At 48.1% G+C, this 56,790-nt stretch carries 59 protein-coding genes and 1 tRNA gene (2 of these 60 running past the window's edge); 18 read left to right on the top strand and 42 right to left on the bottom strand.

What is annotated here, in order from left to right; translation table 11 throughout:
* The 5 genes in view from NWF04_06835 to NWF04_06855 are tightly spaced (at most 20 nt apart) and all read left to right on the top strand, a layout consistent with a single transcriptional unit that may run on beyond the window.
* Positions 1 to 164, top strand: partial view of an isopentenyl phosphate kinase gene (locus NWF04_06835; protein MCW4006291.1) — the 3' portion only. Its footprint begins 640 nt before the window's first position; the window shows 164 of its 804 coding nt (coding positions 641-804); its start codon lies off the left edge, out of view; its stop codon occupies positions 162 to 164.
* A 2-nt stretch (positions 165 to 166) separates the two neighbouring features.
* The gene (gene fni / locus NWF04_06840) at positions 167 to 1,267 is read left to right on the top strand and encodes a type 2 isopentenyl-diphosphate Delta-isomerase (protein ID MCW4006292.1); all 1,101 of its coding nucleotides are present in this window, start codon (positions 167 to 169) and stop codon (positions 1,265 to 1,267) included.
* A 1-nt stretch (position 1,268) separates the two neighbouring features.
* Positions 1,269 to 2,342 carry a polyprenyl synthetase family protein gene (locus NWF04_06845; GenBank protein ID MCW4006293.1) on the top strand — a complete coding sequence of 358 codons (1,074 nt, stop codon included), beginning with the start codon at positions 1,269 to 1,271 and terminating at the stop codon, positions 2,340 to 2,342.
* Positions 2,343 to 2,362: 20 nt separating this feature from the next.
* Positions 2,363 to 4,114, top strand: coding sequence for a glutamate--tRNA ligase (locus NWF04_06850; GenBank protein MCW4006294.1), 1,752 nt, complete (start codon positions 2,363 to 2,365; stop codon positions 4,112 to 4,114).
* A 15-nt stretch (positions 4,115 to 4,129) separates the two neighbouring features.
* Entirely contained in the window at positions 4,130 to 4,468 is a 339-nt protein-coding gene (locus NWF04_06855; protein ID MCW4006295.1) for a signal recognition particle protein Srp19, read from the top strand.
* Positions 4,469 to 4,664: 196 nt separating this feature from the next.
* Here the strand turns inward: NWF04_06855 and NWF04_06860 are convergent, their stop codons facing one another.
* The 4 genes from NWF04_06860 to smc form a co-directional block, all read right to left on the bottom strand.
* Positions 4,665 to 5,045, bottom strand: coding sequence for a 30S ribosomal protein S8e (locus tag NWF04_06860; protein MCW4006296.1), 381 nt, complete (start codon positions 5,043 to 5,045; stop codon positions 4,665 to 4,667).
* Between the two features lie 71 nt (positions 5,046 to 5,116).
* Positions 5,117 to 5,704 (bottom strand): SMC-Scp complex subunit ScpB, encoded by a 588-nt coding sequence (gene scpB, locus NWF04_06865; protein ID MCW4006297.1) that lies wholly within the window; start codon positions 5,702 to 5,704, stop codon positions 5,117 to 5,119.
* Positions 5,682 to 6,389: a hypothetical protein gene (locus tag NWF04_06870; GenBank protein ID MCW4006298.1), complete on the bottom strand. Its 708-nt coding sequence runs from the start codon at positions 6,387 to 6,389 to the stop codon at positions 5,682 to 5,684. Before NWF04_06870 ends, scpB begins: the two co-directional genes overlap by 23 nt.
* The gene (gene smc, locus NWF04_06875; GenBank protein MCW4006299.1) at positions 6,386 to 9,940 is read right to left on the bottom strand and encodes a chromosome segregation protein SMC; all 3,555 of its coding nucleotides are present in this window, start codon (positions 9,938 to 9,940) and stop codon (positions 6,386 to 6,388) included. The genes NWF04_06870 and smc overlap by 4 nt, the downstream gene beginning before the upstream one ends.
* A gap of 179 nt (positions 9,941 to 10,119) precedes the next feature.
* Here smc and NWF04_06880 point away from each other — a divergent pair, with 179 nt between their 5' ends.
* A complete protein-coding gene (locus NWF04_06880) occupies positions 10,120 to 10,332 on the top strand; it encodes a hypothetical protein (protein ID MCW4006300.1) in 213 nt (70 codons plus the stop codon).
* Positions 10,333 to 10,399: 67 nt separating this feature from the next.
* Here the strand turns inward: NWF04_06880 and NWF04_06885 are convergent, their stop codons facing one another.
* From NWF04_06885 to NWF04_06895, 3 genes are all read right to left on the bottom strand, one after another.
* Positions 10,400 to 10,576, bottom strand: coding sequence for a hypothetical protein (locus NWF04_06885; protein ID MCW4006301.1), 177 nt, complete (start codon positions 10,574 to 10,576; stop codon positions 10,400 to 10,402).
* Positions 10,577 to 10,672: 96 nt separating this feature from the next.
* Positions 10,673 to 11,875 carry an ABC transporter permease gene (locus NWF04_06890; protein ID MCW4006302.1) on the bottom strand — a complete coding sequence of 401 codons (1,203 nt, stop codon included), beginning with the start codon at positions 11,873 to 11,875 and terminating at the stop codon, positions 10,673 to 10,675.
* A 6-nt stretch (positions 11,876 to 11,881) separates the two neighbouring features.
* Entirely contained in the window at positions 11,882 to 12,898 is a 1,017-nt protein-coding gene (locus NWF04_06895; GenBank protein ID MCW4006303.1) for an ATP-binding cassette domain-containing protein, read from the bottom strand.
* Between the two features lie 88 nt (positions 12,899 to 12,986).
* Between NWF04_06895 and NWF04_06900 the strand changes: the two genes are divergently transcribed.
* Positions 12,987 to 13,562, top strand: coding sequence for a PadR family transcriptional regulator (locus NWF04_06900; GenBank protein ID MCW4006304.1), 576 nt, complete (start codon positions 12,987 to 12,989; stop codon positions 13,560 to 13,562).
* A 10-nt stretch (positions 13,563 to 13,572) separates the two neighbouring features.
* Here the strand turns inward: NWF04_06900 and mgtA are convergent, their stop codons facing one another.
* Positions 13,573 to 16,608, bottom strand: coding sequence for a magnesium-translocating P-type ATPase (gene mgtA / locus NWF04_06905; protein ID MCW4006305.1), 3,036 nt, complete (start codon positions 16,606 to 16,608; stop codon positions 13,573 to 13,575).
* Between the two features lie 208 nt (positions 16,609 to 16,816).
* On the opposite strand from mgtA, the gene ndk reads away from it, so the two are divergent.
* Positions 16,817 to 17,263: a nucleoside-diphosphate kinase gene (gene ndk, locus NWF04_06910; GenBank protein ID MCW4006306.1), complete on the top strand. Its 447-nt coding sequence runs from the start codon at positions 16,817 to 16,819 to the stop codon at positions 17,261 to 17,263.
* Between the two features lie 195 nt (positions 17,264 to 17,458).
* On the opposite strand, the gene NWF04_06915 is transcribed toward ndk, so the two are convergent.
* A tRNA-Glu gene (locus tag NWF04_06915) sits at positions 17,459 to 17,536 on the bottom strand.
* Between the two features lie 173 nt (positions 17,537 to 17,709).
* A complete protein-coding gene (gene thsB / locus NWF04_06920; GenBank protein MCW4006307.1) occupies positions 17,710 to 19,335 on the bottom strand; it encodes a thermosome subunit beta in 1,626 nt (541 codons plus the stop codon).
* 207 nt (positions 19,336 to 19,542) lie between these two features.
* Between thsB and NWF04_06925 the strand changes: the two genes are divergently transcribed.
* Positions 19,543 to 19,836 carry a MoaD family protein gene (locus NWF04_06925; protein ID MCW4006308.1) on the top strand — a complete coding sequence of 98 codons (294 nt, stop codon included), beginning with the start codon at positions 19,543 to 19,545 and terminating at the stop codon, positions 19,834 to 19,836.
* Here the strand turns inward: NWF04_06925 and infB are convergent.
* Both infB and NWF04_06935 read right to left on the bottom strand, forming a co-directional pair.
* The gene (gene infB / locus NWF04_06930; protein MCW4006309.1) at positions 19,833 to 21,614 is read right to left on the bottom strand and encodes a translation initiation factor IF-2; all 1,782 of its coding nucleotides are present in this window, start codon (positions 21,612 to 21,614) and stop codon (positions 19,833 to 19,835) included. The two genes, NWF04_06925 and infB, sit on opposite strands and share 4 nt — an antisense overlap.
* Before the next feature lie 99 nt (positions 21,615 to 21,713).
* On the bottom strand, positions 21,714 to 22,352 hold the full coding sequence (locus tag NWF04_06935; GenBank protein ID MCW4006310.1) for a metal-dependent hydrolase: 639 nt from the start codon (positions 22,350 to 22,352) through the stop codon (positions 21,714 to 21,716).
* Between the two features lie 150 nt (positions 22,353 to 22,502).
* Here NWF04_06935 and NWF04_06940 point away from each other — a divergent pair, with 150 nt between their 5' ends.
* Positions 22,503 to 22,820 (top strand): DUF4342 domain-containing protein, encoded by a 318-nt coding sequence (locus tag NWF04_06940; GenBank protein ID MCW4006311.1) that lies wholly within the window; start codon positions 22,503 to 22,505, stop codon positions 22,818 to 22,820.
* A gap of 5 nt (positions 22,821 to 22,825) precedes the next feature.
* Here the strand turns inward: NWF04_06940 and NWF04_06945 are convergent, their stop codons facing one another.
* From NWF04_06945 to NWF04_06960, 4 genes are all read right to left on the bottom strand, one after another.
* Positions 22,826 to 23,026: a hypothetical protein gene (locus NWF04_06945; GenBank protein MCW4006312.1), complete on the bottom strand. Its 201-nt coding sequence runs from the start codon at positions 23,024 to 23,026 to the stop codon at positions 22,826 to 22,828.
* Between the two features lie 224 nt (positions 23,027 to 23,250).
* Entirely contained in the window at positions 23,251 to 26,079 is a 2,829-nt protein-coding gene (locus tag NWF04_06950; GenBank protein ID MCW4006313.1) for a hypothetical protein, read from the bottom strand.
* A gap of 232 nt (positions 26,080 to 26,311) precedes the next feature.
* Positions 26,312 to 27,088, bottom strand: coding sequence for a hypothetical protein (locus NWF04_06955; protein ID MCW4006314.1), 777 nt, complete (start codon positions 27,086 to 27,088; stop codon positions 26,312 to 26,314).
* Between the two features lie 184 nt (positions 27,089 to 27,272).
* Positions 27,273 to 29,657, bottom strand: a complete 2,385-nt coding sequence (locus NWF04_06960; protein ID MCW4006315.1) for a PQQ-binding-like beta-propeller repeat protein — start codon at positions 29,655 to 29,657, stop codon at positions 27,273 to 27,275.
* Positions 29,658 to 30,031: 374 nt separating this feature from the next.
* On the opposite strand from NWF04_06960, the gene NWF04_06965 reads away from it, so the two are divergent.
* The gene (locus NWF04_06965) at positions 30,032 to 31,024 is read left to right on the top strand and encodes an AsnC family transcriptional regulator (GenBank protein ID MCW4006316.1); all 993 of its coding nucleotides are present in this window, start codon (positions 30,032 to 30,034) and stop codon (positions 31,022 to 31,024) included.
* Positions 31,025 to 31,290: 266 nt separating this feature from the next.
* Here NWF04_06965 and NWF04_06970 read toward each other — a convergent pair whose 3' ends face one another.
* The 5 genes from NWF04_06970 to NWF04_06990 form a co-directional block, all read right to left on the bottom strand.
* On the bottom strand, positions 31,291 to 33,990 hold the full coding sequence (locus NWF04_06970) for a hypothetical protein (protein ID MCW4006317.1): 2,700 nt from the start codon (positions 33,988 to 33,990) through the stop codon (positions 31,291 to 31,293).
* 165 nt (positions 33,991 to 34,155) lie between these two features.
* Positions 34,156 to 35,262: a DNA topoisomerase IV subunit A gene (locus NWF04_06975; GenBank protein ID MCW4006318.1), complete on the bottom strand. Its 1,107-nt coding sequence runs from the start codon at positions 35,260 to 35,262 to the stop codon at positions 34,156 to 34,158.
* The gene (locus NWF04_06980; protein ID MCW4006319.1) at positions 35,243 to 36,772 is read right to left on the bottom strand and encodes a DNA topoisomerase VI subunit B; all 1,530 of its coding nucleotides are present in this window, start codon (positions 36,770 to 36,772) and stop codon (positions 35,243 to 35,245) included. The genes NWF04_06975 and NWF04_06980 overlap by 20 nt, the downstream gene beginning before the upstream one ends.
* Before the next feature lie 88 nt (positions 36,773 to 36,860).
* Positions 36,861 to 37,298, bottom strand: a complete 438-nt coding sequence (locus NWF04_06985) for a cytidine deaminase (GenBank protein ID MCW4006320.1) — start codon at positions 37,296 to 37,298, stop codon at positions 36,861 to 36,863.
* 4 nt (positions 37,299 to 37,302) lie between these two features.
* Complete coding sequence (locus tag NWF04_06990; GenBank protein ID MCW4006321.1) at positions 37,303 to 39,117, bottom strand: ribosome biogenesis/translation initiation ATPase RLI; 1,815 nt, start codon at positions 39,115 to 39,117, stop codon at positions 37,303 to 37,305.
* Positions 39,118 to 39,298: 181 nt separating this feature from the next.
* Between NWF04_06990 and NWF04_06995 the strand changes: the two genes are divergently transcribed.
* Together NWF04_06995 and NWF04_07000 are read left to right on the top strand one after the other, a co-directional pair.
* Positions 39,299 to 39,595: a nucleotidyltransferase domain-containing protein gene (locus NWF04_06995; protein MCW4006322.1), complete on the top strand. Its 297-nt coding sequence runs from the start codon at positions 39,299 to 39,301 to the stop codon at positions 39,593 to 39,595.
* A 38-nt stretch (positions 39,596 to 39,633) separates the two neighbouring features.
* Entirely contained in the window at positions 39,634 to 40,080 is a 447-nt protein-coding gene (locus NWF04_07000) for a type II toxin-antitoxin system death-on-curing family toxin (GenBank protein MCW4006323.1), read from the top strand.
* A 293-nt stretch (positions 40,081 to 40,373) separates the two neighbouring features.
* On the opposite strand, the gene NWF04_07005 is transcribed toward NWF04_07000, so the two are convergent.
* On the bottom strand, positions 40,374 to 41,186 hold the full coding sequence (locus NWF04_07005) for a hypothetical protein (protein MCW4006324.1): 813 nt from the start codon (positions 41,184 to 41,186) through the stop codon (positions 40,374 to 40,376).
* A 593-nt stretch (positions 41,187 to 41,779) separates the two neighbouring features.
* Complete coding sequence (locus NWF04_07010) at positions 41,780 to 42,103, bottom strand: hypothetical protein (protein MCW4006325.1); 324 nt, start codon at positions 42,101 to 42,103, stop codon at positions 41,780 to 41,782.
* A 229-nt stretch (positions 42,104 to 42,332) separates the two neighbouring features.
* Here NWF04_07010 and NWF04_07015 point away from each other — a divergent pair, with 229 nt between their 5' ends.
* The gene (locus NWF04_07015) at positions 42,333 to 42,854 is read left to right on the top strand and encodes a THUMP domain-containing protein (GenBank protein ID MCW4006326.1); all 522 of its coding nucleotides are present in this window, start codon (positions 42,333 to 42,335) and stop codon (positions 42,852 to 42,854) included.
* A 9-nt stretch (positions 42,855 to 42,863) separates the two neighbouring features.
* Here the strand turns inward: NWF04_07015 and cgi121 are convergent, their stop codons facing one another.
* The 6 genes from cgi121 to NWF04_07045 form a co-directional block, all read right to left on the bottom strand.
* A complete protein-coding gene (cgi121, locus tag NWF04_07020; GenBank protein MCW4006327.1) occupies positions 42,864 to 43,427 on the bottom strand; it encodes a KEOPS complex subunit Cgi121 in 564 nt (187 codons plus the stop codon).
* Positions 43,421 to 44,026: a phosphoribosyltransferase gene (locus tag NWF04_07025; GenBank protein ID MCW4006328.1), complete on the bottom strand. Its 606-nt coding sequence runs from the start codon at positions 44,024 to 44,026 to the stop codon at positions 43,421 to 43,423. The genes cgi121 and NWF04_07025 overlap by 7 nt, the downstream gene beginning before the upstream one ends.
* A gap of 103 nt (positions 44,027 to 44,129) precedes the next feature.
* Positions 44,130 to 44,666 carry a flavodoxin domain-containing protein gene (locus NWF04_07030; protein ID MCW4006329.1) on the bottom strand — a complete coding sequence of 179 codons (537 nt, stop codon included), beginning with the start codon at positions 44,664 to 44,666 and terminating at the stop codon, positions 44,130 to 44,132.
* A gap of 69 nt (positions 44,667 to 44,735) precedes the next feature.
* Positions 44,736 to 45,152, bottom strand: coding sequence for an OsmC family protein (locus NWF04_07035; protein MCW4006330.1), 417 nt, complete (start codon positions 45,150 to 45,152; stop codon positions 44,736 to 44,738).
* Between the two features lie 60 nt (positions 45,153 to 45,212).
* The gene (locus tag NWF04_07040) at positions 45,213 to 45,590 is read right to left on the bottom strand and encodes a hypothetical protein (GenBank protein MCW4006331.1); all 378 of its coding nucleotides are present in this window, start codon (positions 45,588 to 45,590) and stop codon (positions 45,213 to 45,215) included.
* A 114-nt stretch (positions 45,591 to 45,704) separates the two neighbouring features.
* On the bottom strand, positions 45,705 to 46,034 hold the full coding sequence (locus NWF04_07045; GenBank protein MCW4006332.1) for a DUF134 domain-containing protein: 330 nt from the start codon (positions 46,032 to 46,034) through the stop codon (positions 45,705 to 45,707).
* A gap of 109 nt (positions 46,035 to 46,143) precedes the next feature.
* On the opposite strand from NWF04_07045, the gene NWF04_07050 reads away from it, so the two are divergent.
* From NWF04_07050 to NWF04_07060, 3 genes are all read left to right on the top strand, one after another.
* The gene (locus NWF04_07050; protein ID MCW4006333.1) at positions 46,144 to 46,413 is read left to right on the top strand and encodes a DUF5320 domain-containing protein; all 270 of its coding nucleotides are present in this window, start codon (positions 46,144 to 46,146) and stop codon (positions 46,411 to 46,413) included.
* A 148-nt stretch (positions 46,414 to 46,561) separates the two neighbouring features.
* Positions 46,562 to 47,221, top strand: a complete 660-nt coding sequence (locus NWF04_07055) for a peroxiredoxin (GenBank protein MCW4006334.1) — start codon at positions 46,562 to 46,564, stop codon at positions 47,219 to 47,221.
* Positions 47,222 to 47,226: 5 nt separating this feature from the next.
* Entirely contained in the window at positions 47,227 to 47,451 is a 225-nt protein-coding gene (locus tag NWF04_07060; GenBank protein MCW4006335.1) for a DUF4423 domain-containing protein, read from the top strand.
* 105 nt (positions 47,452 to 47,556) lie between these two features.
* Here NWF04_07060 and NWF04_07065 read toward each other — a convergent pair whose 3' ends face one another.
* Positions 47,557 to 47,838, bottom strand: a complete 282-nt coding sequence (locus NWF04_07065) for a rubrerythrin (GenBank protein ID MCW4006336.1) — start codon at positions 47,836 to 47,838, stop codon at positions 47,557 to 47,559.
* 170 nt (positions 47,839 to 48,008) lie between these two features.
* Here NWF04_07065 and NWF04_07070 point away from each other — a divergent pair, with 170 nt between their 5' ends.
* A complete protein-coding gene (locus NWF04_07070; protein ID MCW4006337.1) occupies positions 48,009 to 48,245 on the top strand; it encodes a hypothetical protein in 237 nt (78 codons plus the stop codon).
* A 1-nt stretch (position 48,246) separates the two neighbouring features.
* Here the strand turns inward: NWF04_07070 and tsaA are convergent, their stop codons facing one another.
* The 12 genes from tsaA to rrp42 form a co-directional block, all read right to left on the bottom strand.
* The gene (gene tsaA / locus NWF04_07075; protein MCW4006338.1) at positions 48,247 to 48,687 is read right to left on the bottom strand and encodes a tRNA (N6-threonylcarbamoyladenosine(37)-N6)-methyltransferase TrmO; all 441 of its coding nucleotides are present in this window, start codon (positions 48,685 to 48,687) and stop codon (positions 48,247 to 48,249) included.
* Positions 48,688 to 48,785: 98 nt separating this feature from the next.
* Complete coding sequence (locus NWF04_07080) at positions 48,786 to 49,553, bottom strand: hypothetical protein (GenBank protein ID MCW4006339.1); 768 nt, start codon at positions 49,551 to 49,553, stop codon at positions 48,786 to 48,788.
* Between the two features lie 81 nt (positions 49,554 to 49,634).
* Complete coding sequence (locus tag NWF04_07085) at positions 49,635 to 50,504, bottom strand: ATP-binding protein (protein MCW4006340.1); 870 nt, start codon at positions 50,502 to 50,504, stop codon at positions 49,635 to 49,637.
* Positions 50,501 to 51,340, bottom strand: a complete 840-nt coding sequence (locus NWF04_07090) for an ATP-binding protein (protein MCW4006341.1) — start codon at positions 51,338 to 51,340, stop codon at positions 50,501 to 50,503. Before NWF04_07090 ends, NWF04_07085 begins: the two co-directional genes overlap by 4 nt.
* A 39-nt stretch (positions 51,341 to 51,379) precedes the next feature.
* On the bottom strand, positions 51,380 to 51,754 hold the full coding sequence (locus tag NWF04_07095; GenBank protein ID MCW4006342.1) for a NifB/NifX family molybdenum-iron cluster-binding protein: 375 nt from the start codon (positions 51,752 to 51,754) through the stop codon (positions 51,380 to 51,382).
* Between the two features lie 17 nt (positions 51,755 to 51,771).
* Positions 51,772 to 52,146 (bottom strand): NifB/NifX family molybdenum-iron cluster-binding protein, encoded by a 375-nt coding sequence (locus NWF04_07100; GenBank protein ID MCW4006343.1) that lies wholly within the window; start codon positions 52,144 to 52,146, stop codon positions 51,772 to 51,774.
* A gap of 16 nt (positions 52,147 to 52,162) precedes the next feature.
* Complete coding sequence (locus NWF04_07105; protein ID MCW4006344.1) at positions 52,163 to 53,050, bottom strand: Mrp/NBP35 family ATP-binding protein; 888 nt, start codon at positions 53,048 to 53,050, stop codon at positions 52,163 to 52,165.
* A gap of 94 nt (positions 53,051 to 53,144) precedes the next feature.
* Positions 53,145 to 53,849: a histidine phosphatase family protein gene (locus NWF04_07110; GenBank protein MCW4006345.1), complete on the bottom strand. Its 705-nt coding sequence runs from the start codon at positions 53,847 to 53,849 to the stop codon at positions 53,145 to 53,147.
* Between the two features lie 92 nt (positions 53,850 to 53,941).
* Complete coding sequence (metK, locus tag NWF04_07115) at positions 53,942 to 55,111, bottom strand: methionine adenosyltransferase (GenBank protein ID MCW4006346.1); 1,170 nt, start codon at positions 55,109 to 55,111, stop codon at positions 53,942 to 53,944.
* Between the two features lie 316 nt (positions 55,112 to 55,427).
* Positions 55,428 to 55,679 (bottom strand): KEOPS complex subunit Pcc1, encoded by a 252-nt coding sequence (locus tag NWF04_07120; GenBank protein MCW4006347.1) that lies wholly within the window; start codon positions 55,677 to 55,679, stop codon positions 55,428 to 55,430.
* Between the two features lie 91 nt (positions 55,680 to 55,770).
* Entirely contained in the window at positions 55,771 to 56,052 is a 282-nt protein-coding gene (locus NWF04_07125) for a 50S ribosomal protein L37ae (protein ID MCW4006348.1), read from the bottom strand.
* Between the two features lie 5 nt (positions 56,053 to 56,057).
* Positions 56,058 to 56,790: the 3' portion of an exosome complex protein Rrp42 gene (gene rrp42, locus NWF04_07130; protein ID MCW4006349.1), read on the bottom strand. Its footprint extends 59 nt past the window's final position; only the last 733 of its 792 coding nucleotides appear in the window; its start codon lies beyond the right edge, outside the window; the stop codon is at positions 56,058 to 56,060.

A 56,790-nucleotide genomic window follows, 5' to 3' on the forward strand; every position in this document is an offset into this window, starting at 1 on the left:
GAACCGACGTGACAGGGGGCATGGCAGGCAAAATCTCCGAGTTAATCCCAGCTATCGAACAGGGCATCCCAGTTAAAATTGTGAACGCGTCTAGGGGTCAACGGGTTTACCGTGCCTTAGCGGATTTGAATATTGAGGGCACGTTGATAGAGAAGAAGGCGTAAACTTGGCTGAGGAAACAATAAAACGCAAAAACGAACATATTCAAATCTGCTTAGAAGAAAAAGTGGAGGCGAAAAACGTTACTGCGGGATTTGAAGACCTCAGCTTTGTTCACAGGGCACTACCTGAAATAGACAGAGAAAAAATCGACCTGTCCACCACGTTTTTAGACCACAGATTTGCTGCGCCGCTTCTTGTAGGTGCCATAACAGGCGGTACAGAAAAAGCAGAGAAAATTAACACCATCATAGCCCAAGCAGTGCAGACGCTGGGTTTAGGCATGGGCGTTGGCAGCCAAAGAGCAGCCATAGAAGACCCCAAAGTCGCACAGACGTTTGTGGCGGCAAGAAAAAAAGCGCCCAACGCGTTCTTGATTGCAAATATCGGCGGCGTGCAACTTGTTTATGGCTACGGCGTAGAAAAAATAAAGAAAGCCATAGAGATGATTGATGCCAACGCCGTTGCGATTCACCTCAATGCTTTGCAGGAAACGGTGCAGCCTCATGGGGATACGAATTTTGAGGGGGTTCTTGCAGGGATTGGCAAGTTGGCTGACGCGTTGGATAAGCCAGTTATTGTGAAGGAGACGGGTTGTGGTATTTGTGGTGAGGACGCGAAGAGGCTTGAGGAGGCGGGTGTTGCAGCAATTGATGTTGGAGGAGTTGGCGGAACCAGCTTCGCCGCAGTGGAGTATTACCGCGCCAAGAAAGAGGGCAACAAAACGCAGCAAAAACTTGGGGAAGCATTTTGGGATTGGGGCATTCCTACCGTGGCAAGTGTAGCTGAGGTATCGCAGTCCGTAAAGATTCACGTAGTTGCCTCAGGGGGTTTGCGTAGCGGCTTGGATGCAGCTAAAACGTTAGCGCTTAACGCAAGCATGGCTAGCATCTGCTTACCAGTGCTGCACGTAGCAGAAAAAGGCGTTGAAGAAACCCAAAACGCTCTAAAACAAATAACCGAAGAAATAAAGAACACCATGTTTCTGGTTGGAGCCAAAGACCTCTCTGACTTAGCACACGTTCCCATCGTAGTAACAGGAAAAACCAAACAGTGGCTCAACACACGCGGCTTCAACACAGACATTTACGCCAAAAGGAGAGAATAACGTGGACATCAAAGAAATCCTAGCTGAAAACGCGCCCAAAATCGACCAAACAATCGAAAAATACATTCCCCAAAAATTCACCGAAGACGCGGTTTTGTTTAAGGTTCTGCCGCCAAATTACAGCCACAACACACAAGCTTTGACGAAGGCAATTTCTGAACCGATTTGGTATGTACTTGGAGGCGGGGGAAAACGCTGGCGCCCAACCCTTTTCCTAATTATCTGTGAAGCTTTGGGCAAAAACCCCGACGAATACATAGACTTTGCCATAATTCCCGAAGTTGTCCACAACGGCACCTTGGTAATTGATGACATTGAAGATGGCTCAGAAGTTCGAAGAGGAAAACCCTGCCTACACAGGACAGAGGTTGGCGTGGACATTGCGGTGAATGCGGGAAACGCCATGTATTATTTGCCGTTGCTGTCGTTGATGGAGCAGAAAAACAAGTTTTCAGCGCAGGAACTTGCAGATGTTTATGAGGTTTACGTTCAAGAGATGATTAACTTGAGCATGGGTCAAGCGATGGATATTGCTTGGCATAAAGGCTTGGCAAACGCGGATGCTGTGGGCGAGGAGGCGTACATGCAGATGTGCGCGTACAAGACGGGAACGTTGGCGCGTATGGCAGCTAAACTTGCTGCTGTATTGGCTGATGGTAGCAGCGAGGTGGTGGAGAAGTTGGGGCGGTTTGCTGAGAGCATCGGGGTGGCGTTTCAGATGCAAGATGACATCTTGGATTTAACCAGTGCACAGTTCGCAGAAGGCAAAGGCGGTTTTGGACAAGACATCACCGAGGGCAAACGTACCCTACTGGTCATCCATACGCTGCAAAAGGCTTCAACTGCTGACAAGAATCGGTTAATCGAGATTTTAAACATGCACACATCTGAGCAGGCGCTACGAGATGAAGCCATAGCAATCATCAACAAATACGGCGCGGTAGACTACGTCAAAGCCAAAGCCTCAGGGATGGTGGAGGATAGCTGGCGCGCAGTAGATGGGCTTTTAGAGGCATCAAAGGGTAAGGAAAAATTAAAAGCCTTCGCGGAATTCTTGGTTAGAAGAAGCATCTAACCTCCGCGAGAGTCCATGTTATGTTAAACGAAAACAGTGAACTTAGGCAGCTTATCAGAAAATATGCGTTGATAAACGCCGCAGCCCATGGTGGCAAAGCTCAAATTGGTGGCGTTCTTGGGAGAATCCTTGGCGAGAAAGCGGAGTACCGAAGCCAAGTCAAAGAACTCTCCGCGGTTATTAACGAAGTTTTAGCAGAAGTTAACGGTCTAGGCGTGGAAGAGCAAAAAAGAATTGTGGAGGAGAACTGGCCGCAGACACCAGCCAAGAAAGAGAAACCTGAAGAAAAACAGTTGCCAGACTTGCCAGAAGCCGACAAATACAAACAAATAATCACGCGGTTTTCACCTAACCCCGACTGCGTGCTGCATTTGGGTTCTGCCCGAGCCATCGTACTGAGCCACGAGTACGCACGCCGCTACAAGGGCAAATTCATTTTACGTTTTGAGGACACTGACCCGAAAGTTAAGAAAGCCACGTTAGAGTTTTACGGCAAAATCCGCGAAGACCTAAAGTGGCTGGGCTGTAGCGCCGATGAAGAGTACATCCAAAGTGACCGAATCCCCATCTACTACGAGTATGCCCAAAAACTCCTAAGCGATGGCCACGCGTACGTGTGTACTTGTGTTCCTGACGAGTTCAGGGAAAAAACCATCCAAAAGCAGCCGTGTCCTTGCCGCAGCCTGCCGCCCACAGAGCAACTCAAACGTTGGAACAACATGCTAGATGGCACCTACAAAGAAGGCGAAGCCGTAATGCGCGTCAAAACCGACTTAGACCACCCCAACCCCGCCGCCCGCGACTGGCCCGCCCTGCGAATCGTCGACACCCAAAAGCATCCGCACCCGCGCGTAGGCAGCAAATACCGCGTCTGGCCCTTATACAATATGGCAGCAGGCACCGACGACCACCTGATGGGCATGACCCACATAATCCGCGGCAAAGAACACCTAACCAACGGCGTCAGGCAACAATACATGTACAAGTACCTGGGTTGGGAGTACCCGCAGGCAATCTATTACGGCAGGCTCAAGATTACGGGCGCGTTTTTGAGTAAATCCAAAATCATCCAAGGCATCAAAGACAAAGAATTCACGGGTTTTGACGACCCTCGACTTGCCACCTTCGCGGCGCTGCGCAAACGCGGCATCACACCCCAAGCTATCAAGCAAATGATAATTGACGTGGGACCTAAAACCGCTGACGTCACGCTGAGTTGGGAGAACCTGTACGCGCATAACCGCAAAATCCTTGACTCCCAAAGCAACCGCTACTTCTTTGTCGCCGACCCAACTAAACTCAAGGTAAAGGCGCTGCCTAAAGCGTTTGAAGCCAAACTGCCCTTGCATCCCGAAAATCCACAGCGCGGCAGCCGTGAATATACCCTAAATCCTCAAGGGGCAGAGGAGGCGGTGGAGTTTTGGGTTAACAAACAAGACGCCGCCGGCATGGAGGAGGGTAAGGTGGTTAGGCTTATGGAGTTGTTTAACATCACCGTGCAGTCTGTGGGTGATGAGGGGGTGGAGGCGGTGTTTAGGAGCGAGGCGTACGAGGACGTGCGAAAGCTTCGGGCAAAGCTGATTCACTGGATACCTGTTGGTCAAGAAACGCCGTGCACTGTGGTTATGCCTGATGCAGGTGTGGTTGAAGGCTTTGCAGAGGCAACTTGCAAAAACTTAAAACCCAACGCGGTGATACAGTTTGAACGCTTTGGATTTGCCCGCATAGAAGAAAACACGCCAAAGCTAACCGCGTACTACGCCCACAAATAACCAAGAGGAAGTTGCATGCGTAAACAAAAAAAAGTCATCATTTGGCCTGCCTATTTCGATTCAGGCAAAACACGAAAGGAAGGGCGCCGCGTAAACAAAGACGCCGCTGTGCATTCACCCAAAATAGATGAACTAGAGCAAGCAACCATACAGCTTAACCTTGAATACGAAACCATACCCGACAAAGGCTACCCCAAAACACCATGGAACAAAACAGGCATGCTCCACGTAGAAAAAGACCAATCCAAAGAACACGTCATAAACCAAATCGCAAAACAACTACAACAAATCAAAGCCCAACAAGCACAAACCCAACAAAACCAAAAACCAACCAAAAAACGCCACAAAAAATAACCTCTTTTTCCACACACAAACCCATCACCACCAACCTATTAGCCACCTATTTGGATCCAAATTTTAATTCTATGCAGAAACCATAGGGGGAGGGGGTCTACTGCTGTTTTGCAGGTTTAAAATTTTGAGCGTGGGCTCTGCTGTGGGTTTTGGTGTAAAAGCAAGAAGTAAGAGAAGAATAGAGAGAGTTGGGGTTTTAGATGAGGACTGCGTTGATGACGCCGTCGTTTCCAGGGCGGCTGGTTACGCGTGCTATGCCTAGGTTGGTTTCGATTTGGGCGCCTTTGGTGATGACTCCTCTGCGGTTGTAGTCTAGGTTTGCGGGGTTTTTGACTACGCGTGTGATGGTGGTTTTTTCTGTTTTGCCTGTTTTGGGGTCGGTTACTGAGGCGTATTTGTCGCTAAGAACTTTGATTTTGCTGTTGCCGCCGTATCCTCGGGTGGATTTGCGTTTGGGTTCGCCTAGGATGGTTTCGGCTGCGAATGTGCCTTGCTCATACTTGCGTTTTATGCGGTATACACGTTTTCTACCGCCTGAGAGCTTTCTTTTGTGCATGTGGCCGTGCCAGACTGACATTTCACATTTCCCTTTGTTAGTTAGATTGAGTGTTCACTTAAACCGTTATTTTAGATATAAACGTATCCTTTCTAAGACTGTGATTGTCCCTTTAAGGCGTCGCCGAAAATGCGTTTTAGCTCGCGTTTTAGCGTTGGCGTGTCTTGTGTGAGCCCAAAGTAGTCCGCGAAGTAGTCGGTGGTTTTAAGAACCATGGAGCGTCCGCTGCGTTCGGTGGCTATGAGCCCCATGTCCTTGAGCATTTTTATGTGCCCATAAGCGTGTTGCCCGCGAACTTCAATGACTTTGGTTTGCTGCAGGGGCTGGCGGTACGCGATGTAGCTTAGGGTTTTGAGGGGACCTGACGAGAGCAGGGGGCGGTTTACGAGTTTTTTGACCATGGGGGTGAAGTCGGCTTTAAGCTGCATGACGTAGCGTTCATCTTTTAGCTGCAAAATTTCAATAGCCGTGTTTCTGCTGGCGTACTCCTTGATTAGAATCTTGACAAGCGAAAGAGCCTTCTTTTTAGAACGCGTCCCAACCGAAGAGCAAATCTCATTAAGATCCAAAGGACGCCCCGCAACGTACAAAGCCGCCTCTAACAAAACCAACGCGTGCTGCGTCTTATCCTCTGCCTGCGTTTGCTCAGGCTTAGAATCAACGGTTTGATTTGTTGTCATGTTTTGCAACCTTCAGGTTTCCAACAGCTATGTATATTTCTTCTGTTTCCTCATTTTGCCACAAATCAACCAAGCCGTTATTTGTCAAGAACAACAGCAAAATGAAGATACGCACAGCTTCAATGCGGGGAATGCCCTTGATTAACGTGGAAAACTCTATTATGCCTGCACCTTTGACCATGTCCACAAGTCGGGCGTAGAGCTTGTCCATCTGCACTTCCAATTCGGCGATGAACTGGTCAAATTTGGGCAGCAAATCAGAAGCCTGCGGCAAAACAGGCGTAACCACCACGCGGTCAGTCTTGGAGGCTTTCTCGCCTTTTAACACCTCATCCAAAACGTCGATTAAGTTTTGCAGGGTTGTGGAGGTTAATTCGTGACGCAGCGGCAAAAACAGGGGCGGCGGAACCAAATCGTTTGGGACTTTGGGTGGAGCGGGGGGTTCTTGAAGGGTGAGCAGCAACTTGGATTTCATCAAGTAAATCAAAGCCGAAGAGTCCAGTGCCACGCCTGATGCGCGAAAATCAACCTTGCCAGCTTTCTCCATCTCCAATAAAAACGACCGCAGCAAATACGAGATGTTAATGCTCCAGGGCGTAACTTTTTCGATGCGGCTTATGTCAAAGAGTATGTTCCATGGGGGGCGTGTGTAGAAGGGTTTGCGTGTGGGCTGGTTTTCGGTCATTGTCTTGCTGCCTCCATGAATTTGGCTGAGATGACTGCGGAGACGCCGTTGCGTTCGTAGACGCCGTAGACTTTTTGGGCTTTGTTGACCATTTCGGGTTTTAGGGTGATTATGATGAACTGTGTTTTCTCGGATTCTTCTAGGAAGAGCTCAGCTAGTTTGGTTGTGTGAAAAGCATCGAGGTGGGCGTCGACTTCGTCCATGACGTAGAAGGCTGCGGGGCTAAATTCTTTGAGGGCGAAGATGAAGGCTACTGCTGAGACAGAGCGTTCCCCGCCGCTAGCGCCGCTAACAACTATGGAAGGCTTGTCGGGCAGCTGCACTATCATGTCAATGCCGCCTTCGAAGGGGTTATCAGGATTGTCAAGTTTTAAGGTGGCGTTTCCTCCGCCTGTGAGTTTGGCGAAGTAGAGTTGCAGGTTGGTGTTGATTTTGTTGAAGGCGTCCATGAATATGCGGCGTTTTTTGCCTTCGATTTCATCCATAAACGCAACTATAGCTTGTTTTTCTCGTTCCAAGTCGTTGAGGCGCACGGAGAGTTCGCGGTACCTGCCGATTTGCTCGTCATAGTGGTCAAGCGCGAGTTGGTTTACGGCGCCGATGCGGTCTAACTCAAAACGCATCATCTGGATGCTGGTTTGGGCATCTTCGACCTGTTTGGGCGTGGTTTCTAGGGGCTGCTCGTAGTTGAGCTGTTTGAGTTGGTTTTGGTACTGTGTTAACTGGAGTTGTGATGTCTGCACGCTCAATTGCAGTTGGTTAAATAACTGCTCCGCCTGCTCATAATCCATATCCAAAGCCCGCAGCTCACTGTCAATAGAATCAATCTGGGAAGTGAACTTTTGGGACTCCTCCTTCGCAGAGAGCACGGCGTTGGACATTTCCACGCGGTTTTTCTCCTGCAACTCAAGCTCCTCTTGCAGTTGGTCGCGCTCCGCGGTTGCTTCAGATACGTCCTTGTCGACTTTGCGTTGCTGCTGCTCAAGCTTTGAAAGCTGAATCTTGCTGTTCTCATAACCCACCCGCAAAACCTTATCAAACTGCGACTGATACGTCGAAATCTCCGTCTGCACAGAACCAAGCTTTTGCCTTAGCGTGTTGATTTCTTCGCCAATCTGTTCACGCTTAACTTCGAGTTCTTGGATGTGCCCCACGTCGGTTTTTTGGCGGAACTCGGAGAGTTCAATTTGGAGTTTTTGGATGGCGCGTCTAATTGAGTTGCGTTCGAGCTTGTATTGGTTCATGTTGCCTTTTTGAACTTCAATTTCTTTGCCGATTTTCGTGCGCAGCTTCTCTACCTTTTTGAGGCTAAGTTGGGTTCGTTTTACGCTGCGTTTGACACGGATTATCTCGCGGTCTAACGTGATTATGGCTTCAGAGAGGCGGGTGATTTCGATTTTGGAGCGGTCTATCTCATCATCGAAGGATTCTATGTCGGTACGGCGTTGGCTCAGGTGCTGTTGCAGAGCGTTCACGGCTTCATCAAGGCTCTTGATGGCGTTTTCGCTAGGGATTATGGCGGAGAAGTCTATGGGTTTGCGGTAGTAGCCGCTTTCAAAGCCGCGTCCTGACTCGTACAAGTCGCCATCCACCGTAACTGTGCGGTATCCTTGGTTGGATAGGGCAAAAGCGGTTTTGGCTTCAGACACGACAATGGTGTCTCCAAAGACATAGTTGACTGCGGGTTCGTATTCTTTGGGGGCTTTCACAAACGCGGAAGCTAAGCCGTTAACACCTACATGGTCGGGAAGCTGGATAGATTTGGGGGTGGAAGCGCCGTGTAAGGGGACAATCTTGATTCTGCCAAGTTTCATGCGCCGCAGGGTTTCTGCACAGGTAAAAGCTGCGTCGATATCTTTCACAACCAACGCGTCTAGCCAGCCTGCTGCCGCGGCGGATATGGCGTTTTTTCGGGACTTGTCAATTTTGATGAGGTCTTTAAGGCGTCCATATACGCCTTCTATGACGCCTAAATCGCCAAGTTCCTCGATGCTTTGTAGGGCTTTTTCTTCTGCCGCTACGGTTTCGGCGAGTTCGCGTTGGGTGGCGAATTCGATGACGGCTTCTTTGGCGGAGTTGGCGATTTTTCCTGCTTCGATTATTTCACGTTCGGCAGCTTCTTTTTGGGCGCTTCGTTTTTCTATGGTTCTCTCAAGCTGTTTGAGCTGCTGCTTTTGCTCTTTTTGAACCCGCTCAAGCTGCTCAAGCGAAGTTTCCACATCAGCAAGCGTTTTAGTGAAGCGTTCATGCCTAAAGCTAAGTTCACGCAACCTGCCAGAGCTGCTTTTGATGAATGTTCGAGCCTTCACGAATTCAGAGCGCAGAAAAGACAGGCGCTTGTTGTGGTTGTCTATGTGGGATTCGATTTCGCGGGTTTGTTTGCTGTTTTCGCCAAGGTTCTCCCAAAGCTGCGCAGTTTCTTGAGCAAGATTTGTATGCTCGGTTTCTTGGGTTTCAATCTGAGTCTGCAGGGCGTTGAATTCAGAGCGCAGCTTGCGGATGTTTAGGCGGTTTTGCTTTATTTCCTCGCGGATGTTCTCGTACTGTTGTTGGTTGTTCTCTTTGACACGTTTGAGGCTTTCTAAGCTTGCCTGTCCAGAGTTGATGCGGCTGTTTACTTCGGCTAGTTTGGATTTGATTTCGCCGACGCGGATTTGAACTTTCATCACTTCAGAGCTGCCGTCGCCCATGACTTCAGAGCTGAGTTTTCTCCATTCGCCTTCAATCTCGCGGCGTTTGGACCTGCGTAGGTCGCGGAGTTCGCGGAGTTTGTCGGCTTTGGCTTTGGCTTTCTCGGTTTGGACGAGGTTTTCTTCGGTTTTCTTGGTTAACTGGATAATGTCATGGGAGATTTTGATGGCTTCGAATTTTTTGATTTCGCGGTGGATAAAGTTTGAACGCTGGAGCTGGTTGCGTTCGCGTTCTAAGTCATCAAGGCGTTTTTGGACTTCGTCGATGCGACCCATAGCGGTGCGAATCGAGATGTCGGCGGCTCGCAGTTTGTCTTCGGCGTCGGCTTTTTCCGCGTCGTACTGGGCTATGCCAACAAGGTCTTCGATGATTTTTCGGCGCTCAGAAGGGGTGATGTCGGTTAAGCGGGTGATGGTGCCTTGGGGGATGATGTTTTGGCTGGCGCTGCTTATAGCTGCTACCGAGAGCAACTCTAAAATGTGCTGGCGCGAGATGCGTCTGCCGTTAAGCCGATACACGCTTTGTCCGCTACGGTAAACCTCCCTAGACAACGTAACCGTAGTCGTGTCTATAGCCATGACGCCGTCGGAGTTGTCAAACTGGATGATAACTTTTGCCATACGCGACTTTTCCAGCCCCGCCTTCTCAGAGCCGTGAAAAATCAGTCGTGAAGCGTTCTCCGCGCGAAGCCTTCTTGTGCTCAACTCACCCAACGAAAAAAGCAGCGCATCCATGATGTTAGTTTTTCCGCTTCCGTTAGGTCCCGTAATCGCGGTGAAGCCCTTATCTAGGTTTACCTTAATCGTTTGCGGGCCAAAGGATTTGAAGCCTTTAACTTCTATTTTTTTAATGTACGGCATTCACGTTGCGCTCTTCAAGGTGGAAGCGGATGTCTTATTAGTTAAACAATTGCCCCAGATTGTTATAAAAGCTTATGCGCATTAAACACTGCCTAGTGCAGCATCAAAAACGACGTCGACTAAGGGAATTATTAAATATCGCCCTGAGAATTTGTGGTTAAAAGGAAGGTTATACCCTAATGAGTTTTTTTAAGTTAGGTTTTGATGGCATTCAAGAAGTGTTTATGTTAGCGCTTATGCTTTTGTTCTTTATCGTCATATTTTACTCCAACATAGACTTGATGTACAAGGTAGGCATCGGCGCCTTGGTCTTCACCTTGATATTTATCTCAAGCATGGCAAGCCAAGCACTAAAACAACAAAAAGAAGAAGCAAAAAAACGAGTTCAATAACACACCTTTTTTCTGCAAACAAACAAGCAAAACATCAGTTGAGGCAGAAAACAAGCAAAAGAAGGGGCTACTTGGTTTTTTTGTCTAGCCCCAGCAGGTTGAAGGGTGTTTTCTTTGGGAAATCGTTGCATTTGTAGATACGCAGTTGCCGTTGAGGCTCGATGCGGCAGCGTTTACGCGCGTTTTTTCGCCTGATATGAGGCGCCAACTGAAAAAAGGGGCATTTAGAGCAAAGCGTACTCAAAGTACGCCACTCCTTCTTGTTGTTTTGGATACTTCCAAGACAGGCTCAAACAGCCCATCACTCCAAATCGTACACACTTGTTTTTACCTCCAGTTTTTATCGGGTCATCATGCGTCTGAATATGGGTACGGCAATTGCGGTCATAACGCAGCCAAACGCGATGAGGATTATGAGTTCGGTGGATATGGCGGGTATGTCGGCTCCTAGCACCATGACTTTGCGCAGTGCCTGTGACGCGTAGGTTAAGGGTAGTAGTTGGGAGATGCTTTGCATGTACCAGGGCATTTGCTGTATGGGGAAGAACACGCCGCTAAGGAACATCATCGGAAACATCAGCGTCATCATCATCATGGTTGCGGTTTCTTGGTCTTTGGCAAACGAGGTTATCACTATGCCTAAGCCTACGAAGGAGAAAACTCCCAGCAAGAGCAAGCCAAGAACCAGCAGGATGTTGCCGTGTATGGTGACCCCAAACAGCCCTACCGCTAAGGCTAAAATTATCATGCCCTGCAAGAGTCCACGGGCGGTTTGACCCAACGTTTTGCCCAATATGATGGATAAGCGGTTTATGGGGGCGACCATCATGCCGTCCATGGTGCCGATTTCTTTTTCTTCTGAGATGGCTACGGGCAAACCGGTCATGACGCTCATCATAACGGTCATAGCCATGATGCCTGGTGCGATGAAGTCAAAGTAGCTGGTGCTGCCATCGACTACGCCTTCCATCTCAACAGCGTAGGGCTTAACGATAGCTAAAGAGCTGTTGGCAGTGACTAAATCAGGGTTTAGTGCCTGTACGTTTTGCTGGGCAAGCATGGTGCCCATTTGGTCGAAAACACCTGAAAGTGCGGCTTGGATGGTGGCGGAAACCTGCGGGTTAGACTGATCAGTCACCACTATTAACGTGCCCTGCTCGCCAGTTAGTATAGATTGGCTAAAGTTACTAGGAATCACTATGCCCCCGTCTATTTCGCCGCGTTGAATCAAATCCTTAACTTGGGCTAGGCTGGAGGCGTTGGAGAGCACCATCATGTCGGTTTGGTCGTTAATGCCCTGCAAGCCCATGAGGAACGTTTGGCTAGGAAGCGTAGAGCCATTAAAGCCGCCGTCATCATTGACCAACGCTATGGGTAAATTGTTAATTGTGTTTCCGTTAGAAGGATAAATGAAGCCCACCATAACCATCATAAACAATGGCATCACGATAAGCAACACTAAACCTAAACGGTTCCTAAACAACTCTAGCAAATCTTTCCATGCAATTCTAAAACTGTGTGACAACAACGTTTTTACGCCCATGCTTTATCACCTTATTCTTCCTTTTGGAGACCCATGCTTTCTGTTTTCAAACGGGATTTTTTGGTCTGCGCTGTCGCGTACTTGATGCCCAGTAATGTGTAAGAACACGTCTTCAAGGGTTGGCTGCAGGTTTTCCATGGAGTTGATTTTGCCGCCTTTTCCGCGGATGGCATCAACTATGGAGTCAAATGCTGCGTCGCCGTGGACGATGACTTTGAGGTGGGTGGTGTCTTCTTGGACAACGGAGTCAGCGCAGTTTAACTCTTTGACGCCTTCGATAAGGTCTAAGGAAAGGTTGGCAACGTCTAGCTTGATTACGGAGGTGTCTGCGCCTGAGATTGTTTTCTTCAAATTCGCTGAGGTATCTAACGCGACGATTTTTCCGTGGTCTACAATGGCTATGCGGTCGCACATCAAGTCAGCGTCAACCATCATGTGAGTGGTTACGACTACGGTGGTTCCGTTTTCTTTGTTGAGTTTTTTGATGAACTCGCGAATTTCCACTGATGACTGCGGGTCAAGCCCCAAAGTGGGTTCGTCTAAGAACAGCACTTTAGGCAGGTTAAGCAGCGCCCGCACCACGTTTAATCGTTGGCGCATGCCCGTAGAGAAAGTGCCCACCTGTGAATTCTTCCATTTGGTCAACTCAACAAGCTCTAAGAGTTCGTCGATGCGTTTTTCCAATTCAGCCTTGGGAATATCAAAGAGGTTACCAAAAAACCACAGGTTCTCTTTAGCGGTTAAACGGTTATACATTATCATCTTCTCAGAGACAATGCCAATTAGCTTGCGCACTTGATTATCGTTTTTTACTATGTCGTAACCGTTTATGGTCGCGGTTCCTTTGGTTGGTCGAGCCAGCGTGGAGAGCATACGCAAGGTTGTGCTTTTTCCTGCGCCGTTTGGACCAAGCAACCCAAAAATTTCGCCTTGCTTCACGTCAAAGGATATGCCGTCTACAGCCGTGAATTTGTTGAAGACCTTGGTTAGGTTTTTGACTTTGATTATTGAGCCGTGTTCCAAAATAGGCACCTTTATTCAATATTATCTGGTGCAATATATCGCGGCAAAATATAAGTATTTCCAGTGAGAATAGCATATTGGAATGCTTATGCATCCGCACTCTGAAGATAAAACAACCGAAAGCTGGCTAAAAGAAGCGCAAAAAGGGCACATCCGAGTCGCCGTGCTCATACTTTTAAGCAAAAAACCCGCTCACGGCTACGAAATTATGAAAGAAATCAACAACCGAACCAAAGGCTTTTGGAAACCCACCCCCGGCGGAGTATATCCGATTTTGCGCAACCTAGAAAAAGCCCGATATATCAAAGGCGAATGGCACACGCAAGGGAACAGGAAAATTAAAATTTACAAAATAACTCAAGGCGGTAGCAGCATACTCAAAAGCGCTCTTGTTAAGCAAAACGAGATTGCAAATAACATGAATGCTCTTTTTGAAGAGTTTGCAAGAGAGGTTCTAAAAGTTGAGACAAACATGGGTGCTATGCCCGTTATGCCCAGTCCTTTCGCGCCCTTCTTGGAAGATAAGAATCAGGAGAGAGGAAACATTGAGTTTCTGGAGCAGCATAAAAAACAAATCAAGGAAAAAATCAGCGTCCTTAGAAGAGACCTAACTGAAGTAAACAAGCAAATTGCAGAATTAAAAGCATCCAAAGAACCCAAATAAAAAGCGGGGGTTAGTTTCGCCGTGGGGATAGGAGGTCTTGGTAGTCCTCGTTGGCGACGTCGTATTTTTCTTGTATGGTGTGGTTGATTTTTAGCCAGTCGTCAAAGACCATGGACCACATCTCGCTGGTTACTACTTGTTTTGTCACGTATTCTTTGAGGGGACCTTCGCGTTTGATTGTTTGTTTGTGCCAGTCTACGCTAATTAAGCCGCCGCGGCGTAGATGCTGCAGGTTCTGCAAGACCTGATCAGAGTTAACAGGGAAACTCAAGCTGCCAGCTAAGTCATCCACTAACGATTCAAACGAGATTTCATCTTCAGGACGCAGGCAAACCACCGCAACGATATCTTGCACTAAACGCGCAGTTCTGCTCAGGTAGAAGCCTCGGCGTTTGGGAACCAGCACCTGCTCTATGCGGTAAGAGTTACGTTTATAGAACCACCGCTTCACAACCTCAGCCAACCCAAAGTACGCTACGATAATGCCTGCTAGTATGGCAAAGAACGTTAATGGGGGCTGTACGAAGCCAAAGTAGAGTTCGCCAAGGAAGGTGTAGGGAATGATGAGGGAGGCGGCGACGATGCTAAAGCTGCTTATAACCAAGACCTTGCCGGGTTTGCTCTTCCAAAACGGCGACTTGCGCGTTCGGATGACAAATATGACCAGGGTTTGGGTGATGAGGGATTCAAGGAACCAGGCGGTTTGGAAGAACGAAATCTGCGTTGGCGATGTACCCACCAAGGGGATGTTAAAGACCAGCAGCATGATGAAGAAAGTTAGGAAGTCAAAGAGTGAGCTAACAGGTCCCATGGATATCATGAATTTGCGTATGAAACTAATGTCCCAGCGTTTGGGTTTCTCGAAATATTCGGGGTCAACGTTGTCGGTTGTTATGGCGGACTGTGAAAGGTCATAGAGCAAGTTGTTGAGCAGAATCTGGATGGGGAGCATGGGCAAAAACGGCAAAAACAGTGAGGCACCCGCAACGCTAAACATGTTACCAAAGTTCGAGCTAACACCCATCATCACATACTTCATGGTATTGCCAAAGGTTTTGCGACCTTCCAACACACCCTCCGCGAGAACCGTCAAATCATTTTTTAGCAAGATTATGCCTGCGGATTCTTTGGCAACATCCACCGCGTTATCCACCGAAACCCCCACATCAGCCGTCCGCAGTGAAGGAGCATCATTGATTCCATCACCCATGAAGCCTACAACGTGCCCGTTATCTTTGAGCAGGTTGATTATGCGGTCTTTTTGGACGGGGGTGACGCGGGCGAAAACGTTTGCTTCTTCAACTACTCTGGCTAGGGCGTCGTCGTGCATTTGGCTGATTTCGCTGCCAAGGGCTACGCCTTTGACTTCAAAACCCAGCTGCTCACAGGTCTTGCGCGTAACCAGCTCGTTGTCGCCAGTTAAGATTTTTAGTTCGATGCCTGCGTCGCTGAGCAGTTTAAGCGATTTCTTGGCGGTTTCCTTGGGCGGGTCAAGAAAAGCTACAAACCCCAAAAGAACCATGTCGTCTTCGTCGTTGACGGAGTAGACATCTTTTTCTTCGCGCAGTTTCTTGTAGCAAACACCCAACACCCTAAAGCCCTCAGCGCTTAAATCCAAGTATTTCTGCTCGGCTTTCTGGAAAAGCTCCTCCGTAAAATCAACCGCAACCTCGCCAAACTCAACGTACGAACAAATCTTTAGAATTTCTTCAGGTGCACCCTTGGCGACGAAGTATCGTTGGCGGTCTTGCTCAACCACCACGCTAACTCGGCGGCGCACGAAATCAAAGGGCACCTCATCAACCTTTTCGAAGGTGCTAATATCTTGTTCTTTGTGGGCAAGTATGGCTTCGTCTAGGGGGCTTTTGAGTCCTGTTTGGTAGTAGCTGTTTAGGTATGAGTGGAGGAGGACTTTGTTGTCGTCTTTGCCCTCAGCATCCACGTACAATACAAGGGTGATTTTGTTTGCCGTTAGCGTCCCCGTCTTGTCAGTGCACAAAACGTTCATGCTGCCAAAATTATCAATTGACGCCAACCGTTTGACGATGACGCCTTTTTTGGACATGGCAATTGCGCCCTTGGAGAGGTTGACGGTTATAATCATGGGCAGCAGTTCAGGAGTCAAACCCACTGCAAGCGCAACTGAAAACAGCAGAGCCTGCAAAACCCCATTGGCGTCGGGATTCTTCATGGCGTTAATCAAGAACACGAACAAAACCAGCAGAATGGTAACCTGCATGATGAGAAAACCAAAGCTTTTGATGCCACGTTCAAACTCGGTTTCAGGAGCCTTCTCAACCAAACGCTTAGCAATCTTGCCGTACTCAGTTGAGCCGCCTGTACGAACAACAACCGCCGTCGCCGTGCCGCTAACTATTGAGGTGCCCATGAACAGGTAGTTTGTCCACTCCCCCATCGCCGCTTCAGAAGAAACCTGCCCAGGAAACTTTTCTACGGGAAATGATTCGCCTGTGAGGGCAGATTGGTTGACGAAAAGGTCTTTGGCTGTTATGACACGGGCGTCAGCGGGGGTTATGTCGCCTGCTGAGAGGTAGATGACGTCTCCGGGGACGACATCGGGGAGTTTGACTTCGATTTTTGTTTTGTCGCGCAGGGCAGTGGCGGTAGTGGTTACGGCTTCTCTTAGGGTTTCGGCGGCGTTTTCAGCTTTGGATTCTTGGTAGTAATCCAAAAAGACGCTGATGAAAACAATTGAGAGGATAATTATGGTGTTGGGCAGACCGTCAGGTAGGAAGCTGGAGATTATGCCTGCGAACATGAGGATAATTATGAGGGGGCTTTTGAGGTGGGATAGGAAGGCGGTTATGGCGGAGCGTTTTTTGCGGCGGGCAAGCTCGTTAGGTCCATAAATTTCTAGGCGATCAGAAGCTTGCTCAGAGGAGAGCCCCTCAGGCGAGGTTTCTAAACGGTTTAAAAGTTGGGGCATAGGCAGGTTTAGGAGTTCTTCTGCACGCAACATCGACTGCATTTGGCTGGTTTGGGAAGCCCCAGCATCCTCGAAAGGTACAGTCTCGTCTGTTGCCATAGCCGTTTTCCTCCATAAGTGCTCGCCGCACACAACAAGTTACTATAGCATACGAACCTAACATTCTTAAAATGGTTTCTAAACACTAACGGCAACCACAACAAACCACCACAAAAAAGACCAGCCAAACCCCTCATGGCGCGGGGAATACACTATTAAACAGCAAACCACCATAAAAACAACAAACCCAAAGAAGGAGAATTATGCTTTGGAAAAAACGTTTGCCATGCTCAAACCCTCAACTGTTGCACGTGCCCTAATCGGAAAAACAGTGAGTTACATCGAAGATAAGGGCCTAAAAATTGTTGCCATGAAACTCACAAGGGTAACTCAGCAACAAGCAGCTCAGCTTTATGCGGTGCATCAAGGAAAACCCTTCTACAACGACCTCGTCGCGTTCATGACCTCAGGACCCATCGTCGCCATGGTCATCGAAGGAGACGAAGCTGTAACCGTCATGCGCACCTTAATCGGAGCAACCAACGCCAAACAAGCCCAACCCGGAACCATACGCGGCGACTTAGCGCTTAGCAACCAAAAAAACGCCGTCCACGCCTCAGACTCCCCCCAAAACGCCAACGCAGAAATGCAAATCTTCTTCACGCCACAAGAAATCCTCAGCTACAAACGCGCCGACGAAAACTGGATAACCTAACACAGCGTCTTAGCCAACCCCTACCCCCTTAGTTTTTGCAGACGCCGTTTTGGGCTGCTTTCATGTTTTAGGGCTTAGCAGCGGCTTTTCATGCGTCACAAAAAGTCATAGAACGTCTCTAAACGTCCCAGTTCGTCAGCAAATCAACCAAAACATGAAACCACCGCGAGTTAACGTTGCCAAAAGTTGGGTGTTTGGTGCTCCGGCCGGGATTCGGACCCGGGTCTGTGGCTCGAGAGGCCACCATACTTGGCCAGACTATACTACCGGAGCGCGCTTGTCTGGTTTGGTGGAAAATGTATCACGCGTTTTTGATTAATTTACCTTGCCCTTCTCAAAGTCAACTCTAACCCGCATAAAACGCAAAAGAGCTAAAGTTAAGGTTTGCAGGAAGCGATAAGAGAAGTTTGGTTGTTTAAAAAGGGAAAAGGGTGGGTTTGGGTTTACTATTCGGGCATGCCGCCAGGGCCGCCTTTTGGTTTGGAGCTGGAGATGACGTCGTCGATGCGTAGGATCATGGATGCGGATTCGGCTGCGGATTTGAGTGCTTGTTCTTTGACGATGGAGGGTTCGATGACTCCGTTGTCGATGCTGTTTTGGATTTTGCCTGTGAAGACGTTGACGCCCATGTATTTGCCGTCTGCTTTTTCGTGTGCTGAGCGTAGTTCAACAAGGATGTCGATGGGTTCTAAGCCTGCGTTTTCTGCGAGGGTTCGGGGGATTACTTCTACGCCGTCTGCGAATGCTTCGATGGCTAGTTGTTCTCTGCCGCCTACGTTGGTTGCGAATTTGCGTAGTTCACGGGCAACTTCGATTTCGGCTGCGCCGCCGCCTGCAACGATTTTGCTGTTCTCTACCACGTCGGAGATTACGGAGAGTGAGTCTGTCATTGCGCGTTCTGCTTCGTCTACCATGCGTTCTAAGCCTGCGCGCATGAGGATGGCTACGCTGTGGGGGTCTTTGCATTGCTCGACAAATATCATTTTGTCGTCGCCGATTTTGCGTTCCTCCACCAAGCCTGCACTGCCTATGTCGTCGGCTTTAAGGTCATCTAAATCAGAAACGATTCGTGCGCCTGTTGCGCGGGCTAGTTTTTCCATGTCGGATTGTTTTACGCGTCTTGCTGCCATGATGCCTTCTTTGGCTAGGAAATGCTGCACCATGTCGTCTATGCCTTTTTGGCAGAACACGATGTCAGCGCCTGAAGCTTTGATTTTCTGCGCCATCTCTAGCATCATGTCGTTTTCTTGGTCTAGGAAAGCTTTCATTTGGGTGGGGTCGCGGATGCGGATTTCTGCGCTGATTTCGGTTTTCTCGATTTCAAGGGCAGAGTCGATAAGTGCGATTTTGGCGTTTACTTTTTTGTGGGGCATGCCGGGGTGGACGAGTTCTTTGTCTACGATTATGCCTTCGACAAGCTGGCTTTCTAGCAGGCTTTTGCCAGTTTTCTTTATCATCTGGATGTTGTCGATGTCTGCTAGGGTTTTGTCGCCGCGTTTTTCTGCGATTTGTTTTACGGCGCTAATTGCTATGTCTGCTAGGTGTTCTTTTGCGCTGCCTAGTGATTTGCTGCCCATGGATGTTAGGGCGACTTTGAGCATGACTTCTTTGTCGTTGACATCTATTGGGACTGCGATGTTTGCGACGACTTCGATGGCTTTTTGTGCAGCTTTGCGGTAGCCGCTGACTAGTATGGTTGGGTGAATGTTTTGGTCTAAAAGTTCTTCAGCTTTCTTGAGCAACTCGCTTGCTAAAACAACTGCTGTTGTGGTGCCGTCGCCGACCATATCATCTTGCGTTTTGGCGATTTCAACCATCATTTTTGCGGCTGGATGCTCAACTTCGATTTCGTTGAGGATGGCTGCGCCGTCATTGGTTATAGTGATGTCGCCGAGGTTGTCAATAAGCATCTTGTCCATGCCTCGGGGGCCTAGAGTGGTTTTTAGGACTTCGCCGATAACGCGGGCAGCCATGATGTTGTTTCGTTGGGCTTCTTTTCCGCGGTTTCTTGTTGTACCTTCTTTAAGAACAAGGACGGGTTGTCCTGAACCTGTAGTTGTTAAATATGCCATACCATTAACCTCTCTTACTCAGTTGTAGAATACTGTTTCAGTCGGAAATATGCAATCAAACAGCAATATAAACTTTAACCTTATTGCATCGAACATCGTAAAGAAGACAGCAAGTTTCGTAGAAAAACTTTGGCGGGTTGAGGGAGAGGTCGGTGGTGCATAAGAGTTTAATTTTGCCAGTTAGTTCGGTATTGTTGGTGAGGTATTGTGAAGGTTCAGGTTCGTTTTTTCACTGTGCTTAGAGAGGTTGTAGGCGAAAAAGAAGAAACCGTAGAGTTTGCTCAAAACCAAGAAGTTACGGTGCAGGCGGTTCTTGAAGAGCTTTCAAGGCGACATGGGAAAGCCTTTGCCGACTACGTTTTTGACGAAAAAACAGGCGAGGTTAGGGGGTTCTTGCAGTTTTTCATAAACGGCAAAAGCACCGCTGCCCACAACGGCTTAAAGAGCCAAATGCAAAACGGCGACGTCTTAGCGGTTATTCCGCCCGTAGGGGGAGGCTAAAAAGCAAAGTACGGAGATTTTTTGCGCATTACTGTCACGTATTCTTTGAGGGTTTGGATTTCTTCTTCGCTAAGTTTTTCGGCAAACACGTTTAGCAGCGGCTTGACATCGCCTTCGGGAACTTTCACGTACAAGACGTCTTTCTCAAAGACATGGCGTCCTACGGTGGGTTTGTCCATGGAAACTGCCACCTGCAAGCCTACAGCAGCTTCGGAGACGTTTTTGCCTTTGTCTTGAATCTGCTGCAGCTCTCCCACGTCTTCAGCGTCTGCCCCACGTACCAAATGAACCTTAGATTTAAGGGTGCCGGACAGGACTTCTACGCCAAATATGGCAGGCTTGGCGCGGCGGAAAACGTATCCGGGTATGACTTGGATTTTGGCGGGTTTGACAAGTTTTTCGAATTCTTCTTCGATTTTGGCTTCGCTTTTAGATTTGACCCAGTCCACGTAGTTGTCGATTAGGTGGTAGATGATTTTTTCTTGGAATATCTTAACGCCACGGTTTGTGGCTTCTTGCTCTGCATCAGGCAAAATTTTGACGCCAAACGCCAAGATGACTCCTTGTAGGGGGTCGTGGGCGCGTACGGAGGCGGCTTCGATGATGTCGCGTTTGGAAACATCGCCAACGTCAGCTATACGGATTTTCACTTCGTTTTGTTTGAGGATTTCGGCGATAGCTTCCAGCGAGCCTAGTGTGTCGGCTTTTAGTATGATGCCTTCGGTTTGGGTGGCTATGCGTATGCGTCCGATTTCATCGGTGATTAGCTGGGCGTACTTTTCGGGGGTTTCGCCGCTGCCTACAGCATACACGGGTGCACCAGCCAAGACGCCTTCTAAATCGGGCGCGACAATTTTTACTCCTGCCGCTGCATAAACTGCATCTACTGAGTTGAAGCGGTCGCGGGGGTCACGCATTTCATCTAAAGGTTTAGGAACCAAAAGCGCCCGGATGCGGGTGGTTACGGGTTTGTCTTTGCCGCCTAGCACGATTAGGTCGTCTTTTTTGAGGGTGCCCGCGTACACGATGGAGTTTAGGGTTAAGCCTAAGCCTGGTTCTTCTTTGATTTCCAGAATTGAGCCTTTGGCGGGGCCTTCGGTGGTTTGGAGGCGTTTTTTGAGGAACTGCTGGGTTAGTCCGACCAGAACCAACATGAGCTCAGTTATGCCTTCGCCTGTTTTAGCGCTTACCGGAACCAACGCCACGGTCGAGGTGAAGTCGCGTACTCGGTCGAAACGGTCAGTTTGCAGTTTTAACCTAGAGAAGGTTCCCATGATTTCGTAGAGTTTGTTATCTAAGGATTCTTTGACGTAGGCGTCCTGTTTGGAGTAGGACTGCATGAACGGTGCGGCAGCGTGGCTTTTCCAGCCGGGCAAACGGTCAATCTTGTTAACCGCGACGATAAATGGGGTTTTGCGTGCCTTTAGGATTTCGATGCATTCGTAGGTTTGGGCTTCAAAGCCGCGCAGGGCATCAACAACAAGGATGGCGATGTCGGCTACGCTTCCGCCTCGGCGCCGTAGATTGGTGAAGGCTTCGTGTCCAGGCGTGTCTATGACAAGCAATCCGGGGATTTCTATTTCGCTTTTCATGGAGGAGAGCAGGGGACCGATGAGTTTTTTGAGGGTTTCCACGGGAAAGAAGCTGGCGCCTATGTGCTGGGTTATGCCTCCGGCTTCTCTTGCTTGGACGCTGGTTTTGCGAATTTTGTCTAAAAGCAGGGTTTTACCGCTGTCGACATGTCCTAGAACGCAGACGATGGGTTGACGAATGGGCACCTTACGTAAAGCTCCTTTGGGGTTAACAAGCTAATGCTTCCAAAATATGACGTTGATAGTTAATAAACGCTCAGCTACCCAATAAGGCACCACGTGAAGTCAACCACGCATAGAAGAACCTAAACAGCGAAGTTTAGCGTACAATTCAACAGCCATGGAGTAGCCAAACAGGGCAAGGCAAAACAGGCTCGGAACCACAAGCAAAACGGGGAACAAACCAGAGTTTCCACCTACCTCAACAAGGGGACCTAAAACCGCCATGAACGCCACAATAAGAAGCAGATTGCAGTTGCCGGGTTTTAGCAGGGTCTGCAGGTCTTTTAGTTTGAACATGATAATTACGGCTACGACAAACAAGAAGAGTTCAGTTAGGGCAGGAACCAAGGCTCTAAGGTCAACGTCTATGAGGCCAAACCAGGTGGTAGATAAGGGCCAGAGAAGTTCGAGTCCGCCAGTGAAAAAGTCCGCAAATGCATGCGATAGCAACGCAGCGTAGTAGGGGAGGGCACGTTTTCGGTAGTAGAACAGAAAAGGCAAAAAGATTACTGTAGAGGTTATGAGGGAGTGGGTGGGTCCGCGGTGCATGAAAAGCAAGGGGTCCAAGTACTGGAGAATCAGGTCGGTGTCAGGTATAACCGAGAGGGTCAGTATCAGGGGCAAGTTTATTTTGACATCCAAGATTTTGGAGGAGGCTTTACCGGTGAGGTAGCCCAAAGCAAAATGCCCAATTGCAAACATCGTCTTTAGCCCTGTTTTACTTCGCCAATGTCAAAAGAACCTATTAAAGGAAACCTACAAAGATACATAAAGTCTATCGTTAGGCTGTAGAGTTGTTAGGAAGCCTTTTAAGGTGAGGCGAGAACGCGTTATTGTAGGTTGGTTGTTGTTATGGTTTATTGTAATAAGTGTGGAGCTCCTGTAAGAGAGGAAGATAATTTTTGTCCCGCATGTGGAACGCGAGTGTCTAAAGTAACTCAAGAAGAATACACTGTAGACTCAGAGAACCTTGTTGACCGCGTCAAGGAACTGCTGCATGAAGGAAACGTTACACGAATTATCGTAAAAGACGAAAAAGACGCGGTTTTGCTTGAAATTCCTGTCACGGTAGGTGTTGTAGGCGTTGTCTTGGCTCCGTGGCTTGCGGCTTTGGGCGTAATCGCAGCTTTGCTGGCTAACTGCAAACTGGTAGTAGAAAGAAGAGAATAAAACAGCTACTCCGCGTTAGGCTTCATGATTAGCAAGAAAGCACCTGCAACCAGAAGAACTGCGCAAAAGAAGCCAAATAGCCCTGTAAAGGCACCCAAAACGGCGGTTGTAGCTGTAAAGTAAATCATGACACCGCCTAAAGCAATGATTAATAATGCAACGATTTTTTCTGTCAAAGTTACCCAGAAGGATACGTCTTCACTCATGGTCATTCGCTCAGTTTTGTATTGCCAGTAACATAAGAGGGTTGAGTATTTTATGCTTTCGCCAGTTTTTGGTATGCATCAGAAGGGTTTGCTGGGCTCTAGAAACCTAAACAGGAGAGAGAATGAAACCTAAGGAGATTCTGCTGTCTAAGCATTATAGACTAGAGTCCACTCAGCCCCTTTTTTGTCCTATGCACGAAAAAAAAGAAAGAAGGGATTTTTGTTTATTGTCGGCGTCTAAGTACGAGAACTGCTGCGGCTGCGGCGATTACGATGACTGCGACGGCTATTGCGATGTAGGTTTCAGTGGGTATGCCGCTGGCTGGGGGTTGTGGAGCTTCGCTAGGTGAGGGGGATGCGGAGCTTGCTGGTGTTGGTGTTGGAGCAGTGGGTGATGCTGTGGTTGGGGGTACGCTTGGGGATGCTGCGCTAACTACGCCGATTGCTGTTTCTGCTGATGATGGTCCGTATGCTTGTGAGCCAGCGAATTCTGCGGTGATTACGTATTCGCCTTCGTGTTGTGGTGTCCATAGGTAGTGGAAGATTCCGCCTGTGCCAGTGCTCATGACTTGTGCGATTTGCTCTTTGTTGCCAGAGGAGTCAGTTGTGTATAGTGTTACGGGAACGCCTGTGATGTCGGTTGGTTTGTCGACTGTGTGCTGGATGAGATACTGCATTTGTTCGCCTTGGTCTGCATCAGATACTGCGGGGGTGCCTTGTAGGTCAGCTTGTGGAGTCTGGTCAGTTACTGTTCCAACGATTTCCACGCTTTGACCCATCGAAACTACGTTGTTCTTGACGTCAACGGTGGTTGCGCTTGGGCCTGGACCCATGGCATAGATGGTCATGTCGTTGTAGTTGAGCCATGTGTAGTAGCCGTCAGCAACTGCGTTGCTTTGCCATGAACATATGCCGTAGATGTCCCAGAGCAGTTCGCCTGTGAGGGCATCAACACAGCGGGTCTTGGCGCCGCGGTATGCAGGAGAGCCTAAAGAGTGTTCTTCTTCGACTAGGTAGACTTTGCCGTCAGCTACGGCTGCAACCTGAGTTGGGTATTGTCCGTAAACGGTTTCGGCAGTGTATGTGCTGTTTGTGGGGTCGTTGATGTCGTTACCAAAGGTGAAGTCCAAGTTACCTGTGTTGAGGTCGTATGCGTAGAGAACTCCGCCGTAACCTGCAACGTACATGTGTTCGTAGCCGATGCCAATTGGGCTTGTTAGACCAGTAGTGCCTGTGTAGAAGTTCCATTGGTTCTCAGATTCTGTGGGTCCCCAGATTTGGTTGCCAGTTAGCATGTCAAATCCTAGCCATTGACGGGTCTGCTTGTAGTAGAGAGTGAAAACGTTGCTTTCACCGTCTGCAGGACCAATGTTGATTGTGATGTTGCCAGCTGGTGCGGGGTATTGCTTTAGCCACAAGACATCGCCTATGTCTGCTCGTGCGGGGTCAAGGTTGATTGCCCACAAAGTGAAGGGGTCAGGAGTTCCAAGGATACCTGCAGATGTTCCAGGTGTCTGCTGCATGCCTGAGCTTTGACCTAAGATTAGGTTGCCAGGGAATACGCGCAGAATTGTTGGTGGGGTAGTGTAGAGTCCTGTTTCAGGGTCGTATGATGAGGTAACGCCAAATCCGCTTCCGCCGATTTCATCTGTCTGTGAGTAGAGGACTTGTGAGAGGGTTACGTTCCAGTCGTAGGCAGTGCTCATGTTGTAGTTAGAGTTTCCAGGTCTCCATTGGCCAATACCAGTTCCAGCGTCGATTCCGGGTAGTTTGGTGTTGTTCCACTGAGTCAGGTAGGTCATTGAACCATCGCCAGGACCACCAAGGCCGTAGATTAACCATTCGCCCATTGGTCCGTAGGCTTGAGTTCCAGATGGAACATTGGTTAGGTTAAACAGGACATTTCCAGTCTGGGGGTCAATTGCTACCCAAGCAGCAGCGTTGACTTGTGCGGTTCGGTCGTTAGATGCAGATACAGCGCCTAGGCTTGAACCAGGGGGGTAGCTACCGCTTAGTGCAGCAACTGCTTCTTCGCCTGGATTAGTTATTCCAGTGCCAACAGCTGTGCCTCTTGCCCACAGGTAAATGCCTGTAACACCGTGCTGGTTGCCTGATTCAAAGTCGTAGAGTTGACCCATCATCAGAGTGTTAAAGTCAGGGTTTACCCATTCAGTTTCGCCAGTTCGTAGGTCTACGCATGCGATGCCGTTGCCAGAGTTTGCATTGTTTTCTGGAAGAGCAAAGTAGACGTTACCGTACATGATTATTGGATACGAGAACTTTAGCTGGTACTGAGTACCTGAGTAGAAGCTTATCTGGTCGTTAACCGCGTGGTCACCGCCGACGATGCCACCCCAAGACAAGGGGTAAGTCATTGAGACGTGAGCAGTGTTAGGTCCGCGACCGTAGGGGTTGTATTTCAGGTAAGTTGCACCAAAAAAGCCGCCAGTTCCATCAGAGCCTAGCCATGCTGAGGCTATAGAGGACCAGCCTTGGTTGTTTTCGTTAATTGGGCGTGTCCAATAACTGATTGGTACTTGTGCTTCTTGGAAGTGCTCTACGGGTGATTCTGCTAGTACGGTAAATGTCGTGGATGCGTGTCCTGCTGAGAAGACGTCGCCTACGTAAACGCTGTTGGTTCCACCTTTAAGTTCAAGAACTTGTTCGGGGAAACTGAATTCAATTGTGTATTCGCCTGGCATGTCAGGGAAGTACAGAGCGTAGGTTCCGCCTACTGGGTCAGAATCAGCGTTATCAAGCACGCGTTCAACAGAGCCATCTGGCTTTGTGACGTCAACTGTCATTCCGTGCCATCGGTCACCCAAGGCACCATATGCGGTTGGAGGCGGCATATCAGCCCAGAGGACGATTGCGACTGGGTCGTTAACGCCGACTGTGCTGGGAGCTGCAGTAACGAAAGCGTATCTTTGGATTGTCCATGGGGGGTCGTGTGCGCTAACGGATGGTGCTGCTGCTAAGAATGCAGAAGCAAATAACAACGCCATTAAGGCAATTGTAATAGTCGGGTTTCGGTTCATTTTTTCTTTCTCCATAGTAAGGTACGTTTTTTACCGCATGTGGGTTTAAAAGAACTAGTGAGTGGGAGTTTCAACCGCAGATGACACCAAGAATTAGATAAAGCAGAACAACTGTACGTACAAAGGTAAACTACATAGCCGAAAAAATAGACAACATAAGATTAAAACGCAATTTAACGTTAAAATTCACAAATTTAACCAAATAAAAGAAACATTGTCAGGCAGCTAAAAAACGCCACGTTGGAATTCAAGCAGGAGTCGATTCACGCAAAACCTTTTCAAAATAGGCATTAGCCAAAGCCAAAATCCGCGGATTAGTAGACATAACCCAAGCACTATCGGAAAAATCAGAACCCGACAATTGAACCCAAGTTTTTCGGTCATCGTTAACCGCTAAAAGAACCTCAGGCAAATGAGGCAACAAATACAGTTCATAATGGGAATACTTCTTTAACTCCTGAATGTAATCAGGCAGCGCATCACCATTTGGGGGCTTTTCCAAAATCATGACAACTTTGACACCGCGCTTCAAAGCCTCAACATACGGAATAGTCTGCACTGGAAGATAACTTGTAGCAGAAATAATCCGAATGGATTTACGTGCAGAATTAATAGAGCGAACTATCTGTGGCGTGGCAATCTTTAAGTTAGGAATCAAGACAAGACAATCGCTTTCTTCAGTTCTTGCAAGCACATCCTCGCTTAATTCAGAATGAATAAGCCGCTTCGCTTCCTTTTCAAGGTCACAGAGCCTGCGTTTCTCACCATTTAACAAAGCAGACAGCAAATCCTTCAAAGGAACCGCACGGTACTCCACAGGATAAGCCAAAATTTTTTGCAAAAACCCTTTTTGTTCAAGCTGAGAAATCACACGGTAAGTCTCAGCACGGTCTAGTTTTGCAACTTTAGAAACCGCCAAAGCCTTTGAAGAACCCAACCTAGAAAAAGCCAGATATATTTTTGCTTGGGAAACCGTAAGACCCAAGTCAGTCAATACCTTAATTTCGCGGTCTTCAATAACCATGTTATAATCCATATTTACAGTTACAAATAAGGGTTTGCTGGGGCGCTGGAACCAATAGGAAAGAGAAAGAAACCCTTGCAGTGATTTGATGTTAACGCATTACTCATCGGTCTAACCAGAGCCCACTCAGCCCACTTGGATTTTTCTTTTGGGACTAAAAAAGGGAAAAGGGAATTGTTGAGGGTTATTTGCGTTTGCGAAGCACTATCGCTGCGGCGGCTATGACAATTATGATTGCAACTACTGCTATAACTACGTAGGTGGTGGTTGGAACTTCGCTGGCGGGTGGAGGTGCAGTGCTTGGCGAAGGTGATATGTTGGGTGTGGCGGATGCGTCTGAGACAATGAAGGCGGTTTCTGCAGTTGATTGATAGTAAGATTCAGAGCCGTCGAAGGTAGCGGTTATAGTGTAGAGTCCTGCAACTGGGGGTGTCCATGAGACTGCGTAGTTGCCGTTTACGTTGCTCATTACGGTTCCGATTTCGTGGGTGTTGCCGTTAGAATCGACTGCGGTTAAATACACGGGGACGCCAGTAACATCAGTTGGTTTAGGCTGTTGCATGTACAAGTATGCCATCCAGTCGCTCATGCCAGCATCAGAAACCGCTGGGGTGCCTGCGGTTGGAATGCCTAGACAAGTTTCTCCTGGAGATTGGTCAGTGATTGTTCCTTGTATTAGAACGGGTGTGCCTTTGGGTACTGCGGTGTTTGGCGCGGTAACGGTGGTTGCTGTCTGTCCTTTGCCAAAGCAGTAAAGCATGTTGTCATAGAGGTTATAGCCTACTAGATAGCCGTCTGCAACGGGCAAAGACTGCTCAAAGCAGCCGTTGATGCTCCAAACTTCGTTTCCAGAGTTATCAACAACATACAACTTTGCGCCTCGGAACTGGGGAACTCCGTGTGAATCACCTGTGCTTGCAATAACCTTTTCGCCTGCAACCGTAAACAGCATGTTAGTCTCAAAAGGCAATGTGCTATATCCAGGGAAGTCAGCTCCTGCGGGGTCAGCATAGAAGTCCCAGAGTCTCTCGCCAGTTTTAATGTCTAACGCGTGAACTCCATCTACAGCAAATGCATAAAGTATTCCGTACGCACTTTCAGAGGCTACGTCGTTATTAGCCAAAGAACCCCAAGCATTTTCGTAGGGTACAGATGGTCCCCAAAGCTGTTCTCCAGTGTTGACATCAAAACCGTACCATTGCATCGCATCAGAGTGGAATTCAGTGAATACGCCATCGGCTATAGGTCCAAAGAGTCCCCATATAGTAGCTCCAGGATAGGATGTACGGTTTTTCATCCAAAGCTGTTCTCCAGTATTCATGTCGTATCCTACCTCCATGTGCCAGCCATCAGATGGAGTGATAGAGGAAGTAGTAGCTAACAATATACCTGAGCCAGTTCGGGTGATTGCCTGTCCAGGAACTGAAGGCGTGCTAACGTTCCACATTACTCCGCCTTGCCAGTCAATTGTAGCGCCCACAGGAGGTCTCCAAGAGTTAGTTGATTGCCCAGCAGTTCCTGCCTGTATGCATTTTGTCGAATTCCACAACGCAAGCCAGTTGTTTGTTGAATCTAGGGCATATACAAGAAGTTCACCGTTAGGACCTTCAACCGTGTTTCCGGTACTCATAATTCCTCCAGAAGCAGCCGCGGGCACATTTGAAATTTGAAGTATCATATTTCCAGTGACCGCATTAAACATAGTCCAGGCTGTTCTGCCCTTGTCCCAAAGGTAAGGAATTCCGCCTTCTTGGTTGATGGATAAGAAGTTTAGTATCTGTCCAGTGGTTATACCAATTGAGCTGTTCTTGTGCCAAAGCGTTTCACCTGTGCGCAAATCGACAGCATAGAAGCCTTGTTTTGGAGTTGCAGGGTCGTTGTAGTAGAGTACTCCGTTAATAATTACTGGCGGACCAAATTGAGGTTCATATGATTTCCCGTTGTAGTAGTGGCTTGTTGCAGAGCCTCCGTATTCGCCCCCTATTAAGCCTCCAAACACCAGCGGCTTGGTCCATACAACGTGACCAGTATTAGGAACTGTGGTGTAGAGGTTAATGTTTCCACTTATACTGTTGGCACTGGTTCCAAATGAGCCTGCGCCTGTTCCAAGCCAGTTACCAGAGATAGTGTACCATTCCTGATTTTGAGAGTTAATCGGTCGTTGCCAGTAGCCATCCGGAAGGGGAACCTGAGGAATCGGCTTCACTTCTTCCTGCTGAACCGTGAGCATTACCGTAAAACTGCTTCCCGCATAATACGAGTCCACTGCACCCCCAAACGCGGAAACTCCTGTTACATGCTGACCAGGAAACACGAACTTGAAAGTGTAATCACCAAGTTGATCTGGCGTGTATAGAGCATGGGCATAAGACGCATCGTCTGCTGTGAAAGGCCCAAGAGTCTCCTGATGTCCGTCAGGTTTTGTGATTTCTATTTGGTAGTTTTCCCATTTGCCTGCATTATTGTCGGCAGCTGCGGGGTTGATTTGAACCAGCCACATTAAACAGGTGACTTGCTGGTTAATGCCAACTGGGTCTGGGGATACAACAAGGTATGCATTTGTGGGCAAAGGTGAATCTGCAGTTTGCGCATTTGAAGCGGGCAGGAGCGTTAGCATTCCAGAAATAGTTAGCAGCAAAATCAAAACGATTGAAGAAAAGGTTTTCACTCGAGATTGCTCTCTTTTAAAACTAACAAAGCTTCTTATTTTTTCACTCTCCATTTTTATAATATGCCCCCATTTCAACCGACATGTATTTAAATTTTTTTAAAAAACACGGCATGGCAAAAAATATTAAACATAAAATTCCGCCGCATAATTAAAATTTACAGAAACAGCAGAAGGAAACTCGAAAAAGACAAACCGCTTATCACCAGCACACATATTAAGAAATGAAAGGAAGATTACTTTTCAAGAAACCTCGAAAAACAGAGTTTAAGGGATTGGATAGGACGAAGAAAAACGATGAAACAGACTGTAGGATTCTAGAAGCCCTTTTGATTGAATCACGCATGAGTTTCACGGATTTGTCCAAATTATGCAATGTCTCAGTCACGGCAGTTATAAGAAGGTACGAACGTTTGAAGAAAACGGGGGTCATATGTGCCGAAACAATGCATCTTTGTCCCCCAAGTATTGGTTATGATTGCGTAGCTGAAATAGGCATAATTACAGATTTAGCAGACAGAGCAAAAACCTTGGAATTATTGAAGAATAAACCGTTGAAAACTAGTGGGGATGAATCCTTAGGCAAATACAGCATATATGGCCAGTTGGCAACACGAACTTTAGAGGAACTAAATGAAACGCTCCAGAAAATAGACCTCAAGCCACACATAAAGAGTTTAGACGTTTTGATTTATACTGACTTGTGGAATAATCCATGGCACCCAGAGAACCTAGTTGTTAATTCAGCTCAACAAGAGAAAACAGTCACACCAAGACAAAAAAAACAAACCCCAAACGAAGTCATAGCCCTTAGCGAAACAGACAAGCAAATAGCCAAAATACTCATGAAAAATTCCCGAACAACATTCAAAGAAATTGCAGAAAAAACCAGCACCTCAATAAACAATGTCATTCAAAGATACCAATGCCTTAGAGAAAAAAATGTCTTAAACCTCTCAACCATATCAATCGACCTTCACAAGTTAGGCTACAAAGTGATAGCAGACAGCTACATAAAAGTCGAAAACAGAGGAACCCTACCAAAAGTAGAAGCACAACTACTCCAAATACCCAACGCAGTCTTCTGCGGAAAATTTGTCGGCGGCGCCTACGACCTAAGAATCGCAGTCATAATCAAGGATTTCAAAGACTTCTTCCGAGTAAAAAACAAAATCCAGTCAATAAAAAACATCAAAACAGCAGAATTCTACTTACACGACATCCCTAGCCCATGGCCAACAGATTTCTTAGCCAAAACACTCCTATAAAAACAAGGTCCGCATAAACAAGCCGTTTATAATTCTCACAAACAACCAAGACCACAAACCCATGTAAAGCGAACCTAAAAGCAGGCGCCGCAAGCATCTTTTGGTAAGGTTTACTGGGGCTCTGGGACCAAATAGGAGAGAACAAGTTGCAGTGACCTTGCTGCTAACACGTAAATTAGTACCCAGAGCCCACTCAGCCCGTTTTTACGCTTGGTGCCTTTCACAAAAAAAGAAAGGAAGGAGTTTTTGATAGATTGTTGGTTGGTTTATTGTCGGCGTCTTAGGAACAGAGCAGCAACACCAGCAACAGCAACAATAACAACTACAGCAGCAGCTAGCAAGATGTAGGTGCCAGTAGCATCATCAGTGCCTGGAGGAGCAACAGAGGGCGAAGGAGAAGCAGATGCAGAGGGCGTAGAAGTTGGCATGGAAGTGTCGGTGGGTGTTGGTGAGACTGATGCGGAGGGTGCTTCGACTGAGGTTAGGTATGTTGTTGCGTATGAGCTGTAGTACGAGTCTGAGCCTTCAAAGGTTGCAACTATCTGGTACGTGCCAGGAACTTCAGGAGCCCAAGTAAATCCATAGTTGCCGTTTGCGTCAACAGTTGTTTCGCCGATGATTACTTCGTTGCAGTTGGGGTCATATGCGGTCAGTTTTACGGTTACGCCAGTTGCGTCTTGTGGCAGGGGCTTTTGCATGTAAATGTGTTCCATCCAGCTACTCATGCTTGCATCGGACATGGCTGCGACGGTTGTGAATGTCCCGTCTGCGATTTTCTCTTTAGCGCCTGCTGATTCGTCGGTGACAGTGCCGGTTATGGTGAAGCAGTCATTTACAGCAACAGAGGTCAAGGGTGCGTTGACTGTTGTTTTGCTTGGACCTTTGGCGACTGCGTATAGTTGGTTGTCGTAGTAGTTGTAGTAGACAAATGTGCCGTCAGCAAGGACACTAGTGGAGGTGCCTGGACCGCCTGATTGTCCTGCCCAGCCGTCCATAGTCCATAGTTCGTCGCCTGTGTATGCGTCTATGCAGTAGACTTTTTCGCCTTTGTAGAGCGGGTAGTTGGGTGAGTGTTCGTTGTTGAAGGCGTAGACTTTGCCGTCAGCGATTGCAGCTACGAAGATTGGGTAGTTGCCCCAAGCGCTTTCGATGCCGCTGTTGGTGTTGTTGTAGTTCCATTCAACGTTTCCAGTGGCTAGGTCATAGCAGATGAGTTCTCCGCCAAAGCCCTGTGTATAGAGGTTGCCGTATGCGGTGTAGCCTATTTGACCTCCTCCTTTACCGCTGCCGTAATAGGTGAAGTCACGTTCCACGCCAGTTATTGGACCCCAAATCTGTTTTCCGTCGTCAATGCTAAAGCCTGTCCACTCCATGGTCTCAACGTATGAGATGGTGTACACGCGGCTTACAGGGTCAACAGGACCCATATAGGGAGTCAAATGTTCAGCAGGAGGAGCGAATTCTTCAACCCACAAAATCTCGCCGCGGTTTGCAGGGTTATCGCTAATTGCCCACATGGTGATGTATTCGGGAGATTCCATAAGGATACCGCCCAGCCACGCAAATGTGGTGCTTGTGCCAATAATCCTGTCACCAGGGATTACAGAGACAATTGAGGGATTAGCTAGACCAGTTAGGTCACCGTTGATGGTTACGTTCCATGTGTATGCGGTGCTCATGTTGATTTCTTTGCCGTTTGGTCTCCACTGATACGCGCTGCTTCCAGTTCCTAATGCGCCGTGAAGTCCCATTTGTTCTTGGGTGTTGTTCCACAGTGCAAGCGAGCCGCTCTTTGTGGTTGTGTTATAGTTGAAGACGTAACGCAAGATTTCGCCGTTGTCTGAGTACACGGAGGATCCAGATGGAACATCTGTTAGGTTGTAGACGGATTTGCCTGTGAATGCGTCATAGCCTTTCCAAGTGGTGCCTGAAACTGCCCAGAGTATGCCTCCGACGACACCGTGCTGGTTCATGGATTCGTAGTCGTAGAGTTGACCAAAGGATGGCGCGGTTTCGCCGCCTGCAACGCCTAGTACGTCGCTGTGCCAGACAACTTCTCCAGTTCGCAGGTCACGGCATGTGTAGCCGCCTCCGCTTGCAGCGTGTCCTAGAGGTTCGTTGTAGTAGAGCATGCCGCCCAGTATGATGGCGTTTGCGAATCTGCCTTCATATGAACCACCAGAATAGTAGCCCACACTGGGTATGTCGAAGCTTCCTCCGACGATACCGCCTAATTCAATAGGTGTTGTCCATACGATGTGGGAACTGTCGGGGGCGTCGCCTTCTTGCTGCCAGAGGTTAACGTCATTTGAGGTTATGTAGCCCAGGTAAGAGCCTGCTAGCCAGTTTGATGCAATGCTGCCCCATGCAGTGTTTTGTCCTTCTATGGGGTGTGTCCAATAGTTTGAGGGCAACGGGTACTCGGGGACTGCTTCAACGGGTTCTGCTTGCACATCCATGTATGTTGTTGCAGTACTTGGCAGGAAGGTGTCATTTACGAATGCTCCAGAACCAAAGTAGCTAAGCATGAAGTCGTTGGGGTCAACAGCTTCACCGTTGGTTGGGTTAACCAAAGTCAACACTTGCCCGGTGTATTCGAGAACAAATTCGTACCTGCCAACTTGGTCAGGTGTGAAAAGAACGTATGTTGATCCTGTAGGGTCGGACACTAGAGGGCCTCTTGTTTCAACGGTGCCATCAGGTGCTATGATGTCGAGGTAGAAGTCGTGCCAGCGGTCTCCAGCAATTCCAGAAGCAGTTGGGGGCGCAGCGTGAAGCCACATAACAACGAAGGCTTGCTGATGTACACCTATTGGGTTAGGTGCAGCAACAATGTATGCGTATGTTGGGATTTCCCATGGGGGATCATGCGCTTCAGCAGTAGGCGCAAGCAACATAAACATAGACATCGACAGCAGCAGAATCAAAGCAGCCGAAGCTACAGAATTACTTAATCTAGGTTTCATTCACTAAATCTCCTTTAGGTTAAAACGAAGATTGTCGCAGGTACTATTTAAAATTCACTCAATTAACGAAAAAACAAAGCCGAATGCAAACAAAGTTAACGCGAAATAGAAGAAAAATGCAACAATGTACGCCCAAAAAAAGAAGAATCAATCCTCAAAAGGCGGTTACTGTTTCTTTTCAGGTATAGGCTCAAGTTTAGTGGGCAAATACTTGTCTACGATGTAGGTTAAGCCGTACCTGCTAAAAGCTTCCTGCTCGGCTTTGCGTCTAATTTTGAGGAACATTTTGATTTCGCGTTGCCAGATGGGGTCGTTTTGGTATCGGGGGTCACGCTGCAATTCGTAGAGCCGCTTTATATCCACATCATCCAGAGGGTCAGTAGGCAGTTTGTACTCGACAATGTCAGATGCCCAAACGCCGCTCCAAACCGCGTCGGGAGTGTTGAGTTGGCGCAGGTGCGCTGCGTTGGCAGAGCCCGAGATAATGACCTGTGCAATGTGCATGCCCCAGGGGTCGCCGTCAGTGAATATGTAAACTGGCAAGTTGAGTTCGTCGTGGAGGCGTCGTATGAAGCTGCGGGTTTGCCTTGGGGCTTGTCCTCCGCAGGATATGAGCAGGGATTTGTGTTTGTTGTGCACGTTTTCTTCGATGAATCTTGTGAAGAGGGCGCCTTTTTCGATGGCTATGATTTTGTCGGCGTTGGTTTTTATGAATTCGGAGCTGGTGAGGGCTGGTCCGATGAGGACGCCGTCGGGGTGGGCGGTGAGGTTCATGGTTTTGCCTTCGTAGCCAGGGACGGTGTAGCCGATGGTTAGGTCTCCAAATATTGCGGAGCGTTCTTCGGGGAAGATGTTAAAGTCTTCGCGGGAAAAACCGGTGATGGTTTCTAGTTCGGTGATGATGTTGTTGGATTCTTGCTGGTCGTTGAACGTCATTGCGTATGCTTGTGCGGAGTAGTACACGTCTCTTAAGGTGCTGGTTTTGCGGTGTGTGGTGAGTTCGTTGCTAAACATGGCTGCCCAGGTTAGTTGGGTGAAGGGTCGGACGTGGCGGATGTTTCTGGAGCTTCGGTTGACTACGCGGTCTCCTAAAATGTATTGGCGAGTGTTGGGGTCGTAGTTGATGTTTTCGGTGCTGCGGCTAGGCATGTTAACGCTTGGAAAGACGCCTTGCTCCATCTGGTTATAAATGGAAGTGCCCAGCTTTTTCAAGCCGTTAATAACTTCGCTTTTCTTTTCAGCCACGCTGGATTTACTTTTCTTCGTCGCCATACTTTTGCACACTCTTCAACAATTTGTCAATTTCAGGAGGTTTTTCTTTATCCGCCAGCATCGCCGAGAACTCTGCAATCTTGGGCAAATACTTAGAAAAGATGCTCATACGTTTCTTTTCGCGGTCAACGTGTTCTCTGCGAGCCAGAAAATGCCCCAGCTGACGCGCCACTTCACGCAACTCATTAGCTACTTCACGGCGGATTTCAGCACGGTCAGAAATGAATTCTTTGCCCACAGTTTTATACGGCACTTTGGTGCTGCAGATGTGCACAACTATGGCTATGGGCATATCAGGAGTGACTTTGTAGCGGCGCCAGTTCATAGAGTTAATGACCCTATAGGAGACGTCGCTGGCTTCGTCATATAGCAGGGGGATGCGGTTTGCGAAACGGTAAAGCGTGAAGCTGCCTTTTTTGGGTATGCCTCCGCCGTAGCCTATGCCCACTTCAACGATGAAGGGGTGTCCTGCGTAGGTGGAGGGTTTGCGTTGATGAACCACTAAGTATTCGGGGGTTAGTTCTTTCATGATGCCTGCGCGCAACAAATCTTCGCCTAAGGGGGAGAGGCAGCTGGCGTCTGGGGGCAGGAAATCTTTGAAGCGTTTGAGGTTTTGCATTAGCTTGACGATTTCTTCGTGGTCAAGCTTTTTGGGGTCTTTGGTGGCGTCAAGTTCGGCAAATTCTAAAAATTTCTTGGCGGTTATGCCTCCGACGCGGTGGAAATGGACTCTTAGAAAGTCTTGCATGCTTTTGCATTGAGTAACCGCGATAAGCCGCTGCAGAAGTTCGACGTCAACGCCGTAGGGGTGGGGTTCGGTTTCGCCTGGCGGCTCAGGCATCTCGGTGGTTGCACGGGTAAACTTGTAGAGCCTACCCTTTGGGTCTACAAACGTCAAGTTCGCATAGGGGTTAACCATGGCGGTCTGCTTGAAGTACTCAAGGATTTTTGGCATGGCTCTGAGGTAGTCGCCTTCTAGGGTGAATTCTACGATGGTTCCGTGCCAGCCATCTTTGTTAATTTGCATTTTGCGGTTGACTATTACGGGGCGGTTGTGCTGGATGTCTATCATCAGCTCGAAAGTGTAGATTTTGTTCGAGTCCCCAGTGCTTGACGTCACCATGGCAGGCTTGTGAGTAGTAATTTGCCCATAAAGCAAGGACATTTTGCCGCCCAAACCAAAAGTACCACGGGTCTGCTTGAGCTTGTATTTGGAACCAAACAAAATCTGACCAAACGCCGAAGGAATAAAACGCGGCTGGATACCACATCCGTTATCTTCTACACGCAGCTTGTAGATTTGGGTGTCCGCAGTAGCTTCCCCTTCAAACGAGAGCCGCACGTAAACGTTAGGGGGAATCATTTGGCTTTCGGCAGCATCCAACGAATTCTCTACAATTTCGCGTATAGCCACAAAGATTGCTCTAGAGGGATTGGAGAAACCTGCGATGTCGCGGTTACGGTAGAAAAAGTCAGACGCGCTTATTTCCTGAAAGGTTGCTTGTGCCACCCTTTGCCTCCACCAGTCGTTATCCTTTGTTGTATGGTCGGTTTCTTTACGTTATAGTGTTGCTTGTTCTTTAAGTTAACTGCATTATTTAAGGAGAAAATGCTCGTTTTTTGTAGGGGAACGGAAGCAGCTCCTGCAAAGTTTGCACTTGAACAGTTCCAAAAAGAACCCTCTGCAAGTCTGCTTTTGCCGCGATAACTTTAATTTGGGCGTTTTCTGCGAAGTCAAAAATATGCTGCAAACAAACGCCGCAGGGCACAGCTTCACCCTCATACTCGCTGCTCAAAACAACGGCTACAGCTTTGATTTTACGGTTCCCATGAATCAACGCGTGGTTTATAGCGTTACGCTCAGCACAGGTGCCCAAACCTGAAATCCAACTCTCAACATTTGCGCCCTCATACACCTTGCCGTCCTCAGCCAACACCGCTGCGCCCACAGCAAATCCCCAAAGCACAAACGCGTTCTCCATGCCCCTAAACGCTGCATCAAGCAGTTGCGCTTCAACCTTGCCAAGCTCACCCATACAATCACTCGCCCTCTTCTTCGTCTTCTTCTTTTTGCCGTGCCACAAGCGTGTAGTAGTATTCGCCGATTTCTTTTTGCATGTTATCTAGGCGCGAGTGTTCTTTGTTGACGCGGGGGCGGCGGGTGGTGGAGTCTCTGCGGAAGGTTATGTCCATTTCTTTTAGGAACTGGTTCATGCCACCGCGCAAGGTGGTGGGGGGGTATGCGGTTCCTGAGACGCCTGGTTCGCCGCTAAAAACCATGAGGCGGTCAGCGATAAAGTCTTGGGTAACAACGTCATGCTCGACCACGAAGGCGGGGGTGCCGTGGGCTTCTACGATGCGCCGCAGGGTCTTTGCCATGTTTAGGCGTTCGTCCACGTCAAGGTAAGCGCTGGGTTCGTCAAGCAAAATCAAATCCGCATTACGCGACAAACTCGCAGCTATGGCGACTTTTTGCAGCTCTCCGCCACTGAGCTCCATGACATAGTGGTCTAGCAGGCGCTGGATGTTTAAGGGCTGCAAAATCTCGGTTTTATACCAGCTCGAAGTATAATTCTCCTTCGCCACGCTCATCAAAAGCTCCTGCACCGTCCCCTGATAATCCGCCGCGATATACTGAGGCTTGTAGCTAACCGAGAGCTCGCCAAGTTTTTGCTTGTCATCAGATTTTTCCATACCCGCCAAAATCTTAACAAACGTAGTCTTGCCAATACCGTTAGGACCCAAAACCCCAATAATTTCGCCTCTGCGGATTTCTCCTGGCTCGGCGGTTAACTTGAAGCCCGCAAAGGTTTTTTCGATTTGTCCCCACTTAAGCAGCACCTCATCTTCGTAGAGGTTGGTGGTGGGGGGTTTTTCGTGGAATATGATGGGTTCTTTGCGGAACATGATGTTTTCGTCGGGTATGTAGCCTTGCAGGTAAATGTTAATGCCCGTGCGTACACCGTGCACGTGGCTGACAACTCCGTAGACGCCTGCTTCTCCGTAGAATACGCAGATTTGGTCGGAGAGGTAGTCGATGATGGCGAGGTCGTGTTCGGCGACAACCACGGTTTTTTGCTGCTCTTTTAAGGTGCGTATAGCTTTGGCTACGTGCAGGCGCTGCTTGACGTCGAGGTAGCTAGACGGTTCGTCGAAGAGGTACACGTCAGCATCTCGGCACAAAGCCGCCGTCACGGCAACGCGTTGCAGCTCGCCTCCGCTAAGAACGTCTAGGGGTCGGTCCCAGATTTTTTTTAGCTCCAAATCCTGCGCGAGTTGCTCTAAGACGCCGCGTTGGTCGATTTTTTCGAGGAGCTGGCTGACTTTTCCTTTGATGGCTTTGGGGATTTTGTCGACGTACTGGGGTTTGTGGCTGACTTTGAGGTTGCCTTCGCTGACTTTTTGGAAGTACTCCTGCAAAGTGGAGCCACGGTAGTACTGTATGATTTCTTCCCACTCTGGGGGCTCGTTGAACCGTCCAAGGTTAGGCTTGATTTCGCCCGACAGGACCTTAAGCGTGGTGCTTTTTCCAATCCCGTTTTGTCCTAGCAACCCCAAAACGGTGCCGGGCGCGGGGGTGGGTAACCTGAAAAGTTTGAACGCGTTTTCTCCAAAACGGTGGCTACAATCCTGGTCGAGCTCGTCAGGCAAATTCACAATAGAAATCGCCTTAAACGGACACTTCTTAACGCATATTCCGCATCCGCTGCACAGTTTCTCGCTAATTACAATCTTGTTATCCTCAAACCTTACCGCCTCTACACGGCTACGCACCATCGGACAAAACTTGATGCACAGCTTATCACACTTCTTAGGTTTGCACCTGTCGTAGTCCATAACAGCCAAGCGAGTCATACACGTTCGCGATAATCAAGGCAACAGGCAGTAATAAAACCTTAACTCAGCCCCAACCAAAACATGGATTGTCAACATAGTTTGTAGCAGGTTTAGGTAGAGCTTAGAAGCAGGTGGGTGGATAAAAAGGCTTAAAGAAACAGGGGCAATAGGTTAGGGAGAGTACTTTGAAGGTGGTTTAGTGCAGAGGTCTCTTGAGGATGTTAAGGGGGAGCTTCAGCGTTTGAAGCCTATGCTTGAGAAGCGTTTCAAAGTGCAAACCATCGACATCTTCGGCTCATACGCCCGCGGGGAGCAGACAGTAAAAAGCGATTTAGACCTGCTGGTTACCTATTCTGAAGCGGTAGATTTGCTTTTGGTGGCAAGACCAAGACGTTACCTGCGGCGCAAACTCAAGCTCAAAGTTGACGTGGTCTCAAAAGAGTTCCTAAACAGGCACATCAAAGAAGACGTCTTAGAAGAAACCATATGGGTATAAAACTTATATGTTCAAAAAGAGCATGGATAATGTCTTAAATGACAACAAAAATAACCAAGGTCAAACCAAACAAAAAAGCTCTGGAACAACACATAGAAATACCCGACTACCAAATAAGTGAAGACGAAATTTGGTATCCTCCAGACGAATTTGTTGTTGTAACACATGACTTAATGATACAGAGGTATGGTGGCTACACTGGATTTGAAACGGGCTTAAATCCGTATTATCACTTTTTAGAGGAAGTAAAAAAAGCTCAAGATATCTACATGAAGGCGGCTATTCTACTTCACAGCATAGCTACTAGCAGAATATTTCAAGATGGTCATCATAGGACTGCTTTTGAAGTTACAAAAGCTTTTTTAGAGGTAAATGGTGCGGGAGTTAAGGAAAAAGACGAACAAAAGACAATTAAATTTATAAAAGGCATACGTAATTATCAAATTGAAGAGGTAGCTAGGTGGTTAAAAGATGGTACAAAGTAGGAATCCATATGAAGTTCTTGTCAAAAACATTAAATCTGATGACAAAATTCTTAGAGCATTAAACAATGGCGCAGGCAAAGAGAAAAAATCCCTAAGGTAGCGTATCCGCTTATTAAGAGTTTTTTAATTTTGTTCTTTTGAAAAAAAAATGAAAGGCTAACAACAACAGTTTTTTACGGTTTTATTTTCCTCTGTTTTGAATGCGGCTCCAGACTGCCATCGTTCTATAGCGATTTTTACTCTTGCATCATAAATGCCAGAACGGTAAGTTATTCTATCATCAAGTCGTGCTTTCACTTTTTGTCATCTCCAAAAATAGATAAGTCGTCAAGTATCTTTTCTATTCCATCTTTCTTTAATGTTTCGGCTTTAGTTTTTTCTTCATACATCTCTTGCAATTTTGAAAGTATTTCATCGTGCATAAAAGATATTCCTTTCTCAGTAACTATTGCCATATCAGTACTCCTTCCAACACCAACAGCAATTTCTGATTTTCGTTTAGCTTCATATGTGATATACAATCCATCTTTTAACGAGAAGGAAGGCGCATATCTATAAGCTACAAAAGTTGAATCGGCATGGCGTTCTCCACTTCCTATACTACAATAACCAAGTGAGTCAAAACACTCAGAACAACATGGAGGATAAATATAGTAAATATGAGCCCCTAAATTATCAACTCCCGCAATAAGTATGCTTAAGTCAAATCGGTAAGTTTCAAGTGTATGATCAAGTCGCATAGCAATTTCTGGATTCAAAGTTCGTTGATTTAGATTAAACCAATCAATAGTGAAGCCGCGTGTTTTAAAGAATTGTTCTTCGATACAACGATTCCTTATTTGCAGATACTCTTCCTTTACTTTCTCGACAATTTCTGAAACTGGAGGCGATGCACCAATATGAATATTGTTTTTTACTAACCTAAACAAATCTGTATGCGCAAGCGCGGGACCTGCAGTTAACGCCAAACAATTGTCAGTTAAACGAGTTATCTTTGGAGATTCATGTTCAAAAGCAACGGATAAATCACCAGCAGTCATCATCCTATCGCTGGCAACTATAACATTCTTCGGGTCACCACAGATAGTTGCTATGCATATCGTCACAATTTACTCCTCCCCGTTCATTTCTACCACTTTTAATATATAACACCTACTATTTGCAGATACGTTTTTGTATAAGGATAAGGGGATATTTTAACAATTTTTTTACATAAAAAACTTTCAAAAAAAGGAGAATTATAGAAAGCAAGTATAAAAAAATAAATTAAGATTCAGGTCGAAATATACTTCAAAAATTTAAAGCAAGAAAACGTAAACATAAAAGAAAAAGCGTTAGTGCAGATTTGTTGTTGGCGGGGTTACCATTCTTCTTCTTCCCATTCCTCTTCTTCGCCTTCTTCCCATTCCTCTTCTTCGAAATACACCATCGCTTGTTCACCTCCACATCGAGCAATAGACTACCTTGCCAAGGCAGCGTTTAAACATTCGCGTACGTCAAATGTCGTAAGCAAACACACACAAACCCAAACAACAAAGCAGATTCCACAAAAAAATACACCAAACAAAAAACACAGCAAAACCGATAAATCCCCAAACCAAGAAATACAACGGGGATGATGTGAGGCGACGGCTAGGAGCCCCCACGGGCAGTGAATAAAGCCTACATCCAAACTGACCCACTTATGCCTAGCTACAGATTAAAACGTAGGTTCAGGTACTCGTTCACCAAGCATAAAATAGAGAACAACAGCGATAGCATATCCAAATACTGCTGAAATCGCAAAGTTTACTAGATTTAGCACATAGGTTGAAACTAAAGCGATTACAGCTTCTATCAGAATACTTGTGTCGGGTCTTGACCACAATAAGAACATAAAAGGCAAATATGGAAGTAAGAAATCCACTAGAAAGGTTATTGCAAGCGTTATTCCACTCAGGCGAAACAACTTGAAAATGATCAGATCTATTACAACATTTATAACGATACCCAGTAAAATTACATTCAAATCTATCGCAGACATAGCCATATTTTGCCATTCACAATTACATTTTTAAGTTTTTTGTGTGCTTACTTTTTAGCGGGTACAGGTTTTTCGTCAACCGTTCCTGAGCTTTTAGTGTCTTTCACTATCCTTAGGTTCCAAGCTTTAATTGTATGCAGAAAAGGGGGGAGGGGGTCTATCTGCTGGTGGGGGATAAATAGAAATATGGGGTGTTGTATCCCTTTTTGGTCGGATGTGTTTGGGTTTGTTGTCTGAGTTTAATTTGTTGGCGACGACGTTGCGTGGGAATGAGAGGCAGATGCGTTATGAGTTGAGGGTTTTGCTTAAGGAACTTGGCGATGAGAAACCTCGTACAGATAAGACGGGGATTAGGGGGATAGTTGTTGCGCAGACCGCTTTGGACCCTGTGGAGGCAGTGGATAAGTTGCGGGAGATTTTGAGGGAGCGCCCTTACGAGTTCCGCTATGCCCTGCGGATTTTGCCTATCCAAAGAGTCGTGCCCACGGAGCTAGAGAAGATTAAGGAGACCGCGCTGGAGATGGCTACCAAGATGGGGGAAAAAGAGTCGTTTCGCATGACCGTTGAGAAGCGCTTCACCGAGATTCATAGCCAAGAAATCATACAAGCCATTGCGCCGCAAATCAAGAACCCCGTCAATTTGGGCAACCCCAACAAAGTCTTGCTCGTCGAAGTGCTGGGCGGCTACACGGGCATCTCGCTAATCAAGCCCACCCAAATCATAAGCGTGCAAAAAGAAAAAATGCTCTAACCGCGCTGTTTAGAGTTGTGTTGAGAGCAAAGCCACCCGCTCCACAATCAAATCCACCAACGCCTGCCCCGCATCCTTGGCTGAGGAGACCAACAACTCGGAATCCGTTACATCAAATGCTGCCCTGATTTTTTGGGTCTTCTCTTCGGAGAGTTCCAGAACCTTCTCGTCTGCTGCGACCCCAAAGTACTGGGAAAGAGCCAAAACAGCCTTCTCCACGGCACTCTTGTTGTCTCCGAGCACGATTGCGGCTACGTTGTGGGTTTGGGGTTTGACTCCGATGTGTTCGATGGCTTTGGAGATTTGGCGTTGGGCGGAGGCGTAGAGTATGGTTTCGACGGCGGCGGTTTTGGATATGTTGCGTTGGTTTTTTTGTGCCATCAAAGCGTTTACTGTGGCGAAGTAGAGGTGTTGCCATGACGCGATAAGGTCGGCATCGAAAAGCTGAACTTCCACGCCCTTTGGGGTTTGGCTGCGAACAGCTTCGAGCAGGGCTTTGGAGTCTGCAGTTTTTACGCCGCGAAAGCCTGTTAACTCTACGAATTTGTTGTATTCGGCTATGTGTTTTAGCATGATTGTGCCTCCTCCTCGGTGAATTCTTGGAAGAATGCTTGGAGCAAATCCGCTGGTGCCCCTGCGGTTGAGAGTTTGGCGGCTTGCTGTGAGAGTTGGTTGGGGGTTTTGTAGGTTGCCCAAAGCTCGCGGGCGGTTTCTTTGAGTTCCCACGGAAAAACCACCCAGCACTCCGTGTATTTTTCGCAGAAATCAGGTTTGACGATGCTTTGGGGTTTGGCGTATAGCGTGGCAGTTTTTGTTTGGGCGGCGCCTTGCGCGTTGATGTGTTTGGTTATGAGTTGGAGGCTTTTGCCTGAATCCGCAACCTCATCCACCACCAAAACCCGTTTGCCCTTAACATCTGCAGAGAGCATTTGCGTCAGGACGGGTTCGTGGAGGGTTTTTCTGATGCTGGTGTAGTTTTGGGCTTTTACGCTTGCAAGGTTGGGGTTCTCCAAAAGGTCAGAGAGTACCCGCGCGCAAATCCAGCCGCCCCTGCAAACGCCCACCAAAACCTGCGCGCTAAAGCCGCTTTGGACTATGGTTTTGCTTTGGCTAAGCAGCAACGTGTAAATCTGACTCCAAGAAGGCGCCTCAAACGCGGTTTCGCCAGCCATCAACTTCACTTCAACAAAATATCATGCGGCACTCCAAATTAAGGTTAAACCCAACACTAACAAAAAACGGTTCAGAACAAAGAAAAGATAAAGGAGGTAGGGTTTAGATTTTGGTTGCTAGGGCTTTGGCGTCGGCTTTGATTTTTTGCAGGTCTTCTGCGGTGGGTTTGCCTCGGATGTCGCCCATGCGTCCTTTGGTGCTGTGTTCTTCGGAGCCGACGAATTCGCTTAGGATGTACCATTCGTCAAGAACGGTGAAGCCTAGGTGCTCGAAGAATTGCCCGACGTATTTGCCAACAGGGGTTGCTTCGTTTAGACCTGTGTGGGGTCCTGAGTAGCTGACGAATATGAGGACGTTTTTGCCTTTGACTGCTGGGGCGCTGGGTTTGATGGCTCCGTCTTTGCGGTACTGGGTCATTTTGCGTTTTAGGAGGTCATCGAGGGGCTTGCTGGGGCTCCATTGTAGGGAGGGGGTTCCGATGCAGATGAGGTCGTAGTCGAAGTAGTTTACGTCGGTTTGGGCATCGACTTTTTTGCAGGTGACTTGCATTCCTGCTTCTTCTATGCCTTCTTTGAGGGCTTGAGCAATTTTTTGGGTGTTTCCCGTGTGGGAGCTATATAATACAAGTGCAGACTTCATTTCTTTTCATCTCATGTTTTGTACACGTAAAGGGCTAGAGGACAGCGAGTCGACGCGCCTAAATGGGGGTTACTGGGTTTTTGCGTCGTAGGATACTTGCACGGATAGGGGTTGTTTGAATATGAGCAAGACGGGACAGCTTGCTTCGGTTCGTCGCCAAGCAGCATCCACCAACTCTTTGCGCGCATTTGCATCAATGCTAACTTTCATGGATACGCCGCTAATCAAGGGGGAATCGGGGGATTTTTCTGCTTCCACGGTGACTTCGACTTTGTTGAGTTCAATGTTGCTTTTTTTGCAGACATCGGCAAATATGGTGACACCGCAGTCAGCTAGTCCCATGAGGGCAAGTTCCAGAGCGGTTGGGCCACTGTCGGCTCCGCCTTTTGCAGTTGAAAGGTCACATACGACGCTGTGGGTTCGTTGGTTGTCCGCTACGGAACGAACATTATCTAGCCAAGTTGCTTTAGCTTTGATTTTGGGCATAAAATCACCACTTATACTATCCCGTTGAAGGAATATAAAGAGTGGTGAGTGCCTTTGGGGTTAGTGATGGTGGTTGTGGTGGGGGCAACTGCCTTGGAGTTCTTGCAGGGTACCTGTTTTTTGTGCGTCAAGGATGTCTTTGACGGTGGTTCCAACTGCTTGAAGTACGGTTACACCAAAGTTTCGCAGGCTTTGCAGGCAGCCAGGTCCCATGCCAAAGACCACAAAGGTGTCGGGTTCTAGCATTAGCAGGTGTTCGTGGGGAAGTCCAGTGCCGCCGACGTGTTCGCTGCGGTTGGGCTCGGTTTTTAGGCTGACAACGGTGTTGTTCTCATCTAGGTCAACCACTACAAAATAGGGTGCCTTCCCAAAGTGCTGGGCTAACTGGGCGTCTTCACCAGCGTCATTCACAACAGGGATTACCATTCGCTTAGTCATAATAATTGCCTCTTAATGTTATCCTATTTTTTGTTTCCTGACAGTTTAATACATAAACATTATTAATACTTTACGTTTAGAAAATAAGCATCTGAAGATAAGAAAAACCCAAAACTAACCATCCACACACTCACCCAAACCGCCGCCAGCAACAACTAAACCGCGCCCTTCAGACAAAGCCAACGCAACCTTACGCCTAGCACTTTGCGTCAGGCGCCAAATGGTTCCGCGTGAAACCCCCATCTGGCTGCCAGCTTCTTCTTGGGAGAGCCCAATTAAATCGACTAGGCGCAGGGCTTCTATTTCTGCGGGTTCGATGAGTATGGGTTCGGCGTCTGTTGGGGGGGTGGGGGTGAAGTGGGTTAGGGTGGGTGGTTTTTCTAGGGTGATTGGTTTTGGGAGGCGTCCTCTTCTGCCTCGTCGGTGTCGGCATCTCCAGCCCATGGTTATCAGTTATTGATTGGGCAGCGTAACTCTTATATATTTTTGTGCGTTATCTCATAATTGCTTATGTGCATAAGCACAAAAATAAATGTTTAGAGGTGAAAAACACATGCCTTGGGGAAGAAGAGGCCAGGGAAACTGGCCAGGCGCAGGACCATACAGCAATTTGCCTCCATGGCAGCGTCCAGGCTGGCAGTACGGCAGAGGCGCTTGCCGGTACCTTTATGGGTCACCCGCATTCAACGCTCCCGCAGCAATCAAGCCCGAAGATGAAGCGGCGATGCTTAATCAGCAAAAGAGCCTCATTGAAGAGCAGCTTAAAGCCATGCAAGAAGCCCTCGCCAAGATTCAGTCTCGGCTAGATGAACTTAGCAAATAGAGCCGCTGTGCTCTTTTCCTTTTTTCTTCACGCTTTTTTTGAGTGTAAACGCCAGATTTGGGGTTGTTTTGAAAATATAACTGTGTGGAAAACCTTTTTATGGTATAGACGGTATATGTTTTGTGTAATTTTTACCAGGTGAATTGAAATGGCAGAAGTTGAAAAAGAAGTAACTGGGTTTCCAGTTTTAGGTCAAGAAGCTCCAGAGTTTGAAGCCTTGACAACCCAAGGAACACTAAGGCTCTCAGACTTCAAAGGCACATGGCTCGTGCTGTTCTCGCACCCCGCAGACTTCACACCCGTATGCACAACCGAATTCATTGGTTTCTCCCAAATCTACGACGAACTAAAAAAACGAAACGTAGAACTCTTGGGATTAAGCGTTGACAGCGTCTCCTCACACATCGCATGGATACGAAACTGCGAAGAAAAAATGGGCGTCAAAATCCCCTTCCCCATCATCGCAGACCTCAACAAAGAAGTCTCCATGAAATACGGCATGATCCACCCAGAACAAAGCAAAACCGAAACCGTCCGCTGCGTATTCATCATTGACCCTGAAAGCAAAATACGCACCATGCTCTACTACCCCCTAACCACAGGCAGAAACATGAAAGAGGTTCTTAGAATCATCGATGCATTGCAGACAACCGACAAATACAAGGTAGCCACTCCAGCGAACTGGATGCCAGGCGACCCCGTTGTTGTTCCCCCACCCATGACTGTAGAAGATGCAGACGCAAGGCTCAAAGAGGGCTACGACTGCAAAGACTGGTACCTGTGCAAAAAGAAACTCCCCGAGAGCTAAACACCATGCCATGCGTATCAGCAGACGGAAAACCAACCACCACAGGCATGCAAACCCTCAAAGCCCTCAAAGACGCCGCGTTGACCCCCGAAGAAGTCGCAACCAAAACAAACCAGCCACTGTTTAGAGTACGAAGCGGACTACGCCAACTACAAAACGCCGAATTCACAAAACAAACCAGCGACGGCAAATACGCCCTCACAGAAAAAGGCACCCAAACAATCCAATAAACCCCAACCACTTCTTTTCTTTTTTGAAGAAAAAAGATTTTTGCTAAATAAAAAGAGCCAAAAAGGAAAAAGACAAATTTTTGAAGCTGCAACCGAATGCGGTTTTTAGCTGGTTAGTTCTTCGACTTCTTTTTTGCCTTCTTCGAGTTCTTTGCCGTGTTCGGCGTCGAATTTGAGCAGCAGTGTTTGGAATTCACCTACGTGCGCCTTCTCTTCTTTGGCTATATCCAGCAGGATGGTCTTGATGTTGGGGTCTTGAGCTAGGGCAGCCATCTGTTCATACAAGTTTATAGCGTCAAACTCTGCGATTATGCCTGCACGCAAAATTTCTTTGTCTAGGTTTTCTTTGCTGATTTTTTCAAGGTCTATGGGAATTTTTGACAACAACACTATTCGCCTCGCTTACAAGAAGGGTAACTTTGATTTAAAAAACTTGTTTGCCAAAAACCACAAACCAAACGTTAAACCAAACAGAACATCTCCTAACGGCTACGGACTACTTAAGGGGGCAACAGGTTTAAGTCAGCAAATGTGTGAGTAGAGGGTGGCGTTGGCTAATGGCTAAGTACAGGGTGGTTGTGGACACAAACAGATGCACCGACTGTGGCATATCGGTTGGGCGGTGCCCGTTGCATGCACAGTTGCTGGCAAAAGTGTTAGAGCCAAACGCAAAACAGCCATCAGCAAAAGAATGCATGCTAATGGGCGTTTTCTCTGAGAACCTCAAATACGTCAAGGAACTCACAGGCAGATGTCCAGAAAAAGCGTTGCTTGTAGAAGAAACAAAAGAGTAAATCAGGTGGAGGGGCCGTGGGTTGCCCATTTGGGGACGCGGGGGTTCTCGACGTGGTCGGCGCGTGGGAAATATGGTTTTATGTCGATGATGGGGGAGCTTTCGTTGGCGTCTAAGCCTTTAACGTGGAGTGTGCAGCCGTCGATTTTTAGGATTTGAACTATGCAAAGTCCAATGGGGTTGGGTCGTGTGGGGCTGCGGCAGGAAAAAACTCCCAGCTGCGGGGCGCCTTTATGCCTGCGTGGAGTTACCTGTAAAACGCTGCGCTCCTTGGGGTTGTCGCGCATGTGAATCCAGTACAAAACTATGGCGTGGGAGAACGTTTCGAGCCCTTCAAGTCCAGGGCAAAACTCTGGAAACAGCCTAACCACCGCACCTTCAGAACCTGACTTCTCAACTTTTCCAAGAAAATTTACCTGCCCAAACAGTTTCCAACTTTTCATCAACCTCAACACGAAAAATGTAATGCGTACTTGTGGTTACTTTCAGGGTTGAAGGTATTTGGAGTTTTTCCCAGCGGCTACAGAAAAGCCATGAGCAACTAAGCCATTTTGAACGGAGGCGTTGCAGCTACGGAGTCAATGAGTTGCTGGGCGACATCTTCTTGCTGTTTTGTTCCCAAAATCAGGAGCCAGCATGCACCCTCTGCCCCGCAGACACCTCCCGCAGCAATCAACTCCGCCGTCGCGCCACAAAGCAGTTTGATTGCGTCTAACTCGGTGAAGACTTCACCGTGAAGAGGCAACAACCGATAACCCTGAGCATCAGGACGCGCAAGCCTCTCCGCCAAAGCATTCAAGTCACCGCCTACACGCTTTTCCAGCCCCACCGCAACAATTAGCTTTACTCTACGCCCAAACACCGCTGGAATCGCAACCGCAGCCGTCCCCGCTTTAGGGTGCCCAACCAAAACCGCCGCCTGCCTACCCTGCAAATCCAGCGCGTTTGCACCTTTCACGATGCAGTCGCCCGGCTTTAACGAATCCGCAACATCCGCCAACGTTTTGCCTTTTTGCCAAACCCCATTAGAGATAACTACGTCGCCTGGGAATTGGCTTTCATCGTGCAGTCTGCCTTCATTGGTGGTTAGGGCTTGGCTGGGAGGCAAAGTAACGCCGCGGAAAAAACGTTTAGTGGAAAATTCTTCTCCCAGATGCTGCAGGATTTCTTTGGCTAGGTAGCCATTGGTGGTTCCTGCGACGATGACAAGGGTGCCTGTTTTGAGGGCGCATTGAACAGAGGGGTGTTGGGTTAGGGCTTTGGAGATTAAGAGTTTGCCAGCTGCGGGCGTAAGCAGAACTTGTTTCACGAAATCGCACCTAACTGTTAAGGGGTGGCTTTGGGTTTTTTTGGGTTTTGGTACCCGTCGCCACATGGGAACATAGAGGGGTTATTTGGTGGGTAGGAGGTTTTGTAGTTTGTTCCAGATGCTTGTGATTTGCTGTGCCGCATCAGAGTTTGGGGCGTATTCGATAATGGTTTTTCCGTTGACCATGGCTTGGGTGACTTTTGGGTCAAAGGGGATTTTGCCAAGGACTTCGATGCTGTTTTGTTTGCACACATCTAGGATGCGTTGGGTGTTTTGCGGGTTCACGTCGTTCATGTTTACGCACACAAACGGTGTCACGTTAAAATGTTTAAGCAGTTTAAGGACACGCTGCAAATCGTGAATGCCTGAAAGCGTTGGCTCTGTAACCACCAAAGACGCATCCACACCCGAAATCGAAGCAATAACGGGGCAGCCAATGCCTGGGGAACCGTCGATAATTATGAGGTCACAGTTGTGTTTGGTTGATAGGGCTTTGGCGTTTTTTCTAACTAGCGTAACGAGCTTGCCAGAGTTCGCCTCGCCAGGATTGAGCAGGGCATGTGACATGAAGCCGTAGGGGGTTTGGGAGAGATACGCGTTTCCTGATTCGCGTCCACCAAGGGTAGCAGCGTCTACGGGGCACACAAAAGCACAGACTCCGCAGCCCTCACACGCGATAGCGTCAACCACGAAGTCGGGGGTTATGGCGTCGAAGGTGCATTTTTCTTTGCAGATGCCGCATTTGGTGCATTTTGCGGGGTCTATGGTTGCGACTTTGGAGCCTGCGAAGGGTTGGGTTTCGAGGATTTGGGGGTGCAGGAGCATGTGTAGGTCGGGGGCGTCTACGTCGCAGTCGGCTACTACGGCGTTTTTTGCCAGAACGGCTAAGGAGGCTGTGAGGCTGGTTTTTCCTGTTCCGCCCTTGCCGCTTAGAATTGTTAGCTGTTTCATTTCTCTGTTATCTCCCTGATTTGCGTGAAGAGGTCTTGGAAGTTTTGTTTCCACTGGGGCATCTGTGAGCTAAAGGGTATGCCTTTTGAGTAGAGCTCGGCAATTTCGCGTTTATAGGGAATCTCCATGAGCACGGGGATGCGCTCTTTTTTGCAGTACTCGTATACTTTACGGTCGCCTATACCTGCACGGTTAACTACGACACCAAAGGGCACGGTCATCTTCTGCAAAACAGTCACAGCAATGGTTAAATCGTGCAGCCCAAAGGGTGTGGGTTCAGTTACCAGCACGCAAAAGTCGCTTTCCCGCGCAGTTTCCACAAACGGACACGACGTCCCCGGAGGCGAATCAATGATTACGGCGCAACTTTGGCTCATCTGGGCTTTGACAGCTTTTATCACGGGAACAGCCATGGGCTTGCCAACTTCAAGCTCACCGTAAACTAGTTCCAAACCGTCTTCTGCTGAAGCGAATTTTAAGGTGCCAATGCGGTGACTGTCGTAGGTTATGGCGTTTGTGGGGCAAACTAGGGCGCAGCCGCCGCAGCTGTGGCAGAGTTCGGGAAAAACCATGACGGTTTCGGGGGCGACAAAGAGGGCGTTGAATTGGCAGAATTTGGAGCACGCGGCGCAGTGGGTGCATAAATCTTCGTTTATGTGGGGGATTTGGGTGTAGACGGGTTGGGTTTTGTCTACTGCTGGGTTTAGGAACAGGTGAGCGTTGGGTTCTTCCACGTCGCAGTCCAAAAGCTGAACGTTCCCTACAGAAAGAGCCAAATTAACAGCAACCGAAGTTTTGCCCGTGCCGCCCTTACCGCTTGCAACCGTAACAATCAAGACACATACCTCAAAACAAAAACAAGCAAGAAACTATGTTTATCCGTGGTGTGCGTGGGGACAGCCGTCTATGAGTTCTTCAAGGGTCTGGGTTTTGTAGGCGTCTAGGACTTGTTTGAGGGTGTCGGCGTTTGCTTTGAGAACTGTTATGCCTGCGTCGTGGAAAGTTTGCAGTCCGGGGCGTCCCATGCCGTAGACTATGATGGCTTCGGGCTGGAGTTTTTCGATGTTCTCGTGAGCCTGCGCAACGCCGCCCGCGTGAGCACCAGTGTTTTCCACCGTCTGCACATCGGTGATTTCAAAATCGTCGGTTAGGTCGACTACGGCGAAGTAGGGGGCGCGGCCAAAGTGTTCTGCTAAGCGAGCTGTCAAACCTGTCTGGTCTGCTACAGGAACCACAACTCTATGGGGCACTTCTTGCTCCTCCACGCTTAGGGTTGTTTGCCCATGCCAAAGTGTCCGCCGACTGTGGGGGCACTGGTTTTGTTGAGTTCGCCGTTTTGGTATTTCTCTAGGGTTTGTTTGACGGTTCCTGAGGCGCCTGTGATGATTTCGATTTTTGCTGCTGAGAGGGCTTCAAACGCGTTGGGTCCAACGTTGCCTGTTAAGAGGACTTTGGCGCCTTTGTTGGCTATGGTTTGGGATGCGTTGATGCCTGCGCCGCTAGACGCGTCTTGAGACGTGTTCGCGACGGCTTCAAACTCTAAGGTTTCAGAATCCACAATCAAGAAGTAGGCGCATCTGCCAAATCGGGGGTCGACTTGGGCGTCTAAACTATCCGAGGTTGAGGTTACACATATTTTCATTTTTTGTTTTCCTCACTTACTTTTTTTCGACGAAGTTTTTGATTTCGTCTACTATGGCTTTGAAGGCTTGGGTGGCGGGGGAAGAGGGGTTCTCAGCCAAGAAAGAAACTCCCTCATCCGAATCGTTGCATATTCGCGGATCAAGTGGTATGCTTCCCAAGAAAGGCACGGAGAGGTCTTGGGCGATTTTTTTCCCGCCGCCTGATTTGAAGATGTTAACGGTGGAGCCGCAGTCGGGGCAGACAAAGCCGCTCATGTTTTCGATGATGCCGATGATGGGGACGCCGAGTTGTTTGGCAAATGAGATGGATTTTTTGACGACGGCTTGGGAGACTTCTGAGGGCATGGTTACGATGACAACGCCGTCCATGTCGGGGATGAGCTGCATAACGCTTAGGGGCTCGTCGCCTGTTCCCGGGGGCAAATCAATGAACAGGTAATCAAGCTCGCCCCATGTGATATCAGATAGGAACTGCTGAATCGCGCGCATTTTTAGGGGTCCACGCCAAACTACGGGGGCTTCGTCGTTGGGGAGCAAGAAGTCCATGGATACCGCTTTGACTCCTTGTTTGCCTGTAACGGGGAAAAGTGCGCCTGTGGGTCCTGCTTGTAGGGTTTTGCCTTTGAGCCCAAGCATTTTGGGTATGCAGGGTCCGTGGATGTCTGCGTCTACAACGCCGACTTTGTCTTGGTGTCCTTGCATTGCAAATGCCATGGCGAGGTTTGCGGTTACAGTGCTTTTTCCTACGCCGCCTTTGCCGCTTATGATTGCGATTTTGTGTTTGATTTTTCCTAGTTGGGTTTTGAGTTGCTGGTTTTGTTCACATTGTTGTTTTTGTTGGGGAGTGCAGCCGTCTTTGGATGAGCAGGAGCTGTAGTTCCCGTCGCATGTTTGGTTTGTCATTTTTTCACCGTTTAACGCAACACCAGTTTAATACCTAAATCTTATTAATAGTTTTTGTTTAGAAAATAACCAAAATAGCGTTGAAAGGTTTGCCTCAGTAGCAATAACGCAAAACATTCCTAGGGTCAGACGCCAAACGAACCCGCCCCGAAACAACCAGCCCCGCCCAACCCATTTTAGATTTTCCACCCAAACCCCCCGCATCCACCGTGGGCAAGGGAAAATCGTAAACAAACGCCTTGTTCTGGGGCGTTTCAATCTCAAGCATCTGCATCAACGTCAAACCCTCAAAAACACACCGCAGCGGACGAATCGAATTATTGTGGCAGCAAATAGCCACGTTCCCAGGCTTGGATGAAAGCCACGCTTTAAGCGCCTCAAAAAAGCAAAGCACCCGCTTCTCCACCATGCGCAAACTCTCCCCGCCCTCTGGAACCACATCGTACCCACGGTGAACCCGCGCATACCATTTTGGGTCTTGCTCTTCTAAACGCTTCTTACTTTGTCCCTGCAACAAACCATAACAACGCTCAATGAGGCGGTCGTCAACAAACACCTGCGTCTGGGGGTGGTTTTGCAGAGCAATTTGCAGGGTTTGTTTAGCACGAACCAGATGAGAAGTAAAAGCGTAATCGATTTTGAAGGAGTTGAGTTGTGTAGCGAGTTCGTGTGCTTGAAAGATGCCGTTTGGGGTGAGTTTTGAGTCGCGCCAGCCCGAGAAAAGGTCGCGGCAGTTATCAAAGGTCTGGGCATGCCTAAAAACAATCAACCTGCAACTCTGCGAAGTAGACCCAACCAAACCAGCACATCCCCGCACCACCTAAAGCACCAAAAAATATTAACATACCCACCAGATGCGGCAAACAAAAAGAAGAGAGCAGAAAAAACTGCTTAGGGGAGGGCTTTTTTGAGGATTGGGGCTTTGTTGGTTTGTTCCCATGTGAAGTCAGGGTCATCTCTGCCAAAGTGTCCGCAGGTGGCGGTTTTTTGGTATATGGGTCGGCGCAGGTCAAGTTGGGTTATGATGGCTTTGGGGCGCATGTCAAAGTTTTCCAAGACGAGCTGCAGGATTTTTTCGTCGGAGATTTTTCCTGTGCCAAACGTGTTAACCATCACTGAGACGGGTTTGGCAACTCCGATGGCGTAGCTAATTTGCACTTCACATTTATCAGCTAACTGGGCGGCGACGATGTTTTTGGCTATGTAGCGTGCCATGTAGCATCCGCTACGGTCTACTTTGGAGGGGTCTTTGCCGCTAAAGCATCCGCCTCCGTGCCTGCCAACACCACCATACGTGTCGACGATGATTTTTCTGCCTGTCAACCCTGAATCCGCCAACGTGCCCCCAACCACGAAGCGTCCTGTGCCGTTGATTACGAATTTGGTTTTGGAGTCCAGCAAATCAGAGGGGACGACTTGTTTGATTACGTGCTCGATGATGTCGTCTCGGACTTTTTGAGTGCCCACATCTTCGGTGTGTTGGGCGGCTATGACTACGGCGGCTACGCGTTGGGGTTTTCCGTTAGCGTATTCTATGGTGACTTGGGATTTTCCGTCAGGACACAAATAGGGTAGCACGCCTGTTTTTCGGCACTCCGCCAAGCGTTTAACAAGTTTGTGTGACAGCACGATAGGCAGGGGCATGAGCTCAGCTGTTTCGTTGGTTGCGTACCCAAAAACCATGCCTTGGTCGCCCGCACCTTGTTCGTGGTCTTCTGCTTCGTCTACGCCCATGGCGATGTCAGGAGACTGTGCAGTTACCGAAACCAAAATGCCGCAAGTTGCACAATCCAAGCCATCACGCGCGTTATCAAACCCGATTTCTTTGAGGGTTTTTCTCACAACTGGGGGAATGTCCATGCGAAATGACGTGGTGATTTGCCCGGTTATGATGATGTTTCCCTGCATGACTAGGGTTTCGCAGGCAACGCGGGCTTTGGGGTCTTTTTCTAAGACGTAGTCTAGGATGGCATCAGAGATTTGGTCGGCGACTTTGTCGGGGTGTCCTTCTGCGACGGATTCAGAGGAGAAAACAAAGGTTTTAGTTGCTAACTGCGTCATGCCTTAAGCCCCGTGCGTAGGCAGAATTTTGAAAGTTTGTGGTTTGAGGTGTTTTAGGGAAAGAAAGGGTGTCGTTTTGAGGTGAATTGTTTGGGAAAAGGTTTTGCCGGTTTTGTTCATGGTTCGTCACGTTCAGTTAGCCTTTAGTAGGCACTGAAAAGTTTAATAGATAAACCATATTAAAATTTTACGTTTACAAAATAAACCACATACGCCAAGAAAGCACGCAGCCACCAACCTATCAGCAGCTAAATATCAATTCTATGCAGAAACGATATGGGGAGGGGGTATCCAACAGGAAAAGCATCCAACCAAGTTAAGGCGGGGGTTGGATGGTTTGTAGGACGTTGTCTGCAGAGTTTACCCATCGCAGGTAAGAGTTTAAGGCGGCGCGCAGAGCTGTGGTGTCTGTAGCTTGCACATTCAAGATTAGGGTATCGCCTTCGCGGGTCAAGTTTACGGTGGAGCGGTTTGTGAGCTGGTGGTCAAGTTCGGGTTTTAGGGCAACGATCAGTGCGTTGAGGCGTTTTTGGGAAGAAAAATGCAGCCGAACAGTCGCGTGAGACATAACAAGCAGCACATCCAACAGCAAAAAGCTACTGCAGCCTAAAATAGGTTACACAAACAAGAAACAGAAGAATAAACAAAGGAAAAAGGGTTTAGTTTTGGGTTGCGCCCAGGACTGTGCCTTTTGAGGCTGACCGTCTTGCGACTACTCCCAGTTTTGTGGATGGCATGTATGCGCCGCCTGCGAATGTGTGACTGCATTTGCTGCATTTCCATACGCCAACGCTTTGACGTTTCACGCGGACAAAGCCACATTGGGGGCATTTGTGGGCACGCTTAAGCCCAGCGATAACTTTGATGTATCGCTTGCGAACGGTGGAACCGTATCTGGTTCCTAAACCTCGAGTGGGACCAACCTTTTTTGTGCGTGGCATTACTTTCACCATTTAAGCTTCTTGCGTAATTCAGAAGCTTTCTCTCTTGCAAGCTTTGAAGCGTCTATTATTTGTTGCGGTGTGAAAAAGCCTGCTCCGCCTTTCTGTATGGCGCAAATGTTGCCTTTGTCGTTGACTGCCATGGAGAGCCTAGAATCCATTACTTGTTCTTCTTCTTGTCCTACGTCGATGACGAGTTTGCCGTTGAGTTTGCCAACAGTTACGGTTATGGGGTGGTCTTTGAGCGGTAGTGGGGTGTAGCCTTGTTTGATTACGACTTCGCCGTTTTTGACTTCATAGTTGGGCATTTTGGTGTTCATTAATGCAGAAACAGCTGCTAGTGCTGAAGCGTCGATGAGGTTACCGTCGTGGTTAAGGACATAGACATCAACGAAGACTACGAACACTTTCTTGCCGGGTTCAATGCACAGTTTTTTGTTGTCTATGGCTTTGGATTCGCGTATGCCGCGGTCAACAATGCGGGCGAGTTCGATAGAGTTTTCATCGGGGGGGCCTGGTTCAAAGTTTGGAGAAGCCAAAGGAACAAGTTCGGCGTTAACGGTCATGACACCGTCATCAGGTGTGTCGGGGAAGGGTTCGCCTGTTTCGACTTTTACGCCTACTAGAACCTCGGTTTTGCCCAAGGTGATTTTGGCTGAACCTTCAGCTTTCTCAATTAAGCCTTCTTCAATTTTGAATTCGCGGTAATCAGTTAAGCCTCTGCCGTCAAGACGCTTG

Source organism: Candidatus Bathyarchaeota archaeon (genome assembly GCA_026014465.1).
Taxonomy (GTDB): domain Archaea; phylum Thermoproteota; class Bathyarchaeia; order Bathyarchaeales; family Bathycorpusculaceae; genus JADGNF01.

Coding starts and splice junctions, on each gene's coding strand:
- scpB (MCW4006297.1), bottom strand. CDS start 5,704: ATGACAACAAATCAAACCGTTGATTCTAAGCCTGAGCAAACGCAGGCA.
- NWF04_06955 (MCW4006314.1), bottom strand. CDS start 27,088: ATGGTTATTGAAGACCGCGAAATTAAGGTATTGACTGACTTGGGTCTT.
- NWF04_06850 (MCW4006294.1), top strand. CDS start 2,363: ATGTTAAACGAAAACAGTGAACTTAGGCAGCTTATCAGAAAATATGCG.
- cgi121 (MCW4006327.1), bottom strand. CDS start 43,427: ATGCTAAAACACATAGCCGAATACAACAAATTCGTAGAGTTAACAGGC.
- NWF04_06950 (MCW4006313.1), bottom strand. CDS start 26,079: ATGGAGAAAGAAAAAATGAACCGAAACCCGACTATTACAATTGCCTTA.
- NWF04_06975 (MCW4006318.1), bottom strand. CDS start 35,262: ATGGCGACGAAGAAAAGTAAATCCAGCGTGGCTGAAAAGAAAAGCGAA.
- NWF04_07125 (MCW4006348.1), bottom strand. CDS start 56,052: ATGCCACGCACAAAAAAGGTTGGTCCCACTCGAGGTTTAGGAACCAGA.
- NWF04_06940 (MCW4006311.1), top strand. CDS start 22,503: ATGGTTTATTGTAATAAGTGTGGAGCTCCTGTAAGAGAGGAAGATAAT.
- NWF04_06870 (MCW4006298.1), bottom strand. CDS start 6,389: ATGACCGAAAACCAGCCCACACGCAAACCCTTCTACACACGCCCCCCA.
- NWF04_06945 (MCW4006312.1), bottom strand. CDS start 23,026: ATGAGTGAAGACGTATCCTTCTGGGTAACTTTGACAGAAAAAATCGTT.
- NWF04_07085 (MCW4006340.1), bottom strand. CDS start 50,504: ATGAAACAGCTAACAATTCTAAGCGGCAAGGGCGGAACAGGAAAAACC.
- NWF04_07070 (MCW4006337.1), top strand. CDS start 48,009: ATGGCTAAGTACAGGGTGGTTGTGGACACAAACAGATGCACCGACTGT.
- tsaA (MCW4006338.1), bottom strand. CDS start 48,687: ATGAAAAGTTGGAAACTGTTTGGGCAGGTAAATTTTCTTGGAAAAGTT.
- NWF04_07105 (MCW4006344.1), bottom strand. CDS start 53,050: ATGACAAACCAAACATGCGACGGGAACTACAGCTCCTGCTCATCCAAA.
- NWF04_07030 (MCW4006329.1), bottom strand. CDS start 44,666: ATGAAGTCTGCACTTGTATTATATAGCTCCCACACGGGAAACACCCAA.
- NWF04_07040 (MCW4006331.1), bottom strand. CDS start 45,590: ATGACTAAGCGAATGGTAATCCCTGTTGTGAATGACGCTGGTGAAGAC.
- thsB (MCW4006307.1), bottom strand. CDS start 19,335: ATGGCATATTTAACAACTACAGGTTCAGGACAACCCGTCCTTGTTCTT.
- NWF04_06880 (MCW4006300.1), top strand. CDS start 10,120: ATGAGTTTTTTTAAGTTAGGTTTTGATGGCATTCAAGAAGTGTTTATG.
- NWF04_07100 (MCW4006343.1), bottom strand. CDS start 52,146: ATGAAAATATGTGTAACCTCAACCTCGGATAGTTTAGACGCCCAAGTC.
- NWF04_07045 (MCW4006332.1), bottom strand. CDS start 46,034: ATGGGCTGGAGATGCCGACACCGACGAGGCAGAAGAGGACGCCTCCCA.
- NWF04_06990 (MCW4006321.1), bottom strand. CDS start 39,117: ATGACTCGCTTGGCTGTTATGGACTACGACAGGTGCAAACCTAAGAAG.
- NWF04_06860 (MCW4006296.1), bottom strand. CDS start 5,045: ATGTCAGTCTGGCACGGCCACATGCACAAAAGAAAGCTCTCAGGCGGT.
- NWF04_07010 (MCW4006325.1), bottom strand. CDS start 42,103: ATGTCTGCGATAGATTTGAATGTAATTTTACTGGGTATCGTTATAAAT.
- NWF04_07035 (MCW4006330.1), bottom strand. CDS start 45,152: ATGCCCAAAATCAAAGCTAAAGCAACTTGGCTAGATAATGTTCGTTCC.
- NWF04_07060 (MCW4006335.1), top strand. CDS start 47,227: ATGCCATGCGTATCAGCAGACGGAAAACCAACCACCACAGGCATGCAA.
- NWF04_07055 (MCW4006334.1), top strand. CDS start 46,562: ATGGCAGAAGTTGAAAAAGAAGTAACTGGGTTTCCAGTTTTAGGTCAA.
- NWF04_06935 (MCW4006310.1), bottom strand. CDS start 22,352: ATGTTTGCAATTGGGCATTTTGCTTTGGGCTACCTCACCGGTAAAGCC.
- mgtA (MCW4006305.1), bottom strand. CDS start 16,608: ATGGCAACAGACGAGACTGTACCTTTCGAGGATGCTGGGGCTTCCCAA.
- NWF04_07050 (MCW4006333.1), top strand. CDS start 46,144: ATGCCTTGGGGAAGAAGAGGCCAGGGAAACTGGCCAGGCGCAGGACCA.
- metK (MCW4006346.1), bottom strand. CDS start 55,111: ATGACGCAGTTAGCAACTAAAACCTTTGTTTTCTCCTCTGAATCCGTC.
- NWF04_06855 (MCW4006295.1), top strand. CDS start 4,130: ATGCGTAAACAAAAAAAAGTCATCATTTGGCCTGCCTATTTCGATTCA.
- NWF04_07120 (MCW4006347.1), bottom strand. CDS start 55,679: ATGTCTCACGCGACTGTTCGGCTGCATTTTTCTTCCCAAAAACGCCTC.
- NWF04_06985 (MCW4006320.1), bottom strand. CDS start 37,298: ATGGGTGAGCTTGGCAAGGTTGAAGCGCAACTGCTTGATGCAGCGTTT.
- NWF04_06900 (MCW4006304.1), top strand. CDS start 12,987: ATGCATCCGCACTCTGAAGATAAAACAACCGAAAGCTGGCTAAAAGAA.
- smc (MCW4006299.1), bottom strand. CDS start 9,940: ATGCCGTACATTAAAAAAATAGAAGTTAAAGGCTTCAAATCCTTTGGC.
- NWF04_07025 (MCW4006328.1), bottom strand. CDS start 44,026: ATGGCTGGCGAAACCGCGTTTGAGGCGCCTTCTTGGAGTCAGATTTAC.
- NWF04_07000 (MCW4006323.1), top strand. CDS start 39,634: ATGACAACAAAAATAACCAAGGTCAAACCAAACAAAAAAGCTCTGGAA.
- NWF04_06890 (MCW4006302.1), bottom strand. CDS start 11,875: ATGGGCGTAAAAACGTTGTTGTCACACAGTTTTAGAATTGCATGGAAA.
- NWF04_06970 (MCW4006317.1), bottom strand. CDS start 33,990: ATGAAACCTAGATTAAGTAATTCTGTAGCTTCGGCTGCTTTGATTCTG.